At 66.4% G+C, this 55,850-nt stretch carries 58 protein-coding genes (1 of these 58 only partly in view); 23 read left to right on the top strand and 35 right to left on the bottom strand.

Annotated elements, in window-relative coordinates; all coding sequences use genetic code 11:
• Window positions 1–126 precede the first annotated feature (126 nt).
• Both AC1DXI_RS15870 and AC1DXI_RS15865 read right to left on the bottom strand, forming a co-directional pair.
• Window positions 127–408 (bottom strand): hypothetical protein, encoded by a 282-nt coding sequence (locus AC1DXI_RS15870; RefSeq protein ID WP_476939412.1) that lies wholly within the window; start codon window positions 406–408, stop codon window positions 127–129.
• Between the two features lie 120 nt (window positions 409–528).
• Window positions 529–768 (bottom strand): hypothetical protein, encoded by a 240-nt coding sequence (locus AC1DXI_RS15865; RefSeq protein WP_476939411.1) that lies wholly within the window; start codon window positions 766–768, stop codon window positions 529–531.
• Window positions 769–1,004: 236 nt separating this feature from the next.
• On the opposite strand from AC1DXI_RS15865, the gene AC1DXI_RS15860 reads away from it, so the two are divergent.
• The gene (locus AC1DXI_RS15860; RefSeq protein ID WP_476939410.1) at window positions 1,005–2,057 is read left to right on the top strand and encodes a S66 family peptidase; all 1,053 of its coding nucleotides are present in this window, start codon (window positions 1,005–1,007) and stop codon (window positions 2,055–2,057) included.
• 78 nt (window positions 2,058–2,135) lie between these two features.
• Window positions 2,136–3,032: an aminoglycoside phosphotransferase family protein gene (locus AC1DXI_RS15855; RefSeq protein WP_476939409.1), complete on the top strand. Its 897-nt coding sequence runs from the start codon at window positions 2,136–2,138 to the stop codon at window positions 3,030–3,032.
• Here the strand turns inward: AC1DXI_RS15855 and AC1DXI_RS15850 are convergent.
• From AC1DXI_RS15850 to AC1DXI_RS15835, 4 genes are all read right to left on the bottom strand, one after another.
• Complete coding sequence (locus tag AC1DXI_RS15850) at window positions 3,004–3,951, bottom strand: FAD-binding oxidoreductase (protein WP_476939408.1); 948 nt, start codon at window positions 3,949–3,951, stop codon at window positions 3,004–3,006. The genes AC1DXI_RS15855 and AC1DXI_RS15850 overlap by 29 nt on opposite strands.
• Window positions 3,952–4,011: 60 nt before the next feature.
• On the bottom strand, window positions 4,012–4,461 hold the full coding sequence (locus tag AC1DXI_RS15845) for a cupredoxin domain-containing protein (RefSeq protein ID WP_476939407.1): 450 nt from the start codon (window positions 4,459–4,461) through the stop codon (window positions 4,012–4,014).
• Window positions 4,462–4,868: 407 nt separating this feature from the next.
• Entirely contained in the window at window positions 4,869–6,059 is a 1,191-nt protein-coding gene (locus tag AC1DXI_RS15840) for a Fic family protein (protein WP_476939406.1), read from the bottom strand.
• A 124-nt stretch (window positions 6,060–6,183) separates the two neighbouring features.
• Window positions 6,184–6,573 (bottom strand): VOC family protein, encoded by a 390-nt coding sequence (locus AC1DXI_RS15835; RefSeq protein WP_026266362.1) that lies wholly within the window; start codon window positions 6,571–6,573, stop codon window positions 6,184–6,186.
• A gap of 422 nt (window positions 6,574–6,995) precedes the next feature.
• Here AC1DXI_RS15835 and AC1DXI_RS15830 point away from each other — a divergent pair, with 422 nt between their 5' ends.
• Window positions 6,996–7,214: a hypothetical protein gene (locus tag AC1DXI_RS15830; protein ID WP_231386238.1), complete on the top strand. Its 219-nt coding sequence runs from the start codon at window positions 6,996–6,998 to the stop codon at window positions 7,212–7,214.
• A gap of 134 nt (window positions 7,215–7,348) precedes the next feature.
• On the opposite strand, the gene AC1DXI_RS15825 is transcribed toward AC1DXI_RS15830, so the two are convergent.
• Entirely contained in the window at window positions 7,349–7,741 is a 393-nt protein-coding gene (locus tag AC1DXI_RS15825) for an SHOCT domain-containing protein (protein ID WP_476939405.1), read from the bottom strand.
• Between the two features lie 108 nt (window positions 7,742–7,849).
• The gene (locus AC1DXI_RS15820) at window positions 7,850–8,005 is read right to left on the bottom strand and encodes a hypothetical protein (RefSeq protein WP_018773067.1); all 156 of its coding nucleotides are present in this window, start codon (window positions 8,003–8,005) and stop codon (window positions 7,850–7,852) included.
• Between the two features lie 131 nt (window positions 8,006–8,136).
• Here AC1DXI_RS15820 and AC1DXI_RS15815 point away from each other — a divergent pair, with 131 nt between their 5' ends.
• Together AC1DXI_RS15815 and AC1DXI_RS15810 are read left to right on the top strand one after the other, a co-directional pair.
• Window positions 8,137–8,580 (top strand): DUF3054 domain-containing protein, encoded by a 444-nt coding sequence (locus tag AC1DXI_RS15815; RefSeq protein ID WP_476939404.1) that lies wholly within the window; start codon window positions 8,137–8,139, stop codon window positions 8,578–8,580.
• A gap of 88 nt (window positions 8,581–8,668) precedes the next feature.
• Complete coding sequence (locus AC1DXI_RS15810; protein ID WP_028276733.1) at window positions 8,669–8,950, top strand: Lrp/AsnC family transcriptional regulator; 282 nt, start codon at window positions 8,669–8,671, stop codon at window positions 8,948–8,950.
• Window positions 8,951–9,021: 71 nt separating this feature from the next.
• Here AC1DXI_RS15810 and trpD read toward each other — a convergent pair whose 3' ends face one another.
• The gene (trpD, locus tag AC1DXI_RS15805) at window positions 9,022–10,083 is read right to left on the bottom strand and encodes an anthranilate phosphoribosyltransferase (RefSeq protein WP_476939403.1); all 1,062 of its coding nucleotides are present in this window, start codon (window positions 10,081–10,083) and stop codon (window positions 9,022–9,024) included.
• Window positions 10,084–10,231: 148 nt separating this feature from the next.
• Here trpD and ctaE point away from each other — a divergent pair, with 148 nt between their 5' ends.
• From ctaE to qcrB, 4 genes are all read left to right on the top strand, one after another.
• The gene (gene ctaE, locus AC1DXI_RS15800) at window positions 10,232–10,870 is read left to right on the top strand and encodes an aa3-type cytochrome oxidase subunit III (RefSeq protein WP_173403075.1); all 639 of its coding nucleotides are present in this window, start codon (window positions 10,232–10,234) and stop codon (window positions 10,868–10,870) included.
• Window positions 10,871–10,956: 86 nt separating this feature from the next.
• Window positions 10,957–11,745, top strand: coding sequence for a cytochrome bc1 complex diheme cytochrome c subunit (qcrC, locus tag AC1DXI_RS15795; RefSeq protein ID WP_026537316.1), 789 nt, complete (start codon window positions 10,957–10,959; stop codon window positions 11,743–11,745).
• 100 nt (window positions 11,746–11,845) lie between these two features.
• Window positions 11,846–12,916 (top strand): cytochrome bc1 complex Rieske iron-sulfur subunit, encoded by a 1,071-nt coding sequence (gene qcrA / locus AC1DXI_RS15790; RefSeq protein WP_026266363.1) that lies wholly within the window; start codon window positions 11,846–11,848, stop codon window positions 12,914–12,916.
• Window positions 12,894–14,681: a cytochrome bc1 complex cytochrome b subunit gene (gene qcrB, locus AC1DXI_RS15785; protein WP_476939402.1), complete on the top strand. Its 1,788-nt coding sequence runs from the start codon at window positions 12,894–12,896 to the stop codon at window positions 14,679–14,681. Before qcrA ends, qcrB begins: the two co-directional genes overlap by 23 nt.
• Here qcrB and AC1DXI_RS15780 read toward each other — a convergent pair.
• Window positions 14,647–15,438: a GntR family transcriptional regulator gene (locus AC1DXI_RS15780; RefSeq protein WP_476939401.1), complete on the bottom strand. Its 792-nt coding sequence runs from the start codon at window positions 15,436–15,438 to the stop codon at window positions 14,647–14,649. The two genes, qcrB and AC1DXI_RS15780, sit on opposite strands and share 35 nt — an antisense overlap.
• Window positions 15,439–15,710: 272 nt before the next feature.
• On the opposite strand from AC1DXI_RS15780, the gene AC1DXI_RS15775 reads away from it, so the two are divergent.
• Entirely contained in the window at window positions 15,711–16,004 is a 294-nt protein-coding gene (locus AC1DXI_RS15775; RefSeq protein WP_476939400.1) for an HPr family phosphocarrier protein, read from the top strand.
• Between the two features lie 109 nt (window positions 16,005–16,113).
• On the opposite strand, the gene AC1DXI_RS15770 is transcribed toward AC1DXI_RS15775, so the two are convergent.
• The 5 genes from AC1DXI_RS15770 to AC1DXI_RS15750 all read right to left on the bottom strand — a co-directional run bounded on the left by AC1DXI_RS15770 (window position 16,114) and on the right by AC1DXI_RS15750 (window position 21,314).
• A complete protein-coding gene (locus AC1DXI_RS15770) occupies window positions 16,114–16,515 on the bottom strand; it encodes a cytochrome c oxidase subunit 4 (RefSeq protein ID WP_018773077.1) in 402 nt (133 codons plus the stop codon).
• Window positions 16,512–18,233 carry an aa3-type cytochrome oxidase subunit I gene (gene ctaD, locus AC1DXI_RS15765; RefSeq protein ID WP_018773078.1) on the bottom strand — a complete coding sequence of 574 codons (1,722 nt, stop codon included), beginning with the start codon at window positions 18,231–18,233 and terminating at the stop codon, window positions 16,512–16,514. The genes AC1DXI_RS15770 and ctaD overlap by 4 nt, the downstream gene beginning before the upstream one ends.
• 10 nt (window positions 18,234–18,243) lie before the next feature.
• Window positions 18,244–19,116 carry an aa3-type cytochrome oxidase subunit II gene (gene ctaC, locus AC1DXI_RS15760; RefSeq protein WP_026266365.1) on the bottom strand — a complete coding sequence of 291 codons (873 nt, stop codon included), beginning with the start codon at window positions 19,114–19,116 and terminating at the stop codon, window positions 18,244–18,246.
• A 207-nt stretch (window positions 19,117–19,323) separates the two neighbouring features.
• A complete protein-coding gene (locus AC1DXI_RS15755; protein ID WP_476939399.1) occupies window positions 19,324–19,713 on the bottom strand; it encodes a HesB/IscA family protein in 390 nt (129 codons plus the stop codon).
• 170 nt (window positions 19,714–19,883) lie between these two features.
• Window positions 19,884–21,314: a M20/M25/M40 family metallo-hydrolase gene (locus AC1DXI_RS15750; protein ID WP_476939398.1), complete on the bottom strand. Its 1,431-nt coding sequence runs from the start codon at window positions 21,312–21,314 to the stop codon at window positions 19,884–19,886.
• 106 nt (window positions 21,315–21,420) lie between these two features.
• On the opposite strand from AC1DXI_RS15750, the gene AC1DXI_RS15745 reads away from it, so the two are divergent.
• Complete coding sequence (locus AC1DXI_RS15745) at window positions 21,421–22,020, top strand: DUF3043 domain-containing protein (RefSeq protein WP_223917351.1); 600 nt, start codon at window positions 21,421–21,423, stop codon at window positions 22,018–22,020.
• 101 nt (window positions 22,021–22,121) lie between these two features.
• On the opposite strand, the gene AC1DXI_RS15740 is transcribed toward AC1DXI_RS15745, so the two are convergent.
• Window positions 22,122–23,195, bottom strand: coding sequence for a quinone-dependent dihydroorotate dehydrogenase (locus AC1DXI_RS15740; RefSeq protein ID WP_476939397.1), 1,074 nt, complete (start codon window positions 23,193–23,195; stop codon window positions 22,122–22,124).
• A gap of 150 nt (window positions 23,196–23,345) precedes the next feature.
• On the opposite strand from AC1DXI_RS15740, the gene AC1DXI_RS15735 reads away from it, so the two are divergent.
• Entirely contained in the window at window positions 23,346–25,040 is a 1,695-nt protein-coding gene (locus tag AC1DXI_RS15735) for an FAD-binding dehydrogenase (protein ID WP_476939396.1), read from the top strand.
• Between the two features lie 45 nt (window positions 25,041–25,085).
• Window positions 25,086–26,057, top strand: coding sequence for an alpha/beta hydrolase (locus AC1DXI_RS15730; protein ID WP_476939395.1), 972 nt, complete (start codon window positions 25,086–25,088; stop codon window positions 26,055–26,057).
• A 6-nt stretch (window positions 26,058–26,063) separates the two neighbouring features.
• On the opposite strand, the gene AC1DXI_RS15725 is transcribed toward AC1DXI_RS15730, so the two are convergent.
• From AC1DXI_RS15725 to leuA, 3 genes are all read right to left on the bottom strand, one after another.
• Window positions 26,064–26,915: an isoprenyl transferase gene (locus AC1DXI_RS15725; RefSeq protein ID WP_476939394.1), complete on the bottom strand. Its 852-nt coding sequence runs from the start codon at window positions 26,913–26,915 to the stop codon at window positions 26,064–26,066.
• A gap of 20 nt (window positions 26,916–26,935) precedes the next feature.
• Window positions 26,936–27,688, bottom strand: a complete 753-nt coding sequence (recO, locus tag AC1DXI_RS15720; RefSeq protein WP_079554635.1) for a DNA repair protein RecO — start codon at window positions 27,686–27,688, stop codon at window positions 26,936–26,938.
• A 159-nt stretch (window positions 27,689–27,847) separates the two neighbouring features.
• Entirely contained in the window at window positions 27,848–29,587 is a 1,740-nt protein-coding gene (gene leuA, locus AC1DXI_RS15715) for a 2-isopropylmalate synthase (protein WP_476939393.1), read from the bottom strand.
• A 252-nt stretch (window positions 29,588–29,839) separates the two neighbouring features.
• Here leuA and AC1DXI_RS15710 point away from each other — a divergent pair, with 252 nt between their 5' ends.
• From AC1DXI_RS15710 to AC1DXI_RS15700, 3 genes are all read left to right on the top strand, one after another.
• Entirely contained in the window at window positions 29,840–31,792 is a 1,953-nt protein-coding gene (locus tag AC1DXI_RS15710; RefSeq protein ID WP_476939392.1) for a M13 family metallopeptidase, read from the top strand.
• 92 nt (window positions 31,793–31,884) lie between these two features.
• Window positions 31,885–32,211 carry an ArsR/SmtB family transcription factor gene (locus AC1DXI_RS15705; protein WP_476939391.1) on the top strand — a complete coding sequence of 109 codons (327 nt, stop codon included), beginning with the start codon at window positions 31,885–31,887 and terminating at the stop codon, window positions 32,209–32,211.
• A complete protein-coding gene (locus AC1DXI_RS15700; RefSeq protein WP_476939390.1) occupies window positions 32,208–32,936 on the top strand; it encodes a cation efflux transmembrane domain-containing protein in 729 nt (242 codons plus the stop codon). Before AC1DXI_RS15705 ends, AC1DXI_RS15700 begins: the two co-directional genes overlap by 4 nt.
• A gap of 80 nt (window positions 32,937–33,016) precedes the next feature.
• Here AC1DXI_RS15700 and AC1DXI_RS15695 read toward each other — a convergent pair whose 3' ends face one another.
• The 6 genes from AC1DXI_RS15695 to AC1DXI_RS15670 form a co-directional block, all read right to left on the bottom strand.
• Complete coding sequence (locus AC1DXI_RS15695; protein ID WP_476939389.1) at window positions 33,017–34,588, bottom strand: LCP family protein; 1,572 nt, start codon at window positions 34,586–34,588, stop codon at window positions 33,017–33,019.
• A 132-nt stretch (window positions 34,589–34,720) separates the two neighbouring features.
• The gene (era, locus tag AC1DXI_RS15690; protein ID WP_476939388.1) at window positions 34,721–35,680 is read right to left on the bottom strand and encodes a GTPase Era; all 960 of its coding nucleotides are present in this window, start codon (window positions 35,678–35,680) and stop codon (window positions 34,721–34,723) included.
• Complete coding sequence (locus tag AC1DXI_RS15685) at window positions 35,664–36,995, bottom strand: hemolysin family protein (RefSeq protein ID WP_476939387.1); 1,332 nt, start codon at window positions 36,993–36,995, stop codon at window positions 35,664–35,666. Before AC1DXI_RS15685 ends, era begins: the two co-directional genes overlap by 17 nt.
• The gene (ybeY, locus tag AC1DXI_RS15680) at window positions 36,992–37,465 is read right to left on the bottom strand and encodes an rRNA maturation RNase YbeY (protein ID WP_476939386.1); all 474 of its coding nucleotides are present in this window, start codon (window positions 37,463–37,465) and stop codon (window positions 36,992–36,994) included. The genes AC1DXI_RS15685 and ybeY overlap by 4 nt, the downstream gene beginning before the upstream one ends.
• Window positions 37,462–38,550: a PhoH family protein gene (locus AC1DXI_RS15675; RefSeq protein ID WP_018773096.1), complete on the bottom strand. Its 1,089-nt coding sequence runs from the start codon at window positions 38,548–38,550 to the stop codon at window positions 37,462–37,464. The genes ybeY and AC1DXI_RS15675 overlap by 4 nt, the downstream gene beginning before the upstream one ends.
• Before the next feature lie 293 nt (window positions 38,551–38,843).
• A complete protein-coding gene (locus AC1DXI_RS15670; RefSeq protein ID WP_476939385.1) occupies window positions 38,844–39,359 on the bottom strand; it encodes a flavin reductase family protein in 516 nt (171 codons plus the stop codon).
• 189 nt (window positions 39,360–39,548) lie between these two features.
• Here AC1DXI_RS15670 and AC1DXI_RS15665 point away from each other — a divergent pair, with 189 nt between their 5' ends.
• Window positions 39,549–40,190, top strand: a complete 642-nt coding sequence (locus AC1DXI_RS15665; RefSeq protein ID WP_476939384.1) for a class I SAM-dependent DNA methyltransferase — start codon at window positions 39,549–39,551, stop codon at window positions 40,188–40,190.
• A gap of 20 nt (window positions 40,191–40,210) precedes the next feature.
• Here the strand turns inward: AC1DXI_RS15665 and AC1DXI_RS15660 are convergent, their stop codons facing one another.
• The gene (locus AC1DXI_RS15660; RefSeq protein ID WP_476939383.1) at window positions 40,211–41,257 is read right to left on the bottom strand and encodes an NAD-dependent epimerase/dehydratase family protein; all 1,047 of its coding nucleotides are present in this window, start codon (window positions 41,255–41,257) and stop codon (window positions 40,211–40,213) included.
• A gap of 28 nt (window positions 41,258–41,285) precedes the next feature.
• On the opposite strand from AC1DXI_RS15660, the gene AC1DXI_RS15655 reads away from it, so the two are divergent.
• A complete protein-coding gene (locus AC1DXI_RS15655) occupies window positions 41,286–41,522 on the top strand; it encodes a GNAT family N-acetyltransferase (RefSeq protein WP_476939382.1) in 237 nt (78 codons plus the stop codon).
• Here the strand turns inward: AC1DXI_RS15655 and AC1DXI_RS15650 are convergent.
• Window positions 41,512–42,231 (bottom strand): N-acetyltransferase family protein, encoded by a 720-nt coding sequence (locus AC1DXI_RS15650; protein WP_476939381.1) that lies wholly within the window; start codon window positions 42,229–42,231, stop codon window positions 41,512–41,514. The genes AC1DXI_RS15655 and AC1DXI_RS15650 overlap by 11 nt on opposite strands.
• A gap of 87 nt (window positions 42,232–42,318) precedes the next feature.
• Window positions 42,319–43,392 (bottom strand): DNA polymerase IV, encoded by a 1,074-nt coding sequence (locus AC1DXI_RS15645; RefSeq protein WP_476939380.1) that lies wholly within the window; start codon window positions 43,390–43,392, stop codon window positions 42,319–42,321.
• Window positions 43,393–43,968: 576 nt separating this feature from the next.
• On the opposite strand from AC1DXI_RS15645, the gene AC1DXI_RS15640 reads away from it, so the two are divergent.
• Entirely contained in the window at window positions 43,969–44,895 is a 927-nt protein-coding gene (locus AC1DXI_RS15640; RefSeq protein WP_476939379.1) for a GerMN domain-containing protein, read from the top strand.
• A 52-nt stretch (window positions 44,896–44,947) separates the two neighbouring features.
• Here AC1DXI_RS15640 and AC1DXI_RS15635 read toward each other — a convergent pair whose 3' ends face one another.
• The 3 genes from AC1DXI_RS15635 to hrcA all read right to left on the bottom strand — a co-directional run bounded on the left by AC1DXI_RS15635 (window position 44,948) and on the right by hrcA (window position 47,961).
• The gene (locus tag AC1DXI_RS15635; protein WP_476939378.1) at window positions 44,948–45,736 is read right to left on the bottom strand and encodes a 16S rRNA (uracil(1498)-N(3))-methyltransferase; all 789 of its coding nucleotides are present in this window, start codon (window positions 45,734–45,736) and stop codon (window positions 44,948–44,950) included.
• 2 nt (window positions 45,737–45,738) lie between these two features.
• The gene (dnaJ, locus tag AC1DXI_RS15630; protein ID WP_476939377.1) at window positions 45,739–46,869 is read right to left on the bottom strand and encodes a molecular chaperone DnaJ; all 1,131 of its coding nucleotides are present in this window, start codon (window positions 46,867–46,869) and stop codon (window positions 45,739–45,741) included.
• 78 nt (window positions 46,870–46,947) lie between these two features.
• Complete coding sequence (gene hrcA / locus AC1DXI_RS15625) at window positions 46,948–47,961, bottom strand: heat-inducible transcriptional repressor HrcA (protein ID WP_476939376.1); 1,014 nt, start codon at window positions 47,959–47,961, stop codon at window positions 46,948–46,950.
• 317 nt (window positions 47,962–48,278) lie between these two features.
• Here hrcA and AC1DXI_RS15620 point away from each other — a divergent pair, with 317 nt between their 5' ends.
• Together AC1DXI_RS15620 and AC1DXI_RS15615 are read left to right on the top strand one after the other, a co-directional pair.
• Window positions 48,279–49,130, top strand: coding sequence for a DUF3097 domain-containing protein (locus AC1DXI_RS15620; protein ID WP_476939375.1), 852 nt, complete (start codon window positions 48,279–48,281; stop codon window positions 49,128–49,130).
• 144 nt (window positions 49,131–49,274) lie between these two features.
• Window positions 49,275–49,694 (top strand): DUF4870 domain-containing protein, encoded by a 420-nt coding sequence (locus tag AC1DXI_RS15615; protein WP_018773108.1) that lies wholly within the window; start codon window positions 49,275–49,277, stop codon window positions 49,692–49,694.
• A gap of 132 nt (window positions 49,695–49,826) precedes the next feature.
• On the opposite strand, the gene hemW is transcribed toward AC1DXI_RS15615, so the two are convergent.
• Complete coding sequence (hemW, locus tag AC1DXI_RS15610; RefSeq protein ID WP_476939374.1) at window positions 49,827–51,065, bottom strand: radical SAM family heme chaperone HemW; 1,239 nt, start codon at window positions 51,063–51,065, stop codon at window positions 49,827–49,829.
• 45 nt (window positions 51,066–51,110) lie between these two features.
• Entirely contained in the window at window positions 51,111–52,964 is a 1,854-nt protein-coding gene (gene lepA, locus AC1DXI_RS15605; protein ID WP_026266375.1) for a translation elongation factor 4, read from the bottom strand.
• A gap of 367 nt (window positions 52,965–53,331) precedes the next feature.
• Between lepA and AC1DXI_RS15600 the strand changes: the two genes are divergently transcribed.
• Both AC1DXI_RS15600 and rpsT read left to right on the top strand, forming a co-directional pair.
• The gene (locus AC1DXI_RS15600) at window positions 53,332–53,937 is read left to right on the top strand and encodes a type II toxin-antitoxin system PemK/MazF family toxin (RefSeq protein ID WP_476939373.1); all 606 of its coding nucleotides are present in this window, start codon (window positions 53,332–53,334) and stop codon (window positions 53,935–53,937) included.
• 203 nt (window positions 53,938–54,140) lie between these two features.
• A complete protein-coding gene (rpsT, locus tag AC1DXI_RS15595) occupies window positions 54,141–54,401 on the top strand; it encodes a 30S ribosomal protein S20 (protein ID WP_018773112.1) in 261 nt (86 codons plus the stop codon).
• 214 nt (window positions 54,402–54,615) lie between these two features.
• On the opposite strand, the gene holA is transcribed toward rpsT, so the two are convergent.
• The gene (gene holA, locus AC1DXI_RS15590; RefSeq protein WP_018773113.1) at window positions 54,616–55,632 is read right to left on the bottom strand and encodes a DNA polymerase III subunit delta; all 1,017 of its coding nucleotides are present in this window, start codon (window positions 55,630–55,632) and stop codon (window positions 54,616–54,618) included.
• On the bottom strand, window positions 55,566–55,850 hold the final stretch of the coding sequence (locus tag AC1DXI_RS15585) for a ComEC/Rec2 family competence protein (protein WP_476939372.1). The gene runs 1,707 nt beyond the window's last position; the window shows 285 of its 1,992 coding nt (coding positions 1,708–1,992); the start codon falls outside the window, past its right edge; its stop codon occupies window positions 55,566–55,568. The genes holA and AC1DXI_RS15585 overlap by 67 nt, the downstream gene beginning before the upstream one ends.

The raw sequence follows: 55,850 nt of genomic DNA, 5'->3' as shown, positions 1-55,850 counted from the left end.
GGTGCCGCTGCCCAACAAGCCGCAGGCTAGAGCCACGCAAGAAAGCGGCTCCAACTTTTCGGGCCACCGTTCACGCATCCTTTTAGACCTTGGGAATAACAGGCCGGGAACCCTGGATGGGACGGATCAGGCGATAGCGGACGGATTTGCCGGCTGCGTGGCGTTGGCCCGCCGGCGCGAGGCCAGCACTCCAATGATCGCGGTCACCACGACGACAAACGTTACTGGAACTGACGCGTTGAGGACGAACGAGAGTTCCATTTGGTGCGGGAGAAGCATAGATTCGTCCCACCCCGCATTGTCGGCGCGATTGATGATGTCTGCGTCGATCGGATTCCACAGGATGGCGGCGACACTTGTCGCCACCAAGGCGCAGAGACTCAGTGCGAGCTGGACGACGGACAGCACTGACGGCTTTCCATTGTGGCTTGACGGATGTTTGTCCGTAGCTTCCCCCGCTTAGTCTCAGTCGCGGCCGTTGCAGCCGCCGTTACTGCATTGCCCGTTGCCCACCGCCGGGGGGCGACGTCAGCCGGCCCGGTCGCTTCGATAAGCCCTGAGTGCGTCTTCTCTGATCCACTTTCGGGTCAGGAAAGCGTCCAGAACGAAAGAAGCGCCGAGGATCGTCCAGGAAGTCCATACTGGCGCAAGGCCGGCAATCACCCAGCCCCCGACAACAACAACGAAGCCGACGGAGACGTAGCCATAGATTCGGCGTGCGCGGGTCGCAAATCGTGCCTCTTGTGTCTCGCGAAAGTAGTTCAGCATCAGTCCCCCCAAGGTTCGAATCGGAGCCTACAGCACGGGCTGCGGCAACTAGCGAAAATGGATGCGTGCCAGATAGGGTTTTAACCCACAAAATTTCTGAATCACGGAGTTATCAGGCTCGCCACCCGCAGCGCCATATGGTCCGCACCTCCTCCGCAGCACGGTAGAGGATCTTGCACCGGCACGTCGGGTCGTCGAGTTGCCTCGAACCACGCCCCATCTGGTTCGATGAGTGAATGGATCATTCGCAGCTGAAGCTGTCCGCCCCGAAGCTCATTGCGGGCGATCGGGTCGCGGTTCTCTCCCCGTCCTTCGCCGCCCCGGGATTCGCCCCGGCCGTGCATGAGCAGGCGATGCGGCGGCTCACTGCGGCTACGGGGTTGATCCCCGTGGAATTCCCGACGACTCGCAAGCTCGGATCCAGTCCCGAGGAACGGGCGGCGGACATCAATGCGGCGTTCGCCGATCCCAGCATCCACGCTATTCTCGCCACCATCGGCGGCGACGACCAGATCACGGTCGTACCTCATCTCGACGAGGCGGCCGTCCGGGCGAATCCAAAGATCTTCATCGGATACAGCGACAACACCAACCTGCTCAACTGGTTGTGGTCACTCGGGATATCCGCATACTACGGCGGTTCGACCCAAGTCCACCTCGGCGCCGGGCCGGGTGCGGACGACGTCCACCTCGCTTCCCTGCGGGCTGCGCTGTTCACCGGGGGCGAGCTCGACATTACCGATCCCGGGGAGTCAGAGGACTTCGGGCCGGATTGGCTCGATCCGCGGGCACTCGTCGAATACGGCGACCGCGAGCCCACCGAACCCTGGGCGTGGACGGGCGCCGAACGCACGGTCTCCGGTTACACGTGGGGTGGCTGCATCGAAGTCCTCGACCAGCTCGCCATCGCCGACAGGCTGCCCTCCGTCGATGCGCTCCGGGGCGCAATCTTGATCCTCGAAACCAGCGAACTGCTGGCTCCCGCAGATTGGGTCAAGCGATGGGTTCGTGCGCTCGGCGAGCGTGGTGTCCTGGGGGCGGTCGACGGCGTGATGGTCGCCAGGCCTCCCGTCAGCAGCCACGGGCAGGTTCCGCCTGCCGCCGAACGGGCTCGGCTGCGCGCCGCACAGCGCGATGTGGTCAGCACCGAAATCGCACGATACAACCCGGACGCCGTCGTGTGCATCGGGGTCCCCTTCGGGCACACCCGGCCGCAGTGGATCCTCCCCTACGGCGGTCGAATCCAACTCGACGGAGAAGCTAGGACGGTTACCGCCAGCTATGCCTGATCGTGGCTGGCAGTACCCGGCAAGGGATCTGATCGGGAAGTTTCACGAGTGTGGCACCGCACCGCATAGCATCGCTACATGACACAGGTTGCGATGCCCATTGCTGCCCGCGACCGGCTGCTCGAACGATTCGGCCCCGCGGCAGCGTCCTGGATCGACGACTTCGGAACGATCGTTGGAGAGCTCTGTACGAAGTGGGGAATGGAGCCCCGCACTGTCTGCGCGGGCGGGACCGGTGCCGTCGTCGAGTGCGTGTCGACCGCGGACGGAACGCGGTACGCGCTCAAGCTCTCACCCGACCCCACAATCTCAGAGCAGGAGGCCTCCGCGCTCACGTATTGGGCAAACGCGCACACCGTCGTCGACCTGGTGGACGCGGACGCCACCCGTGGCGCGATCTTGCTCCGTTGGCTCCCCGACGCCACCAAACTGACCGAAGCGTTCAGCATCGCGGAGGTTACCGGTCTCATCAGCGACCTCTACACGCCAAACAGGACACCGCCACCGAATGTTCCCCGTGCCCGTGAGCGCGTGGAGTTCGTGTTCGAGTTGTGGGATCGCCGACGACGCGCTCTCCCGAACTCACCGATCGACGATGCAGTCTGGCGTCGATGCCACGCTGCTGCGATGGATATGGCAAATGACGGGGATTGGCTTCTTCACGGCGATCTTCACCCAGGCAACATTCTGCGGACGGGTAACGGCGGCCGAATTGTCGCAATCGACCCACGGCCGTGCATTGGTGATCCAGCGATGGACCTCACCGACCTGGCTATGTCTGGCGCGACCAGCGAGGCGGCCATCCGCAGCCGGTGCCGACAGCTCGCTGATATTGCTGATCCAATCGACCCAGACCGGCTGTGGCTCTGGTGCCGCAACTTCGCCCCGATCATGGCTGTCTCACTCGCCCGCCGCGCTGCGGGGACCGCCACCATCATCATCATCATCATGCGCACCCTCGCCAACGCCCGCTGAGCACTCCCTGCCACCATCGAGAGCACCCGTCGAGTGTGAAGTCAGTGAAGAAACTCGATTTCCAATAGTGGTTCCGGCCCCGCGGAAAGCCGGCATCATGCTCGCCGCTCCAGCAGACGCCGACGCCGAAAACAGGGCGCCCAGAGGCGTCACACCCCAGGCTGGCCGACATCGAGAGTTCGTCGGGGCAGGAAGCGGCGAATCCGGGATAAAGGCCCAGGACCTCCCTTGTCCGTTCGGCCGGGAATGAGAGCGCTCCGGCAAGAACCTGCCCGACGGGATGCAAATCATAGGTGAAAGACGTTACAACGCCGAAGTTGCCGCCGCCCCCACGGATGGCCCAGTAGAGGTCTGCGTGTTGGCAGGGGCTCGCCGTCAGCAGCCTGCCATCCGAAGTCGCGATGTCGGCGGCCAGCACGTTGTCGCAAGCGAGCCCGTGTTTGCCGTTGAGCCAGCCGATGCCACCCCCGAGAGTCAAGCCGGCGATGCCGGTAACCGACACGACTCCGAGCGGCTTGGCCAGGCCGAGCGCCTGAGTGGCGACGTCAAGGTCGGCCAGGAGCGCACCCGCTCCAGCCACGGCGACCCGCCGTTCGGCGTCGACCTGAACGTTCTTCATGCCGGAGCAATCCAGCATGAGCCCATGGGCGCCGACGGCGTTCCCTGCCACGTTGTGGCCGCCGCCCTTAGTGGAGACGGGGAGATCGTTTTCCCGGGCGAAGGTCACCGCACGGCGAATATCGTCGGCGTCGGCCGGGCGGACAATCACGTCCGGACGGCGGTCAATCATCGCGTTAAAGACCTTCCGGGCTTCGTCGTAGCCGACGTCTCCTGGACGGAACAGCAGGCCCCGGAGAGCCGAGCTCAGGCCATCGACGTCGGCCGGGTCAAGCGACGGTGAGGGGGTCCGGGAAGCCACGCCACGGCACCTTTCTCGTTCGAGATCGTCAGGAACGCTCCCTGGCCCACGGCGTCGTGCTCATTTGACCGTCAGTGAGCCGTGCATGTTGGGGTGGTAGGTGCAGTGAAAGGCGTAGGTCCCCGGTTCGGAAGGTGCCTTGAATGTGGCCGTACCCCCGTTTTCCTTGACCTCGACATCAAAGAGAGTCACATTCTGGTCAGCGGTTACCGTGTGCTCGGCAGTGTCCATGTTGATCACCTTCACCTCAGCGCCGGGAGCCACCGCACCAGGGATCTCGTAGGCGAAGTTGCTGATCGTGATGGTCGCGGCGGCGGCGTTTGCCGCCCCGCTGCCCGATCCTGAAGCGGTGGAGCCGGCCGGGGCAGACGGTTCCATCGACATGCTGGGAGAGGTCCCGGCCGTCGTGGCGGGCGCCGGCGTCTGCGTTCCGCCGCCTCCGGCACAGCCGCTCAGCCCGATCAGTACCGTTGCCAGCACAAGTGCAGTCCGTGTCTTGTTGCTCGTCATGATGTGCCGTCCTCGACGCTGGAGGGGGCTGAGGAATCAGCCCGGCTTCCTTCCATTCTGCATCCGCCACCATCAAAAAGCACCGCTAGATAGCTGCGTCAGAGAGCACCGGCCAGCAGGGCTGCGTCCTTGCCTTTTGCAGGTAGGCCATGAGTCCGGCCAGTTGCTCCGGGGTCCAGGGCAGATCGGCGCTGAGGGCAGCCTGATTGTCATGCCACATGGAACGGGCCGCGGCTTTGGTCTCTTCGCCGGCAGGGCGGCCCCGTCGATGCGATAAAGCAGGTCGCGTATCCGGTCCTGGACCGCCTGGACCTGCTCGGCGTGCCGGCGAAGGTCCAGCAATTGCCTTCCAGGAGAGTGCGCAGCGAGCCCTGGGGACGGGCCGCCGTCTCCGGTTCCGTCCCCGGTCAGCCGGACTTCCCGACGTCGGCCAACCGGTTGTTCAGCCGGTCCACCTCGTCGAGGACTTCGGTCGCCGCCCAGGCGCGGCTGCGCTTGGACTGGGTGACCGGGGTGATGACTCCGGCGTTGGTGAGCCGCTGCAGTGCGGCGTAGACGGAACTCTCGGCGACGCCGGCAATATGGGCAGCGCTGTGGGCCTCGAACACGGGCCGCTCCAGCAGCCACGGGATGATCTTCTCGTCCGCGGATCCTCTCCGAGGCCTGGCCAGCTCGAGCCACATCACCGGCAGCGCATCGAGGGCGGCGACGGATTCCCGGGCCGCATCCGAGGCGCGGACTGCGGAACGGGCCAGATAGAGCACGAACGGATCGGCATCACCGGAGCGGTAGTTGTTGACCAGGTTGAAGTAAGTGTCGACGTCGGCGACCATCGCCGACGCAATCGGGGTGACGGTGTTCTTGGTGAGCCCACGACGCCGGGAAATCGCACCAATGAGGGCCCGCCCGATCCGGCCGTTGCCGTCGGTGAACGGGTGGATGGACTCAAAGTGGGCGTGCGCGATCGCCGCCTGCGCCATGATCGGCACGTCGCGGCGGTTGCAGAAGACCATCAGGTCTGCCATCAGGTCCGGCACGAGCTCCGGCGGGGGCGGGACGTGGATGGCGCCGCGCGGTGAATGGTCGCTGCCGCCGATCCAGTTCTGCACGTCCCTGAGCCGGCCGGCGTGTGGGCCGTCCATCGGGTCGTCTTTCATGAGCGTGTGATGGGCGGCCAGCATAGCCTCCAGCCGGATCTCGCCGGTTTGCCCGGCGTCGTCGATCATCCCTTGCACAGCGTCGGCGGCAGCCACCATGGAGCGGGCGTCGTCACTGGCCTTGAGCCCGATCATGGCCCGGGCGTAGTCGTCGCGGTTGGCGTTGACGTGCTCGATTTTGGAGGAGGAGACCGCCTCGCTGCGGAGCAGGAACCCGCTAATGGCGGCCATCCGCGTGCCGGCGGTGACGTCCAGGGACGCTATGGCGACGGCGGCCTCTTCCAGGGCGATAATGGTCTCACGCCCCGGATCGAACCAGCTCCCGGCGATCAAGGGCGGCAGAGAGACCACAACCTCAGTGAATTCCCGGTCTTCGCGGGGCGGCCGCCCAGACGACTTCCACGGCATCGTCTTGCTGCCGTGCGCAGGCCAGCGGGTCATGGATCCTCCGGAAGTCTAAATAGTCACCTTGCTATTTAGACTTTAGGGGCTAAACATGAATAACGCGACGCGTGTTTGGGGAAACCCGCCGTGGCGGAGCACTCTGCCGTCGAATGGTCCAGCCTTAGGAGCCAGCTTGCCTAGCGTCCGGCCCCGTAGCTTCCTGTATGACCCAGCGGTTGCCATCCGGGTCACTGAAGTAGGCGAAGGCGATTCCACCCATGTCTTGGACTTCGCTGACTTCTGCTCCCCGCTGGAGCAGCTCCGCCCGCGTGGACGCCATATCGGGGACCACCAACTGCAGGCCCTCCAGGCTCCCCGGCGGCATGCTGGTCATTCCCGTGCCGATGACTATGGAGGTGGCGGAGCCGGGTGGCGTGAGTTGCACGACCCTCATGCCCGGTATGTATTCGACGTCGTGGTCCAGGACGAACCCGAGTCGGTCCGTATAGAACGACTTGGCCTTGTCCACATCACTGACGGGTACTTGTACGACCTCGAGGCGCATCTCCATGCGCCCCACAATACCCCGGCGGTCGCGCCGGAAGACAGGTACGGACAATGCCGCTGCGGGGAGGTCGGATGGCGCCTGCCGCGATTTTTCGAATACGCGAATAAGCTCTCCACAGCTACGACACCATGCATGAAGCGCCGGAGCGCAGCGCCGGGAAGAACCGGGTTCGCGAAGGCCCGGGAAATTGCTCGTCAAGCTCGCGGCACAGTGGACACACGTTGCGGCTTGGGACAGCTACAAGGAGATGGATTTAGATGCCGCTAGATCAGCTTTTCGCAATACTCGCCTGCACACTTCTGGCTGGCCTGACCATTTTCCAAGGCGCGTTGGCCGCCGGTGCCCCGCTCGGGAGATTGGCGTGGGGCGGAAACTACCGTGTCCTCCCAGCCAAACTGCGAATCGGGAGCGCCATAACCATTGCCGTGTACGCACTCTTCGCCTACGCCGCGCTCGCAAAGGCCGACTTTGTCCCGGCCTTGGTCAGCGAATCCTTTACGGCGGTCACAGTGTGGGTGATGACGGCATACTTCGTGCTCGGCGTCCTCATGAACGGGATCTCCCGCAGTAAACCTGAGCGTCTCGTCATGACCCCCACCACGCTTGCCCTTGCAGCCCTCTACCTGGGTCTTGCACTCCACTGATGTCCAGCAGGGGAATCAGCGAAGATGAATCGTGCCGAACCCCACGCCGGACGTTGCGCGCCCCAAAGGAAAACGCAGCCGCGACGACGGCTGCGTTTTCCGCTGATGGGGTGGCCGACTTGAAGGCGGTGGAGTCAGGCCTGACTCAGCGCCTTCGCCTTAACAGCGTCGAATTCGCTCTGGGTCAGCGTGCCGGCGTCGAGGAGTTCCTTGGCCTTTGCGATTTCCTGGGACGGGGACGCCGTGGCCACGGAGCGGATGTATTCCGTTGTTGCCGCTTCTGCCTGCTGGGCGCTGCGGGCCTGGCGCTCGGCCATGCTGCGGCCCCGCGCGATCAGGTACACGAGAACCGTGAGGAACGGCACGAAGATCAGGAAGATGACCCACACGGCCTTGAGCCAACCGCTGAGTTCGTGGTCGCGGAAGATGTCGGTGATGACCGCAAACAGTGCGAAGAGATACGCGATGAACGCGAATGACCAAAAGAACAGCCAAATGAAGTTCCAGAATTGCTCCACGGGAGCCATCCTTCCGTTCTGAGGAAGCCCCGCTGGCATCCCTTACCCGCCAAGCTAGCCCGCCTGGGTTGGCCGCCGTTAGGACCAAAGGGCCTGATTTCAGCGGGGTGGCGGGGCCTAGAAGAAGTGCAGCTCGCTGGCCGCATCCGGCGAGGGGTGCACCACGGGAGCCTGGCCAAGTTCGAGAAGGATGTCGTTAATGCTCAGCTGGCCGTCCAGCTGAGGATCCAGCTGCACCGGGACAACAGCCTCCGGAACGGCGTCGCTACTCATGCCACGATCATATGTGCGGACAGTCCCTGAGCCTGGGGGCCACGCCGACCGGGGTCCGGGGCGGGCACCGGGGGCGTCATGCGCAATCCTCCTGCAGGGCAGCGATGGCCAGCGGGACTAGGCTTGGATGTATGCCTTCTCCAGCCCCCAGACTCCCCCGCCCGTCCGCCCAGGACAGTCCACGTACCGGCCTCCGGCCCGCGCAGACAGCGGCCCTGGCCGCATGCGCGGATGCACTGCTGATTCTGCTCTTCGCAGCGATTGGGCGCGACGCGCACCAGCGCGGAGAAATCATCACAGGTGTCTTTGCGACGGCGTGGCCGTTCCTGATTGGCGCGGCACTGGCATGGCTGGTCCTGCGGTTGTGGCATGACCCCCTGCGGGTGTGGCCCGCCGGCGTCGCTGTCTGGCTTGGAACCGTCGGCGTCGGCATGATCCTGCGGGCCCTCACCGGGCAGACGGTGGTGCTGCCCTTCATCATCGTGGCCCTGCTGAGCCTGGCCGTTTTCCTCTTGGGTTACCGGCTTGTGGCCGCGGGCGTCCGGCGGCTGCGTTCACGCCGCCGCCAGGCCTAATGCACTAGGCTTGCAGAAGATGGCAGCGCCCGTGCAAGGGCCGCCGACAGGCCCGCAAACGGCGCAACCGATCCGGAAAGGCTCACACGTGGTCACCGCATTCGTCCTGATTAAGACAAACGCTTCACGCATCCCGGAGACCGCCGAGGAAATCTCCGCCATCGCGGGGATCAGCGAGGTCTATTCCGTAACGGGCGAGTGGGACCTGATCGCGATCGCCCGGGTCGCCAAGCACGAGGACCTGGCGGACGTCATCGCGGACAAGCTCTCGAAAGTGCCCGGCGTCGCGCACACCACCACGCAGATCGCATTCCGCGCGTACTCCCAGCACGACCTCGATGCGGCCTTTGCCCTCGGTTTCGAGCAGTAGCGAACAACCCCCATACCAGGAGCACACAGGACGGGCCCGGCAGAATCTGCCGGGCCCGTCCTACTTGATCTTTAGGCGGTCTGAGACAGGGCGACCCACCTGTCCAGCACGGCGGCCGCCGCTCCGGATTCAATAGACTGCTCGGCGCGGCTAAACGCGGCGGCCATGCGGTCCGCCAGGGGGCCCACGGCGTCGAGGTCGAACGCCACCAGGCCGGCCGCAGCGTTGAGGAGCGCCGCATCGCGGGCCGGCCCCGGCGCACCGCCCAGGACGGCCCGGACGACGGCGGCATTGGCCACCGCGTCGCCGCCGCGCAGCTCCTCCAGTGTGGCCGTCCGGATGCCGAGATCGCGCGGATCAAACATCTCTTCAGTTACCTCACCGTTGCGGATCTCCCACACCCGCGACGGGCCGGTGGTGGTGAGCTCATCCAGGCCGTCATTGCCGCGGAAAACCAGGCCCCGGCTGCCGCGCTTGGCCAGCACTCCGGCCACCAGCGGGGCCATCTGCTCATTGGCGACGCCCACCGCCGACGCCTGGACATGTGCCGGGTTGATCATGGGGCCAAGGAAGTTGAACGCCGTCGGAACGCCGAGTTCGCGGCGGGCGACGGCGGCATGCCGCATCGAGGGGTGGAAAACCTGGGCGAAGCAAAACGTGATTCCCGCCTCTTCGGCGTTGAGCGCCACGCGGGGAATGGGTAGATCCAGCCGGACACCGAGGGCCTCCAGGACATCGGCGGAGCCTGACGAGGACGACGACGCACGGTTGCCGTGCTTGACCACCCTGGCCCCAGCTCCGGCGGCGATAAGGGCGGCCATCGTGGAGATGTTGACCGTGTTCTGCTGGTCGCCACCCGTGCCGACGATGTCCAGCTTCTCACCGGCAATGTCAATGGGGTTGGAGTTGGAGATCATCGCCTCCACCAGGCCAGCCAGCTCATCCACGGTCTCGCCCTTGGCGCGCAGCGCCACCAGGAATCCCGCCACCTGGGCCGGCGTCGCCTCACCGGACATGATGGAGTTCATGGCCCACTCAGTGCTCCCGGCGGTGAGGTCGGCGCCGCTGATGAGAGCGTTGATGAGCCGCGGCCAGGTGTTGCCTGCCGCCTGTGCAGATGCCTGTGAAGTCACCTCCCGATGCTATCGAGGTCGGCCCGGCAAAGACCAATGTGAACCCCGCCGGGAACTTTTCCGCGCGAATTCGCGTCTTTGTAGAAAAAGTCCTCCGAAAACGCGGTTTGCGTTGGGCAGGACGGACTTTTATAGACATAATGTCTATGTGACATCTGCGACCCATGCCCCCAGTACCCCGGCGCACCCGACGCTGAACCGCCCGAACATGGTTTCTGTTGGAACCGTTGTGTGGCTGTCCAGTGAGTTGATGTTCTTCGCCGGTCTCTTCGCCATGTACTTCACACTCCGTTCGACTTCCGGACTGATGTGGGCCGAAGAGACAGCCAAGCTCAACTTCCCGTTTGCGCTCGTTAACACGATCGTCCTCGTGGCAAGTTCCTTTACTTGCCAGATGGGCGTCTTCGCTGCCGAGCGGCTCCAGCCGCGCCGGACCGGCGGACGCTTCAGCTTTACCCAGTGGGGAATGAACGGATGGTTCATCCTGACGTTCCTCATGGGTTCCTTCTTCGTCGCCGGCCAGGCGACCGAGTACGCCATGCTCGTTTCCGAGCATGTCTCGCTGTCCTCCAACGCCTACGGTTCGGCCTTCTACATAACGACGGGCTTCCACGGCCTGCACGTCATCGGCGGTCTGATTGCCTTCCTGCTCATCATGGGCCGCTCCTTCGCCGCGAAGAAGTTCGGACACTTTGAAGCGACTTCGGCGATTGTCACCTCGTACTACTGGCACTTCGTGGACGTCGTCTGGATTGGCCTCTTCCTGGTCATCTACGTCCTCAAGTAGTCAGACTTGACTCTTTTTCTACAAGAGGCAGAATTTCAAGAAGCGGCTCCCGGAGCCACCGCAGGATCGAATAAAGGAACCACCACGTGAAGGCACTCTCGCAGAAGCGACGTCACCCACTGGCAGCAATTGCACTGCTGCTGATGGGCCTCTTGGTCACGGGTGGGCTGTACGCCGTTGCCACCACCGTCAACCAGGCCAAGGCCGACACCACCACCTACAGCGCAAGCGACGTAGAGGAAGGCGGCAAACTCTTTGCCGCCAACTGCGCCACCTGCCACGGCATGGGTGCCAGCGGATCGCAGGCCGGACCGTCCCTTGTGGGCGTCGGCGCCGCCGCTGTTGACTTCCAGGTCGGCACCGGCCGCATGCCCATGCAGATGAACGGCCCGCAGGCCTACAAGAAGCCCGCCCAGTTCAATGAGGAACAGACCAAGCAGCTGGCTGCTTACGTTGCCTCCCTCGGCCCCGGCCCGGCCATCCCCGAGGCAGGTGTGCTCGATGAGAAGGGCGACGCCGCCAAGGGTGGCGAGCTGTTCCGCACGAACTGCGCCATGTGCCACAACGCTGCCGCTGCCGGCGGTGCACTGACCCGGGGCAAGTTCGCTCCGGCCCTCGCAGGCGTCTCCGGCCAGCACATCTACGAAGCCATGGTCACCGGCCCGCAGAACATGCCGGTCTTCAGCGACGCGAACATCTCCCCGGAGGGCAAGCGCGACATCATCACGTTCCTGAAGCAGATTGAGGCCAACGGTTCGCCCGGCGGCGCCGATCTTGGCGCACTGGGACCGGTTTCCGAAGGTCTCTTTGTCTGGATTGCCGGCTTGGGCGTCATCATCGCGTTCACCATCTGGCTCACGTCCCGCACGTCCTAAGCGGACCTTGCACCTGTAAGAATTTTCTGCTGACCCGTCAGCAGTTTGAATTGAAACCTAACTCGGCACTCGCCGAGACGAGAGAAGGATGAGGCGAATTATGGGCAACCATAGTGACGGCGGTCCGAACGACTCGGGCACCGTAGCTACGGCTGGTCAGAATGAGGTGGAGAAATTCCAGGATCCTGGAATTCCCCCGCACCGTTTGCGCCTGGCTGACACGGACCCGAAGGCCGCAAAAAAGGCAGAACGGCAGGTAGCCCTTCTGTTCGGCATCTCGGTCGTTGGCACCTTGATATTCCTGGTGGCGTATTTCGCGATCGATCTGGGGGATGATTCCACGATCGCCACGATCCGTCTCCAGAATGCACTGCTGGGCCTGGGTACCGCGTTCGCGATGCTGGGCATCGGCACCGGTATCGTCCACTGGGCCAAGGCCCTCATGCCGGACCACGAGGTCTCGGAAGAGCGCCACGCGATCCGCACCGAGGAAGACCGCCAGGCTGCCGTCCGCATCGTCGATGACATTGTGGAAGAAACCGGCATCAAGCGCCGGCCGCTGATCCGCAACACCCTGCTCGGCGCCGTCGCACTGGCACCCCTGCCGGCCTTGGCCATCTTTGGTGACCTCGGTCCCCGGCCGGATGACACGCTGGCCCACACCATGTGGGCCCCGCAGGACGGCAAACTCAAGCGTCTCGCCCGCGACCCCGATGGCACTCCGATCAAAGCCGCGGACGTCACTTTGGGCTCTGCTTTCCACGTCATCCCGGAAGGGCTGAACGAGCTGAGCGAAGGCAAGCTGAATGAGAAGGCGAAGTCCGTTGTCCTCCTCATGCGCCTGAACCCCGAGGAGCTCCACCCCTCTCCCGGGCGCGAAGACTGGGCCTACAACGGAATCGTTGCCTACTCCAAGATCTGCACCCACGTGGGCTGCCCTGTTGCCCTCTACGAGCAGCAGACGCACCACCTGCTGTGCCCGTGCCACCAGTCCACCTTCGACCTGACCCAGCAGTGCAAGGTGATCTTCGGCCCCGCTAGCCGCCCCCTCCCCCAGCTGCCGATCTCCGTCGACTCTGAGGGTTACCTCGTCGCCACGAGCGACTTCCATGAACCCGTTGGACCGACCTACTGGGAGCGTGAGCAGCATGTCCTCATCCCAAACTCCTGATGCCCCCGTCTTCGTCGCCAAAACCTCAGGCGGCCGCATCACCGACTTCGTCGACCAGCGTGTTGGCGGCTCCGGAATCCTCCGTGAATTCGGCCGGAAGGTCTTCCCGGACCACTGGTCGTTCATGTTCGGCGAAGTGGCGCTGTACTCCTTCGTCATCCTGTTGCTCTCGGGCACTTTCCTGACCTTCTTCTTCGATCCGTCCATGGCGGAGACGCACTACGCGGGCTCTTACGCGCCCCTGAAGAACGTTGAAATGTCCGTGGCGTACAGCTCCTCACTGGACATCTCCTTCGATGTTCGTGGCGGCATGTTCATGCGCCAGGTACACCACTGGTCAGCCCTGCTGTTCGTAGCCTCTGTCTCCGTGCACATGCTTCGCGTGTTCTTCACCGGCGCATTCCGCAAGCCCCGCGAACTGAACTGGGTGGTCGGCAGCGTCCTGCTCATCCTCTCCATGGCCGCAGGCTTCACCGGCTACTCACTCCCCGATGACCTGCTCTCCGGCAACGGCCTGCGCATCATCGACGGCGTCATCAAGTCCATCCCGGTCATCGGCACTTACACCTCGTTCTTCCTCTTCGGCGGCGAGTTCCCGGGCACCATGATCATCAGCCGCCTGTACATGCTCCACATCCTCCTGGTTCCCGCGCTCATCCTGCTGATGATCGTGATGCACCTCTTCATGGTGGTTGTGCACAAGCACACGCAGTACCCCGGCCCCGGCCGCAATGACGGAAACGTCGTCGGCTACCCCCTGGGACCGGTTTACGCGGCGAAGGCCGGCGGCTTCTTCTTCATCGTGTTCGGTGTCGTTGCCCTCATGGCGGCGTTCTTCACCATCAACCCGATTTGGAACTACGGCCCGTACGACCCCTCCCCGGTTTCGGCTGGCACCCAGCCTGACTGGTACATCGGTTTCGTTGACGGCGCCCTGCGCCTGATGCCGGGCACGATCGGTGATTGGAAGGTTGAGCAGATCTGGTTCGGCCACATGTTCACGTTCAACGTGCTGCTTCCGGCCCTGGTCCCCGCGGGCATCCTCTTCACGGTCATGTTTGCCTACCCGTGGATCGAACGCTGGATCACCAAGGACAACCGGGAGCACCACGTCCTGGACCGTCCCCGCAACGCTCCTACCCGTACGGCAATCGGCATGGCCGGTTTCGTCTGGTACTGCGTGATGTGGGCAGCCGCCGGCTCGGACCTCATCGCCACCCACTTCCATGTGGCCCTGAACGATGTGACCTATTGGCTGCGCGCGCTGTTCTTCATCGGCCCGGTCATCGCGTTCATCGTCACGAAGCGGGTCGCCCTGGCGCTCCAGCGCAAGGACCGCGAGATTGCCCTCCACGGCCGTGAAACCGGCCGCATCGTGCGCCTGCCGCACGGAGAGTTCATCGAGGTCCACGCCCCGCTGGATGAATACAAGCGCTACAAGCTGGTCGGCTTCGAGTCCCCGGCCCCGCTCCCCGCGGTGCCGAACGAGAACGGCGTCGTCGACCGCAGGGAAAAGCGCCGCGCGAAGCTGTCCCGCTGGTTCTTCGAGGACCGGGTTGCCCCGGCCACTCCGGCAGAGCTGGAGGCCGCTCACGGCCACCACGGCGCCCACGAGGCCGTGTCCCTTGGGGACCGGGCCTTCCTGCATTCCCAACGAAACAACAGCAACACTGGGTCACTTCGCGCAAGCCCCCTTCGGGATGGGCGCGAAGTGAGCCGAGGTGTTGTGGCTAGGGGCGGTACCCCGAGGCGTAGTTGCGGGTAGGCCGGACGCCGGGGCGTTGCAGGGGCACCCAGAGCTTGTAGCGGTCGGCACGGTAGTAGGACACGGAGTAGTCCACCATGGCGCGGGCCACAAAGGCGTGCCGCTGGATTTTCAGCAGCGGAGTTCCGACCTCGACGTTCAGGAGCCGGGCCGTGGACGGCGACGCCGCTGTGGCCTCGATCATGTCCTCGCCCCACTCCATCACCAGCCCGTAGCGTTCGCTCAGCACGTTGTAGAGGGATGTGGGCGGTTCGCCGTCCAGCAGCCCGGGAACCCGGTGAGCCGGGATGAAGTTCTCGTCCACGCTCATCGGCTCGTTGTCGGCCAGCAGGAGGCGCCGGAACCGGACCAGGGGTGTCCCTTCCTCCAACTGCAGCTCGCGGGCCAGGAAACCGCTCGCGCCAATCTGCTCGAAGCTCAGGACCTTGGCGGCGGGGACCATACCGCGGCGCTGCATCTCTTCGCTGTAGGAGGTCAGCTTCACCTGGAGATCCAGCTTGGGTTTGCGCACAAACGTGCCCAGGCCCACGACGCGCTCAATCACTTCCTCGCCCACAAGGGCATCGATGGCCTGGCGCACGGTCATCCGGGCCAGGCCGAAGCGCTGGGCGAGGTCCCGTTCGGAGGGCAGGGCAGATCCGGGCGGGCAGGCGGCGGCGATGTGCGCCCGCAGGATTTCCCGCAACTGCACGTAGATCGGCACCCCGTTCTCACGGTCGATCTCGCCGATCATTTTGGACGCGTTAGTGGACGCCATGCTTCAGCCTCCGGTCGCGGCCCGGCGCGGGAAAAACACTCATATCTCAAGGGTAAGCCCGTGGCCCGGCAGGTCTAGACCACGCCGCCGACTCAAGTCGTGCGGGGCACTCCCCCGCGGCTACCCTAGAAGGTACAGACCGGAGCCGGGTCGAGGGCGCCCGCCCGGTCCGGCGGACTGCCTGCCGAACGTCCGCCACCTGGATCGCGGTCGGGTGGCCGGCCCGCCCAGTAGCAGCACGTACCGAACAACACCAGCATGAGGGAGTCCCGTTGCCAGTTCGCAAGGCAATCGTCACGGCCGCCATCGGCCTCCACGCCCGGCCGGCGGCAGTATTTGTCAGGGCGGTCACGGCGACCGGCCTCCCGGTGACCATCAGCAAGGACGGCAGGCCCGGCGTCGACGCCCGTTCGCTCCTGGAGGTCATGACCGAGGACTTCGAGTGTGGCTGTGAGGTGGAGCTGGCCGTCGCTGCGGACGCCCTCCCGGCCGCCTGCAGCACCGCAGAGGCCGAGGGTGCGCTGGAGGAACTCCGGATCCTCTTGGAGTCGGCAGCGGCGTCCTGAGGGGCGCACGCGGGCCGGACGCGCGAGGGCGCACCGCACCCAGCCGGCAGGAACACACCATTGGTGGGGCCCGCCGTCGTTTGTTCTGAACTTTTAGTCCGGGTGCGCGCTAGTGCGCGTGGTCACCACGGCTGTACTCGTAGACCCAGCCGACCAGTGCGACCACTGCCATTCCGCCGGCGATGAAGACGATCCACCAGCCCACGGCCAGGCCGAGGAACCCTGCGGCGCAGGACAGGCCCAGCATCAGCGGCCACCAGCTCCAGGGGCTGAAGTGTCCCTGCTCGCCGGCGCCTTCGTGGATCTCGGCGTCGTTGCGGTCCTCGGGGCGCATGCCCACGCGCCGGCCGGTGAAGCCGAGGTAGGCGCCGATCATGCCGGCGAGGCCGCCAACCAGCAGGATGGCCAGTGCGCCCACCCATTCGGTCCAGTTGGTCAGGTAACCGTAGATGAATGCCACGGGCACGAAGAAGAAGACGCCGAAGCCAAAGATCCTAGATTCGATTTTCACTTGGCGGTGTCCTTCTGGTCGGCGTTACCGAGAGCCGCTGCTGCCGGAGCAGGCGAATCCACGGTGTAGGACTGGGAAAGCTCCGGGTGGTGCAGGTCCAGGGCAGGACGCTCGGAGCGGATGCGGGGCAGGGAGGTGAAGTTGTGGCGCGGCGGCGGGCAGGACGTGGCCCACTCCAGGGAGGCACCGAAGCCCCACGGGTCATCAACTTCCACCCGCTCGTTGCTGCGCCAGGTGATGTAGACGTTCCAGAAGAACGGAATCAGCGACGCGCCGAGGACGAACGAGGCGATCGTGGAGAACTGGTTCATCCACGTGAAGTTGTCCTGCGGCATGTAGTCGGCGTAGCGGCGGGGCATGCCCTCGACACCAAGCCAGTGCTGGATCAGGAAGGTTCCGTGGAAGCCCAGGAACAGCATCCAGAAGTGGATCTTGCCGAGGCGCTCGTTGAGCATCTTGCCGGTCCACTTGGGCCACCAGAAGTAGAAGCCGGCGAACATGGCGAACACGACGGTGCCGAAGACCACGTAGTGGAAGTGCGCCACCACGAAGTAGGAGTCCGAGACGTGGAAGTCCAGCGGCGGCGAGGCCAGGATGATGCCGGTGAGGCCACCGAAGAGGAACGTCGCCAGGAAGCCGATGCTCCACAGCATGGGGGTCTCAAACGTGATGGAACCGCGCCACATGGTGCCGATCCAGTTGAAGAACTTCACGCCGGTCGGAACGGCGATGAGCATTGTCATGAAGGAGAAGAACGGCAGCAGTACCGAACCGGTGACGTACATGTGGTGGGCCCACACGGTCACGGACAGGGCGGCGATGGAGATGGTCGCGTAGACCAGGCCCTTGTAGCCGAAGATCGGCTTGCGGCTGAAGACCGGGAAGATCTCGGAGACGATGCCGAAGAACGGCAGCGCAATGATGTACACCTCAGGGTGGCCGAAGAACCAGAACAGGTGTTGCCAGAGGACGGCACCGCCGTTCTCGGGGTCAAAGATGTGCGCACCGAAGCGGCGGTCCGCGCCAAGGGCAAACAGCGCTGCGGCCAGCGGCGGGAAGGCCATCAGGACCAGGATGGAGGTTACGAGGGCGTTCCAGGTGAAGATCGGCATCCGCCACATGGTCATGCCCGGGGCGCGCATGCAGATGATGGTGGTGATGAAGTTGACCGCACCAAGGATGGTGCCGAAGCCGGAGAGCGCCAGGCCGAAGACCCAGAGGTCACCGCCCACGCCGGGGCTGAACGTCGTGTTGGACAGCGGCGCGTACGCGAACCAGCCGAACGACGCGGCACCTTGAGGGGTGATGAAGCCGGAGACGGCGATCGTGGAGCCGAAGAGGAAGAACCAGAAGGCCAGTGCGTTCAGTCGCGGGAAGGCGACGTCGGGGGCACCGATCTGCAGCGGCATGATGACGTTGGTGAAGCCGGCGAACAGCGGCGTCGCGAACATCAGCAGCATGACGGTGCCGTGCATGGTGAAGAGCTGGTTGTACTGCTCTTTGGTCTGCAGGATCTGCATGCCGGGCTCGAAGAGCTCGGCACGGATCAGCAGCGCCATGATGCCGCCGAAGCAGAAGAAGATGAACGACGCGATCAGGTACATGTACCCGATCGTTTTGTGGTCGGTCGAGGTGATCCAGTTGACGACGATGCGTCCCTTGGACTTCGGTACTACGGGAGCCTCGAGGATCCCGGCGGATTGAGTGTAAGTTGCCACGTCGCTCCCCTTACTTGGTTTCGGCCGGGGCCGGGTTGCGGTCGTACTCTTCACCGAGCAGGCCGGTGTTCCCGTCCTGGCGCAGCTTGTCCATGTGCGCCTGGAACTCCGACTCGGAGACAACCTTTACGCGGAACAGCATTTCGGAGTGGTACTCGCCACAAAGTTCGGCGCACTTACCGTCGTAGGTGCCCTCCCTGGTGGGCGTCAACCGGATGTAGTTGGTCTTGCCGGGAATCATGTCGCGCTTCTGCAGGAAGGCAGGGACCCAGAAAGAGTGGATGACGTCGCGCGCGTTGAGCTCGAGGTCAACCGACTTGTTGACCGGCAGGTACAGGGTGGGCAGCTTTTCCTTGTCCACGTCGTTGCCGGTCAGGTGCGCCTGGACGCCCGCTTCGTGCACGTCCTCGGTAACGACGTTGCCCTTCAAGTAGTTGAAGTCCCAGGCCCACTGCTTGCCGCGGACGTCGACGACGACGTCGGCCGGCGTTGAGCGGTCATCGATCGACTGCTGATCGCGGTCGGTGAAGTAGAAGAACACCAGGACCATGAACAGCGGGATCGTCAGGTAGAACACCTCAAGCGGAAGGTTGAAGCTGCTCTGGCGCGGGAAGCCCACGGTGCCCTTGCGGCGCCGGTAAGCGACGATGCACCAGATCATCAGGCCCCAGGTGATGATGCCGACGACCAGCGCGGCAATCCATGAGTTGACCCAGAGGTCCATGATGAGGTCAGTGTGATTGGTGGTGCCACGCTCGGTGGGCAACCAGCCCTTCTGTACCTCTGGTGAACATCCAGTCAAAGCCAACGCGCCGGCTAGTGCCAAGCCAGTGATCGTAGTGATCTGTTTGCGTCGGCTGCCGGTTCGGTTCTGCGAACTCACAGACGGCCCTTCCTACTTGTTGCTGTTGCCCCGCAAATTACGGGCAGGGCAAACGAAAAGTTTTACTACTCGGTGTAGAGCTTACCGCTCCCCGGGAGTTTTCGCCCACATGTCCGCACCGTGCGTCGGGAGCTTTTTGTAGGCGCCGCTCGTTGAGGATCCTGCGGCACTAAGGCCGGGCAAAATGCCCGGCCTTAGTGGAAGGAATTAGTGGAAAGAATCTCCGCAGGCGCAGGACCCGCCGGCATTCGGGTTGTCGATCGTGAAGCCCTGCTTGGCGATGGTGTCCTCGAAATCGATGCTGGCACCGCTGAGGTAAGGAACACTCATCTTGTCGACGACGACTTCCACGCCGTCGTAGTCGCGCACAGCGTCCCCGTCGAGCAGCCGCTCGTCGAAGTAGAGCTGGTAAATCAGGCCGGAGCAACCGCCGGGCTGCACGGCAACGCGGAGGCGCAGGTCGGTGCGGCCTTCCTGCTCCAGCAGGCTGCGGACCTTTCCGGCCGCGACGTCGGTCAGCATGACCTCGTGCGTGGCCAGCTCGCCGGCCTCGGCGGCGGTGTTGCCGGCGCTGTTTTCATTGGTTGTAGTGCTCATGGCCTACCTTCTTGCAACGGTGGTGGCGGCCCCGTTCGCACGGTGCCCGCCCCTACTTAAACGGTATGGGCTATAGCTACATGCTACTTCGCGCAGCCTTGTAGCTCTAACTCCTGACGTAACTGTGGGAGACGGCTGGATGTTCCCCCGGCCCGCCAGTGCGCGGGGGGCTAGAGCGCGCCCTCGTCGTTCAGGCGCGCGAGCAGCAGGGCCTCGGCGACGATCGCGTTCCGGAAGTCGCCCAGGTGCAGCGATTCGTTGGCGCTGTGGGCGCGGGAATCGGGATCCTCGACGCCGGTGACCAGGATCTGCACGTCCGGGTAGAGATCCGTCAGGTCCGCGATGAAGGGAATCGATCCGCCGATCCCCATTTCGACGGCGGGCACGCCCCAGGCCTCGCCGAGGGCCCACATGGCCACGGACGCGGCCTTCGAGCTCGTGTCGGTCAGGAAAGAATTACCGCTCTCCCCCGGGGTGAATACGACCTGCGCGCCGAACGGGGCGTGGTCTTCGACGTGCTTGCGGACAGCCTCCATGGCGGCTTCCGGGTCCTGGCCGGGGGCCAGGCGCAGGCTGAACTTGGCCCGTGCCCGCGGCAGCAGGGTGTTGGAGGCCACGTCCACGGCCGGGGCGTCAAAACCGATGATGGACAGGGCGGGCTTGGTCCACATGCGTGAGGCAATGCTGCCGGTCCCGGCGAGCTTCACGCCGTCGAGCACGGAGGCGTCAGCGCGGTACTCCTCCTCGGTGAGGTCGACAACGACGTCATCGCGGCTCACCAGGCCCTTGATCGCGACGCTGCCCTCGTCGTCGTGGAGGGTCGCGATCAGGCGGGCCAGCAGGGTCGGGGCGTCGAGCACCGGGCCGCCGAACATGCCCGAATGCACGGCGTGGTCCAGCACCTTGACCTCGATGGTGCCGTCCACCAGGCCGCGCAGGCTGGTGGTGAGGGCCGGAATGCCGACCTTCCAGTTGCTGGAATCGGCTACGACGATCACATCCGCGCGGAGCAGCTCGCGGTGGGTTTCCAGGAACTGCCGGAACGTTGGCGAGCCGGCCTCCTCTTCGCCCTCGAAGAAGAACGTCACGCCCAGGCCCAGTTCGTCCCCGAGTACGCGCGTCACTGCCGAGTAGGCGGCGATGTGGGCGAGGATGCCGGCCTTGTCATCGGCGGCGCCGCGGCCGAAGAGCCTGCCGTCGCGCTCGACGGCGGTGAAGGGGTCGGTTTCCCACAGTGCCAGGTCGCCGGTGGGCTGGACGTCGTGGTGGGCGTACAGCAGGACTGTCGGCTTGCCCTCCGCGGCCGGGCGGCGGGCGACGACGGCGGGCCCGCCGGGAGTCCCGTCTTCCTTGTCGCAGCGGAGGATCCGGACGTCGTCGAAGCCGCTGGCCCGTACGAGACTGGCGACGGCGTCGGCGCTGCGGTTCAACGGGGCAGGATCAAAGCTGGGCCAGGCGATGCCCGGAATGGCGACAAGGTCCGTCAGCTGGCCGATCGTCTCGTCGAACGATTCGGCAACGGCCTGGCGGAGGGCCTCGGCATCGATGGTGCCGTCGTGGTCCATGGTGGTCTGCGGGTTCCCCGCGGTAGATGAAGTCATGGCCAAAACACTACCCGTGCTCTGAATCACTACAAACAGCGTCACGGCCGGGCCTGCACCGTGTGGGCTGGGTCTCGGGCCTGTGTCTGCGGGGTATTCTTTAGGGGTGTTTGGACGTAAAAAGGAAGCGCCATCGGCGCAGGACGTAGTTGACCAGCAGGCATCCGAGGCAGCAGCCCGTAGCGCCGTGACCGGCAAGGGCGCACCCACGCCCAAGCGCAGCGCCCAGGAGGCGGCCCGCAAGCGGCCCCTCGTGCCGGAGGACCGCAAGGCTTCCAAGGCTGCCGAGCGCGCCGCCGTAACGGAGCAGCGGCTCAAGATGCGGCAGGCCATGGACACCGGTGATGAGAAGTTCCTGCCGCTGAGGGACAAGGGTCCGCAGAAGCGGTTCGCCCGCGATTTCGTCGATGCCCGCTTCAGCCTTGGCGAGTTCCTCATGTTCGGGGCCCTGCTGTTTGTCATCATCTCCCTGCTCGTGCCGGCCTCCAGTGCACAGATGGTCTACGTCCTGGGCGCCTTCTGGGTCATGTTCCTCGCGGTCTTTGTGGACGTCTTCATCCTCTCCCGCAAGCTCAAGAAGCGGCTCGGCGAAAAGTTCGGCGACGTCGAGCGCGGCACCGTCTGGTACGGCTCCATGCGCTCCCTGCAGTTCCGCCGCCTGCGCCTGCCCAAGCCCCAGGTCCGGCGCGGCGAGTTCCCCGCTTAACATTCCCTTCCACTATTTTTCAACCGAGAAGCCCCCGGCAGTCACCTGCCGGGGGCTTCTTGGTTGCAGCGAAAGGTCCGGGCCCGAGTACCCCGTGAGCTTTAGCGCCGGCTCGGGTGGGTGGCCAGCAGCCGGTTGATGCGGGCGGCCCAGAAGGGGCCCTCATAAAGGAACGCCGTGTAGCCCTGGACGAGGGTGGCGCCGGCGTCCAGCCGTGCCTGCACATCCTGTGCCGTTTCGACGCCGCCCACCGAGACCAGGGTCAGTGCTCCGCCGGTGACGGCTTTGAGCCGGGTAAGGACCTCCAGGGACCGCTCCTTCAGGGGTGCCCCGGATAGACCTCCTGCCCCGCACGCCTCGACCTTGTCGGGGCTGGAGGCGAGCCCGGTGCGGGCGATCGTGGTATTGGTGGCGATGATGCCGTCCAGCTTCAGGTCGAGCGCCAGCCGCGCGACGTCGTCGATGTCCTCGTCGCTGAGGTCGGGCGCGATCTTGACCAGGAGGGGAACGTGGCGGCCGGCGGCCTTGTCCGCCTCCTCCCCCACTGCGCTCAGCAGCGGGCGCAGGGTCTCCACGTCCTGCAGCAACCGAAGCCCGGGGGTGTTGGGCGAGCTGACGTTCACCACGAGATAATCCGCTGCGGGGGCCAGGCTGCGCGCGCTGATCAGGTAATCGGACACCGCGTCCTCGAGCCCAACCACCTTGCTCTTGCCGATGTTCACCCCGATCACGGGCCGGACGCCGGGGTGCTGGCGCTGCAGGGCGGCGCGGGCGGACTTGAGGCGCGGGGCCACCGCCGCGGCGCCGTCGTTGTTGAACCCCATGCGGTTGATGACGGCTTTGTCCTCCACGAGGCGGAACAGCCGCGGCGCCGGGTTCCCGGGCTGGGCCTGGCCGGTGATGGTGCCGACCTCAACATGGCCGAAGCCGAGCTCGGCCAGCGCCTCGATGCCGAGGCCTTCCTTGTCGAAACCGGCCGCCAGGCCGAACGGCGACGGGAAGGTCAGGCCGAACGCCTGGGTCTGCAGCGACGCCGCCGGGGCGGTGAACTTCTGCAGCAACCGCCCGGCACCGCAGCTGTGGGCGAGGCGGATGGCCTTGAACCCGATCTTATGGGCGCGTTCGGCGTCCATCCATGAGAAGGCCAGCCGGAAGAATGTGGGATATACGCGCATGCCTCTAGTTTTCCGGTTCGGGCCGCGCAGACCAAACCAGTGCACGCGCCGGCACGGTTGTGACTGCCCGTTGTGACTGCCGTTGTGACTGCAACGCCGCACGCCCGGCCCCGGCGGCCGAAGGGCACCGGGGCGAGTTAGCATGAAGCCATGACCAGCAATGAGGGTGTCGGAACGGGCGGCCATGGGGCATCAGGGCGCGGGATCGAGGCCGACGTCGTAGTGGTCGGCGCCGGCCTGGCCGGGCTCGTGGCCGCGGCCCAGGCCTATGCCGCCGGCCGCCGGGTGGCGGTGCTCGATCAGGAACCCGAGGCCTCCGTCGGCGGCCAGGCGCACTGGTCCTTCGGCGGCCTTTTCCTGGTCAACACCCCGGAACAGCGGCGGCTCGGGGTCCGGGACAGCGAAGAGCTGGCCCTCGCCGACTGGCATGCGTCCGCGGGATTTGACCGGCCGGAGGACGCCCTGGCGAAGGAGTGGGCGGCGGCGTACGTGAACTTTGCCGCCGGGGAGAAGCGTGCCTGGCTCGCCTCGCTGGGCGTCGGGCTGTTTCCGCTGGTGCAGTGGGCCGAACGCGGCGGCTACGGTCCGGACGGCCACGGCAATACTGTCCCGCGCTTCCATGTCGCGTGGGGCACGGGACCTGCGCTGGTGGCCCCCTTCCTTGCCAAACTGCGCGAAGGCGAAGCTGCCGGCCGCGTGTCCTTCCATTTCCGCCACCGCGCCACTGGGCTCGTGAAAACCGCGGGCCGGGTCAGCGGCGTGCGCGGCGAACTGCTCGAGGCCAGCGGCGCGGGCCGGGGCGAAAGCTCTTCACGGCGTGTGGCCGGAAGTTTCGAGGCTGCGGCCGCGGCCGTGGTGGTGACAAGCGGCGGGATCGGCGGCAACCACGATATGGTCCGCAAGCAGTGGCCGGGCGGCGCGGCGCCGGAGCGGATGTTGAGTGGCGTGCCGGCATCCGTGGACGGGGATTTCCTCCCCGCCGTGGGCCGCGCCGGCGGACACCTCATCAACGGGGACCGGATGTGGCATTACCCGGAGGGCATCCACAACCATGCCCCGGTCTGGCCGCGGCACGGCATCCGGATCCTGCCCGGACCGTCGGCCCTGTGGCTGGACGCGACGGGGCGGATGCTCCCGCCTCCCCTGTTTCCGGGCTTCGATTCCCTCGGCGCCCTCCGCCACATCCTGGCCACGGGACATGCCCATTCATGGTTCGTCCTGAACCGCAGCATCGCCCTGAAGGAGTTCGCGCTGTCCGGATCCGAGCAGAACCCGGATCTCACGGACAAGGATGTCCGGCGGCTGGTCTCACGGCTGAAGCCCGGCAGCGACACGCCGCTGCAGCGGTTCCTGGACCGCGGGGTCGACTTTCTGCAGGCACGGGACCCCGCCGGGCTGGCCGGCCGGATGAACGAGTTGACGGGGGTGCAGCTCATCGACCCCGCGGCCCTGGAGCAGCTGATCCGCGACCGGGACCGGCAGTTTTCCAGCGGGATGGGCAAGGATCCGCAGTTGGCGGCGATCCGGGCAGCGCGGCGTTTCGCTACCGACAAGATCATGCGGGTGGCGCCGCCGCACCGGCTGCTGGATCCGCGGCACGGTCCGCTGCTTGCCGTCCGGCTCTCGGTCCTGACGCGCAAGAGCCTTGGCGGTGCGCAGACGGATCTGCAGTCGCGGGTCCTGGATGCCGTCGGGCAGCCCGTGCCCGGGCTGTTCGCGGCCGGTGAGGCCGCAGGGTTTGGCGGCGGCGGAATCCACGGCTACCGGGCACTCGAGGGGACGTTCCTGGGCGGGTGTCTCTTCTCCGGACGTTCGGCGGGCCGCGCCGCGGCGTCCGCGGCATAGCCGGCACGCAGCAAGCACCAAGTCAGCAGCGCAGGAGGAAAGTCGATGCAGTGGCGGACCGACATTCTGGGGGATGACTTCCAGGCGTGCGCCTTCGAGGCCGCCGGCCCCGACGGTGTGCTGCGCACTGCCACCCTGGTCCGCCATACCCCGCTCCCGCCGGCACCATCGGGACTTCCGGCCCGGGCCGTGCTGTTCCTGCACGGCTGGAGTGACTATTTCTTCAATGAGGAGCTCGCGGAATTCTGGGCGGGGCAGGGGTTTGAGTTTTTCGCCCTCGACATGCACAACCATGGCCGCAGCCTGCGCCCGGGCACCCACGGCGGCTACGTCGCGGACCTGGACAACTACGACGCCGAAATCACCGCAGCGATCGGGATCATCGGCTCGCTCCGGCCAGCCGGCGCGGCGCCGCAGGTGACGCTGATGGGACACTCCACCGGCGGCCTGATCGCTGCGCTGTGGGCCGACCGGCATCCGGGGGTAGTGTCACAGCTGGTCCTGGACAGCCCTTGGCTGGAAGTCCACGGCAGCCCCGCCCTGCGCCGGGCCGCGCGGACCATGGTGGAGCCGTTCGCCCGGTTCTGGCCCGAATCAGTGATCCGGCTGCCCGAGCGGGCCTTCTACTGGCGCAGCATCAGCAGCGCCGCGGAGGGCGAATGGGCCCTGGACGATACCTACCGCCCGCCGCACGCCTTTCCGGTCCGCGCCGGCTGGCTCAGCGCCGTGCTCGCCGGACAGTCCAGGGTCGCCCGTGGCCTGAACATCGATGTACCCATCCTGGTGCTCATCTCGGGAGCCAGCGCCAACGGGATGTTCTGGAAGGAGTCCATGCGCCGCACGGACGCGGTCCTAGATGTGAACACGATCGCCCTCCGCGCGCTCAGCCTGGGCCGCACCGTGACGCTGGAGCGGATTGACGGCGCCCTGCATGACGTCTTCCTCTCCGCCCCGCGGGTCCGCGCGGACGCCTATGCCCGGCTGTCCCGGTGGATCAGGGCATACGTCTACGATTGACGCGCCTCAGCTGACCTGGCCGCCCGCGGCGGGAGCGGCATCGATGGCTCCTCCGTAGCGGCGGTCCCGCTGTGCGTAGATCTCGACGGCGTCCCACAGGGTCCGGCGGTCCACGTCCGGCCACAGGGTATCCAGGAACACGAACTCGGCGTAGGCCGACTGCCACAGCATGAAATTGGACATCCGCTGCTCCCCCGAGCTGCGCAGGAACAGGTCAACGTCGGGCAGGTCGGGCTCGTCCAGGAACTTCTGGATGGTCCGCTCGGTGATGGCGCCCGGCTTGAGCCGGCCCTGCGCCACTTCCTCGGCGATCGCGGCGACGGCGTCGGCGATCTCGGCGCGTCCGCCATAGTTGACGCACATGTTCAGGGTGCAGGTGCTGTTGCCGCGGGTGTAGTCCTCGGCCTCTTCGAGCTCGCGGATCACCGAGCCCCACAGTTTCGGACGCCTCCCGGACCAGCGGATGCGAACTCCCCAGTCGTCGAGCTGGTTCCGCTGCCGGCGCAGCACGTCCTTGTTGAAGCCCATCAGGAAGCGCACCTCCTCGGGGGACCGCCGCCAGTTCTCGGTGGAGAAGGCGTACACGCTCACGTGCTCGATCCCCAGCTCGATCGCGCCGGCCATGACGTCCAGCAGCGCAGGCTCCCCCGCCTTGTGGCCCTCGATCCGCGGCAGGCCGCGCTGGTTCGCCCAGCGCCCGTTGCCGTCCATGACGATCGCCACATGCCTCGGGATGAACTCCGCCGGAATCGCGGGCGGAACAGCGCCGGACGGGTGCGGATACGGAGCCACCACGGGGGTGGTCCGCCGCCGGCCGTTGGCCTGTTTCGCCTGGCTCTTCTCCAGGTTCTTTCCCAAGCTTCTTCCCAATGCCACTTTTACGTTCGCTCCACATGTTTGAGGGATTTCAGGACTCGTTCCAGGTGCCACTGGAGGTAGCTGGCCACCAGCCCGGCCGCTTCCCGGCGGTGGACGGACGCGGAGGCGTCCGCCGTCGTCCAGTTCCCGGTGAGCAGGGCACCCATCAGGAGCACTGTCTCCGGGGCCGGCGCGGGCGATCCCGGCGGCCGGCACCCGTGGCAGACCATGCCGCCAAGCGGCGCGGAAAAGGCGGTGTGCGGCCCGGGTGCACCGCACCGGGCGCAGTCGGTGAAGCTGGGCGCCCAGCCGCCGGTCGCGAGGGCGCGGAGCAGGTAGGAATCCAGGATGAGTTCGGGGGCGTGGTCGCCCCGGCTCAGGGACGCGAGGGCACCCACCAGGAGGTTGTATTGGGCGGTTCCGGCTTCGCCGTCGACGTCCGTGAGCTTCTCCGCTGTCTCGGTCATGGCGGCCGCCACCGTGTACCGGCCATAGTCCGCGGCGATGTTTCCGCCGTAGGCGCCCTTGGCCACGGCCTGCGTGACGACGTCCAGGGTGCGTCCGGAAATCAGCTGGAGATCGGCCACCATGAACGGTTCCAGCCTGGCGCCGAACCGGCTGCTGGTGCGCCGGACGCCCTTGGCCACCGCCCGCACCTGGCCGTGGTGCTTGGTCAGCAGGGTAATGATCCGGTCGGCCTCGCCCAGCTTGTGGGTGCGCAGTACGACGGCGTCATCACGGTAGGCGCGCGCTGCGAAGGATTGTTGGACCACAGTTAATCTTCGCACTGTCTTTGCGGAATCACGGCATGGGCAGCACCGCCGAGGTGAAACGCGTTGGCAAAATACTGCGCCGCCGGAGTGTTCCGGCGGCGCAGTATGTGTTGGTTCAACAGTGCCCGCCCGTCCGCGGACGGATCAGGCAGGGTCGGGTCAGGCGCGGGCGTCCCGGATGGCGCGGTTCACGGCCGAGATGACTGCCTTGAGGGCGGACGTGCTCGTGTTGGCGTCAATCCCCACGCCCCAGAGCACGCGCTCGCCCACGGCGCATTCGACATACGCGGCTGCCAGGGCGCTGCCGCCCTCGGAGAGTGCGTGTTCGCTGTAGTCCAGGACCCGGACGTCCACGCCGTCCTCCCGCAGGATGCTCAGCAGGGCCGCGATCGGGCCGTTGCCGGTCCCGGTCCGGCGGACCTGGGTCCCGTCGATCTTCAGGGCGGCGGTCAGGGTCATGTCGCCGTCTTCGTCCGTCTCGGTGCTGATCGAGCCGAGGGCGTAGCGGCCCCACTGCGTGTCGGCAGAGCCCGAGGGCAGGTACTCGTCCTGGAAGACCTGCCACAGCTGGGGTCCGCTGACTTCTCCGCCGACCGTGTCGGTCCGCTTCTGGATGACGCCGGAGAACTCGATCTGGGCGCGGCGCGGCAGGTCCAGGCTGTGCTCGTTCTTGAGCAGGTACGCGACGCCGCCCTTGCCGGACTGCGAGTTGACCCGGATGACCGCCTCGTAGCTGCGGCCAAGGTCCTTCGGGTCCACCGGCAGGTAGGGGACCTGCCAGGTGTAGTCGGCCACGTCCTTGCCCGCCGCGGCCGCGTCCTTTTCGAGGGCCTCCAGGCCCTTCTTGATCGCGTCCTGGTGCGAGCCGGAGAACGCCGTGAAGACGAGGTCTCCGCCATACGGGGACCGCTCGGCCACGGGCAGCTGGTTGCAGTACTCCACCGTGCGGCGGATTTCGTCGATGTCGGAGAAATCGATCATCGGGTCGATGCCCTGGACGAACATGTTCAGGCCCAGCGTCACCAGGTCCACGTTGCCGGTCCGCTCGCCGTTGCCGAAGAGGCAGCCCTCGATCCGGTCTGCGCCGGCCAGGTAGCCCAGCTCGGCGGCGGCGACGCCGGTGCCGCGATCGTTGTGCGGGTGCAGGGACAGGATGATGCCTTCGCGCGGGTGCAGGTTCCGGCTCATCCACTCGATGGAGTCGGCATAGACATTGGGGGTGGCCATTTCCACCGTGGCGGGCAGGTTGATGATGACCTGCCGGTCCGCCGAGGCCTCGAAGACGTCGGCGATCGCGTTGCAGACCCGGATCGCGTACTCCAGCTCGGTGCCGGTGAAGGACTCGGGCGAGTATTCGTAGGTGATGTGCGTATCGGTGAGGGTTTCCTCGTACTTCTTGCACAGCCGTGCACCCTGCAGGGCGATGTCCAGGATGCCGTCTTCGTCCTGGTTGAAGACCACCCGGCGCTGCAGGACGGACGTGGAGTTGTAGAGGTGGACGATCGCCTGCTTCGCCCCGACCAGGGACTCATAAGTCCGCTCGATCAGGTGCTCGCGGGCCTGGGTCAGCACCTGGATCGTGACGTCGTCGGGGATGTGGTTGCCCTCGATCAGCTGCCGGACGAAGTCGAAGTCGGTCTGCGATGCCGAGGGGAACCCGACCTCGATCTCCTTGTAGCCCATCCGGACCAGCAGGTCGAACATCTTCAGCTTGCGGGCCGGGCTCATGGGATCAATGAGGGCCTGGTTGCCGTCGCGCAGGTCCACGGCGCACCAGCGCGGGGCCTTGGTGATGACCTTGTCCGGCCAGGTGCGGTCCGGCAGTTCAACGGTGATCTGGTCCTGGAACGGGATGTAACGGTGGACCGGCATTCCTGAGGGCTTCTGTGCGTTTCGCATTACAATCGGGGCCTTTTCTGTGATTCTTGGTGAAAGGGTGGCCGGGCAACACAAACTCCGCAGCGAGGGTGGGCCTTGCGCTAGATCGCGTCTGAGGCCTCGCCGCGGCAGCTAAGAAGGAGCAGTTCTGCGCGCACCTTTTCACAGTAACACGGGTGCGTAAGATGAAGGAGCCAGACCACCGTAACGTCCACCATGCAGACCGTGCGCCGGCAAACGCTCCGGGCCGGACTGCCTCTCAAAGGAGCATCCGTGCCACTTTCGGGGATCGATCTGTCCACCATCGACGCCAGCGTCCGCCCGCAGGATGACCTGTACCAGCATGTGAATGGCGGCTGGCTCAACAGCACGGTCATCCCGGACGACCGGCCGCTGGAAGGCACGTTTACCGCCCTGCGCGACGCGTCGGAGCTCGCGGTGAAGCAGATCATCGAGCAGGCCGCCGCACGCGGCGCGGAGGCTACCGGCATCGAGCGCAAGATCGGGGACCTGTACAACAGCTTCATGGACGAAGCGGCGGTGGAGGCCAAGGGCCTGGACCCGCTCCGCGCGCGGCTGGCGGAGGTGTTCGCGACGACGTCGGTGCCCGGTCTCGTGGCGCTGGCCGGGCGGCTGTTCCGCGCCGATGTCTCCGGCCTTTTCTACATTTACCCCGCCCCGGATGCCGGAAACCCGGACCGGGTCCTGCTCTACACCGGCCAGGGCGGCCTGGGCCTGCCCGATGAGTCCTACTACCGGGAGGCGAAGTTCGCCCCGATGGTCCAGGCCTACCGTGCACATGTGGGGGCCATGCTCGGCCTCGCGGACGTGGCCGATCCCGAGGGGGCGGCCGGGCGCGTGGTGGCGCTGGAAACTGCACTGGCCTCGCACCACTGGGACAACGTGACATTGCGGAATCCGCAAAAGACGTACAACTTGAAGTCCGCCGGGGAAGCGGCGGAGCTATTCCCCCTGCTGGCCGACTGGTTCGACGCGGCCGGCATCGGGCCGGAAAAGCGTGCCGAGCTGGTGGTGAGCACCCCGGATTTCTTCTCCGGCGCGGCCTCGTTGCTGGACTCCGAACCGCTGGCGACCTGGCAGGAATGGCTCGCCATGCGGGTGGTCAGCGCGGCCGCCCCGTACCTGTCTTCCGAGTTCGTGGACGCGAACTTCGCGTTCTATGGCACCACCCTGAGCGGTACGCCGCGGATCAAGGACCGCTGGAAGCGCGGCGTCGCGGTGGTCGAGGCGGCCCTCGGGGAGGCGGTCGGCCAGATCTACGTGGCCGAACATTTCCCGGAGGGTCACAAGGCGCGCATGCAGACCCTCGTGGCCAACCTGATCGAGGCGTACCGGGAGTCCATCACCGGGCTGGCCTGGATGGGCGAGGCAACCAAGCTCGAGGCCCTGAAGAAGCTGGACTCATTCCGCGCCAAGATCGGCTTCCCGGACAAGTGGATTGACTACTCCGCCGTGGAGGTCGACCCCGCCGATCTGCTCGGGAACGTGGAGCGTGCGCACAGCGCCGACGTCGACCGCCACCTCGACGAGGTCGGAAAGCCCGTGGACCGCGAGAAGTGGCTGATGACGCCGCAGACGGTCAACGCCTACTACCATCCGCTCCTGAACGAGATCGTGTTTCCCGCAGCCATGCTGCAGCCCCCGTTCTTCACCGCCGACGCCGATGACGCCGTCAACTACGGCGGCATCGGTGCCGTGATCGGCCATGAAATCGGCCACGGCTTCGATGACCAGGGCTCGCAGTACGACGGCAGCGGCCTGCTGCGCAACTGGTGGACCGAGGACGACCGCACCGCCTTCGAGGCTCTGGCCTCCCGGCTCGTGGCGCAGTTCGATGCCCTCTCCCCCACGGCCGCCCCCGGCCACACCGTCAACGGCAAGCTGACCCTGGGCGAGAACATCGGCGACCTGGGCGGCCTCACCATCGGCTATAAGGCCTACCTGATCAGTCTCGCCGGGCAGCAACCGCCCGTGCTCGACGGCATGACCGGGGTGCAGCGGTTCTTCGCGTCCTGGGCCGCGGGGTGGCGGCAGGTCATCCGGACCGAAGAGGCCATCCGCCGGCTGGCCACGGATCCGCACTCCCCCAACGAGTTCCGCACGAACGCCATCGCCAAAAACCTTGACGCCTTCCATGCAGCATTCGGCGTCACGGACCGGGACGGCATGTGGATGGCACCGCAGGAGCGCGTCAGCATCTGGTGACCCCGGAGCTTCCCGGTCACTGGCACCGACCCAGCCGGGAGGGATGTGTATACACGCTTGCGTGAATACATCGTCAGCTGTACTTTCGTTTGATGGAAACGCTCACGCATGCCCCGGTGCTGGCACGGTTCGGTTATGCCGTGTCAGACCCGACACGGGCAGAGATCCTGCTTGCCCTCACGGCTGCGCCGTCCTATCCCTCTGAGCTGGCGGATTCTCTCGGGGTATCCCGGCAGAGCATGTCGAACCACCTGACGTGCCTGCGGGGATGCGGGCTGGTCGTTGCCGTGCCGGAGGGGCGCAGGACCCGCTATGAGCTCGCCGATCAGCGCCTCGGCCATGCCCTCACGGATCTTCTGGGCGTCGTGCTCGCCGTGGACCCGGCCTGCTGCGCACCCGACGGGACGTGCACGCCGTGACATCCCTCCAGCTGTCGCCGGGCACCGTCCGGCGTGCCGTCCTCAGCCGCCGGATCCGCCTGTTCGCGGCCGCCACCATCAGCTATAACCTCATCGAGGCCGTTGCGGCCCTGTGGGCCGGGGGTACGGCCGACTCGTCGGCGCTCATCGGTTTTGGCCTGGATTCCATCATCGAGGTCGCGTCGGCGCTGGCGCTGTCGTGGCAGTTTTCCACCAAGGACCCCGAGCGGCGCGAACACCTCACCCTGCGGATGATCGCCGTTTCATTCTTCGCACTGGCCGCCTTTGTCTCCGCCGATGCGCTCAGGTCGATTCTCGGCGCCGGCCAGGCGCAGCAGTCGACCCCGGGCATCGTGATTGCCGCACTGAGCCTGGTGATCATGCCGGTCCTGTCCTGGCTCCAGCGCCGGGCCGGCCGGGAACTCGGATCACGCACGGCGGTGGCTGATTCCAAACAGACCCTGCTCTGCACGTATCTGTCGGCGGTCCTGCTGGCGGGTTTGGTGCTGAACAGCACCCTTGGCTGGTGGTGGGCCGATGCCGGCGCGGCGCTGATCATCGCCGCGATCGCCATCCGCGAAGGCATCAACGCCTGGCGCGGCGACGTCTGCTGCACGGTCCCCCATACGGCGGCAGACAGCCTCCCGGCGGCCACGGAGCCGGCCTGCTGTGACGGCTGCGGCGCCGAAACAACACGTCCACAGGCCGTCGCCCAAAACCCCTGACCAGAAAACCAAAACCCCTGACCAGAAAAAGGGTCCCCGTTCAGAGAAGTCTGAACGGGGACCCTTTTTTGCGGGCGGGGTTAGCGCGTGATCAGTTCGGGGTTGGCCTGCTGGCAGACGGTGTCGCCGGCGGTCTGGTTGACGATGTCCTTGGGCAGCTGCGGGGCAGTAGCGGCGGCGGTCGGCGTCCCGTTGGCGAAGTCACTGCCCAGGTAGACCTGGACCCCGGTTACTCCGGCGGCCGGGAGCACCCTGTCCGGCGCCACACCGAGCAGGGCCGCGACGTCCGCGGCCACGTCAGCGGAGTCCGCACCGAAGTAGACCGCCGTCGCGGCGACGGACGGAGCCGTCAACTGGCCCACCTCGGTGAAGCCGGCGGCCTTGATGGCTTGCATGATCTCCTGGGTCCGGGCCGGAACGCCCGAGCCGTTGGCCACGGTGACGGGCTGCAGCGTCTTGTCATACGCCGGTGCGGTGGGGCTGGGAGTCGGCGTCGGCGTGGCGCTGGCGCTCGGGGAAGTGCTCGGCTTCGCGGTAGGATCCGTCAGGTCCACGTCGTTGCGCATGGCGGCGAACAGCTGGGATGCCGCGGGCTCGGCCAGCTGCAGCCGGTTAATGTCCGCTTCGGCCGGGACTGTCGGCGTGGCAACGAAGGCTACCTTGCCGACGTCGATGTTCTTGAGCCGGTTGCCCACGGTCAGCAGCGTCGGCACCGAGGCCAGGCCGTCGTCGATGGTCAGGTTCTTGGTGATCGCGTCCGCGATGCCGAGCATCCGGGCCGGGTTGGTGAGCGTGCCGTCGTCCTTGATCTTCCGGGTCAGGGCCGACAGGAAGCCCTGCTGGGCCTTGATCCGGCCGAGGTCGCCGCCGTCGCCGAAGGCGTGCCGGGTGCGGACGAACGACAATGCCTGCTCGCCCTGGACGGTGGAGGTGCCCTTGGGCAGCCGCAGCTTCGAATCGGGGTCGTAGACGGCGTCGCTGACACACACTGACACGCCGCCGACGGCGTTGGAGAGTTCCTTGACGGCGTTGAAGTCGGCCATCATGAAGTGGTCGATTTCCAGGCCGGTGAGCTTGTTGACGGTGTCCACGGCGCAGCCGATGCCGGCCTCGGACATTGCCGAGTTGATCATGACGCCGGTCTGGGCCGGGTACTCCTTGTTGGTTTTCGGATCCTTGCATTTGGGGATGTCGACCAGAAGGTCGCGGGGGAAGCTGACCACGTTGACCCGCTTGTTGTCCGCGGAGATGTCCATCAGCATCATCACATCCGAGTGCCCGTAGCCGGTTGCGTCATCGCTGGTGCCGTACTGCGAGTTCTTCCCGTCGCGCGTGTCCGAGCCGAGGATCAGGATCTGCATCCGGTCCGTCGAATCGTTCACGGCACCCTCGGTCTTGGTGCTGCCGGCGCTCAGCGGGGCCTTGGTGAGGTTGCCCTGGAGCCGGATGGCCCAGTAGGCACCGAAAGCGATCACGCCAACCAAGAGCACGGCCACCACGCCCGTGAAGACTTTCAGCCAGGTGGGGGTCCGGCGGGCGGCGCCGAGGTGGCGGGCCGGACCAACGGCGGGATCGGCCGTGTGCCGGGCAGCGGCGGTTGACCGTGCCGGCGGGGCGGATCCGTCGGCACGGTTGTCACGGGGTCGAACCACTTGTTGAGCCTTCCTAAACGAACGGGGAGTCAGCCCATTTTAGAGTCCGAATCTGAGAAAACGCCGATGGCCCTCTCTTGGGAGCGGCGGGAAGGGCCAACGGCCAAAATAACGCCCTAGGAACAGCCGGGCTCAGAAGCCCAGTTTGACGAGCTGCTTCGGGTCGCGCTGCCAGTCCTTGGCGACCTTGACGTGCAGGTCGAGGTAGATGCGGGCACCGAGCAGCGCCTCGATCGCCTTGCGCGCGTTGGTCCCGACCTCGCGGAGCCGGGCGCCGCCCTTGCCGATGATGATGGCCTTCTGGGAGGGGCGCTCGACGTACAGGTTGACGCGGACGTCCAGGAACGGCCGGTCTTCGGGACGGCCTTCCCGCGGAACGATCTCATCGACGACGACGGCCAGGGAGTGCGGCAATTCGTCGCGGACGCCTTCGAGGGCTGCTTCGCGGATGAGTTCGGCGATCATTACCGCTTCCGGTTCGTCCGTCAGGTGGCCGTCCGGGTACAGCGGCGGCGACGCCGGCATGTGGCCGATCAGGACGTCGGCAAGGGTGTCGACCTGGAATCCGTCCGTGGCGGAGACCGGGACGATGTCCTTCCAGCCGTCCTCGCCGAGGACCTCGCGGCCCAGGGCGGCGACGGCGAGCAGCTGCTCGGTGAGGGCCTGGCGGTCCACGGTGTCGGCCTTGGTCACGATCGCGATGATGGGCTTGTTGGGGATGGCGGCGAGTTGGGCGGCAATGAACTTGTCCCCGGGGCCGATCTTCTCGTTGGCCGGCAGGCAGAAGCCGATCGCGTCGACCTCGGCGAGGGTGTCGGCGACCAGTTCGTTCAGCCGCTTCCCCAGCAGCGTGCGCGGGCGGTGCAGGCCCGGGGTGTCGACGAGGATCAGCTGGGCGTCGTCGCGGTGCACGATGCCACGGATTGTGTGGCGCGTGGTCTGGGGCTTGGCCGAGGTGATCGCGACTTTTTGGCCGACCAGGGCGTTGGTGAGGGTGGACTTGCCCGCATTGGGCCGCCCGACCAGCACCGAGAAACCGGCGCGGTAGCCGCCGTAGGCTGCTTCGCCGTCGGACTTATTCTGCTTGCTCACGTGAGACTCCCTGTTGGATTGGTGCGGCCTCGTCGAGAAGGTCTTCAAGGTCAGTTTGTTCTTTTGCCACGGCGGCCGCAATGATGTGGCTGACGCGGTTCCGCCGGCCCTCCAGCCTGTCGGCGCGGAGGGACAGTCCGTGGACCTGGACGGTGCTGCCGACAATCGGCACCCGCCCGAGGGCCTTGGCGAGCAGGCCGCCCACGGTGTCTACTTCGTCGTCGTCGAGCTCGAGGTCGAAGAGTTCGCCGAGGTCATCGATGCTCATGCGGGCGCTGACCCGGTAGCTTCCATCCCCCAGGGCCACGGCCTCGGCGCTTTCGGTGTCGTATTCGTCCACGATTTCGCCGACGATTTCCTCGATGAGGTCCTCGAGCGTGACCAGCCCCGCAGTTCCGCCGTATTCGTCAATGACGATCGCAACGTGCGTGGATTCTTTCTGGAGTTCGCGCAGCAGGTCACTGACGAGCTTCGAGTCCGGCACGTAGCGGACCTCGCGGGCCACCTCGTCCACGACCGGGGGTACCTCGTCCGGGCCGAGGTTGTGGAGCGAGGCGGCAACGTCCTTCAAGTACACAATGCCCAGGATCTGGTCCGTGTTTTCGCCGATGACCGGGATCCGCGAATACCCGGAGCGCAGGAACAGCGACATCGCACGGTGCAGGCTGGATCCGGAGTCGATCGTGAGGATGTCGGTCCGCGGCACCATGACGGAGCGGACCAGGGTGTCCCCGAAGTCGAAGACCGACTGGATCAGCTCGGCTTCGTTGTCCTCGATCACGTCGGACTCGGTGGCCCGGTCCACGAGTTCGCGGAATTCCTCCTCGCTGAAGAACGCCTCGCTGTCGGCCGGAGCGCCGGGCGCTACGACGCTGCCGAGCCGCACCAGCCAGCCCGGGATCGGGCCGAGCACGGCGTAGAGGGACCGGACCAGCGGGGCGCTGAACCGGACCAAGGCGGCGGAATGGACCCGGCCGAGCTGCCGCGGGGACACGCCGACGATCACGAAGCCGACCAGCGCCATGATGCCGGTGGCCGCCAGCCCGGCCAGCCAGACGTTGTCCAGCATGCTGTAGAGGAGGACGGTGACGGCGACGGCGGCGGCCATCTCGAACCAGACCCGCCAGAACCGCAGGGCGCGCATGTGCCCCACGGGATGGGCCAGGATGCGTTTGAGCGAGGTGCCCCTGCTGTTCAGGACCGCCTGTTCAGCGTCGTGCCGGGGCAGGAAGTTGAAAGCGGACTCGGCAGCGGTGAGCACTGCGGCAAAGCTAAGGAACACCAGCGCCATGCCGGCGAGGATCAGTGGGGTCACTGAACCGTCTCGGACGGGGCTGCTTTGCCGGTGAAGGCGGTCAGGAGTTCGCGCTGCAGCCCGAACATCTCTTCCTTCTCTTCCGGCTCGGCGTGGTCATAGCCCAGCAGGTGCAGGATGCCGTGCGTGGTCAGCAGCAGCATCTCGTCCTGGGTGGAGTGGCCGGCGTTGCGGGCCTGGACCTCGGCCACCTGGGGGCAGATGGCGATGTCGCCGAGCATGCCCTGCGGCGTCGGCTTGTCCGGCGTGCCCGGGGTCAGCTCGTCCATGGGGACCGAGAGGACGTCGGTGGAGCCCGGCTCGTCCATCAGTTCGAGGTGCAGCTTTTCCATGGCCGGTTCGTCCACCAGCAGGATGGACAGCTCCGCCTGCGGGTGGATGTAGAGGCTTTCGAAGATGAAACGCGACAGCGCCACGAGCTCGGACTCGTCCACGACGGCGCCGGATTCGTTGTTAACCTCAATGCTCATGCGTGTTCTCCCCGCGTTTCCCGGGCAACGGAGTGCTTGACCCGGTTCCTTTGGACTTCGTCCCAGATGCTGTACGCGTTGACGATATCCCCCACGAGGCGGTGCCGGACGACGTCGGAAGCATCCAGGATCGAGAAGTTGACGTCCTCGATCCCCTGCAGGATCTCCTCGACAATCCTGAGCCCCGAGCGGGTGCCGAAGGGAAGGTCCACCTGGGTGATGTCGCCGGTGACCACCATCTTGGAGCCGAAGCCCAGACGGGTCAGGAACATCTTCATCTGTTCCGGCGTGGTGTTCTGGGCCTCATCGAGGATGATGAAGGCATCGTTGAGCGTGCGGCCCCGCATGTAGGCCAGCGGGGCGACCTCGATGGTGCCGGCGGCCATCAGGCGGGGAATGGACTCGGGGTCCATCATGTCGTGCAGGGCGTCGTAGAGCGGCCGCAGGTACGGGTCGATCTTGTCGCTCAGGGTGCCCGGGAGGAAGCCGAGCCGCTCCCCCGCCTCGACGGCAGGACGGGTCAGGATGATGCGGCTGACTTCCTTCTGCTGCAGGGCCTGGACGGCCTTGGCCATCGCCAGGTAGGTCTTGCCGGTACCGGCCGGGCCGATCCCGAAGATGACCGTGTTCGCGTCGATCGCGTCCACATAGTTCTTCTGGTTCAGCGTCTTGGGCCGGATGGTCTTCCCGCGGGTGGAGAGGATGTTGGTGGTCAGCACTTCCACGGGGTTCTGCAGGGACTGGCTGCGGAGCATGGAGACGAGCTGCTGCAGGACGGCCGGGGTGATGACAGTGCCTCGGGCCACCAGCCCGCGCACCTCGTTGAGCAGGCGCATGATGCGCGGCACGTCGGCGGCAGGACCGCTGATCGCAAGCTCGTTGCCCCGGACATGGAAATCGACGGCGGGGAACTGGTTTTCGATGAACCTTAAGGCTTCGTCATGGCTGCCCAGCGACTGGACCATCTGCTCTGAGTCGTCGAACAAGACCACCTCCGTCCGCAGCCCTGGTAGGGAGTGGGGAAATTCCCCTGCGGTGCGTTCTCGGGCGCTGAACCGGGCCTTGCCGTTCGCTGCTTCAGTCATGGTGTTGGCCCGCGGGCCTCTGGTCCCCTCCAGTATGAATATGGTCTGTCGCCGTGATCCGTACCGACGGCGGTTCGCACCGCCCGCGGCCCGGGTCTACGGGTGCTTCCATCTTACGCCAGCGCGGCGCGGCCGACGCCGGAGGGGATCCGGCGCCGGCCGTTACGGGTACGTGTGACCGAAGACGACCCACCCATCCAGCCAGTGGGCGCCTGTTGCCGGGCACGGCTGTTCCGCATTGCCAGGTTCCGGTTCCGGTTGCGGCTCCGGCTCCGGTTCCGGCGTCGACACGGTCATGCCACGCTCTCCAGCGCGCCGGCGCAGGACCGGACGCCCACGTAACTTCCCTTGTAGAAGAGCAGGGGCTCAGCGTCGGGGCGGGCGCCCAGGGCGCGGACGGCGCCGACGACGATCGTGTGGTCGCCGCCGTCGTACTCCTGGTGGAGTTCGCAGTCCACCCACGCCAGGGCCCGGTCCAGAACGGGGTTGCCCAGCGGCGAAGGAGAGTGGCCGACGCCGGCGAACTTCTCCGTCCCCGAGCGCGCGAACTGCCCCGCCAGGTGCTGGTGCTCAGCGGGCAGGATGTTCACGGTAAACCGGCCCGCCGCACGCAGCAGCGGCCAGGTGCTGGACGTCCGCGCGGGGCTGAACGTGACCAGGGCCGGCTCCAGGGACAGGGAGGCGAAGGACTGGCAGGTGAAACCGGCCGGCCCGTGCTGGGTTGCTGCGGTGATAACCGTCAGCCCGGTGGCGAAGTGTCCGAGAATGTGGCGGAGTGTCGTCGGGCTGAGATCAGTTTGTTCCGTCATGGCGGGTCCTTTCGAGCGCTGGTAGCCCCAATCAACCACCGCGGACACGGGTTCCCAAGCCCGGCCGCAACGCACAGTCGCGCAGCGACACAACGTGTCACGGACCCGTTGCATGACGTAAGAATTCGGCACCACGGGTTCGCCGGCCATGGCCGTTAGGCTCGGTTGATGGCAAACCACGAAAATTTGATGGACGTCAGATCTGCGTATGACACAGTGGCCGAGACCTATTCAGCGGTGATCCCGGATACCAGCTTCGAGGCCCCGCTGGATATGGCCATGATGGACCACTTCATCGCGCACCTGCGCGCCACGGCGGACCGGACGGTGATCGACGTCGGATGCGGTGCCGGACGCATGACCAGTTACCTCGGCCGGGCGGGGCTGAACGTCAGCGGTGTCGACGTGTCGCCCGAAATGGTCCGGGTCGCGCAACAACTGCATCCCGGGCTGTTGTTCGAAGCCGGAGAGCTGGCGGACCTGCCCCAGGCCGACGCAGCCGCGGACGGCGTCCTCGCCTGGTATTCGATCATCCGCTCTCCCCCGACGGCGCTGCCGGCGATCGCGCGCGAGTTCTGGAGGGCGCTCCGCCCTGGCGGGTCGGCGCTGGTCGCTTTCCACGCCGGCAGCGGCCACCGCACGATTGACCGCGCCTACGGACACGACGTCCAGCTCCGCACGGAACTTCACGCCCCCGAGGAGGTGGCGCTCCGGTTCACCGAACAAGGCTTTGCGATGCGCGCCCAGCTGGTGCGTTCACCGAGGGCCATGGAAAAACATCCGCAGGCCGCCATTCTCGTCGACAAACCCGTGGTCCCCTCAAACCCTTAGCCCCTCACACCGTTAGCCCCTCACAGGGGTCGTTGGCGTGTCCGCAGGGCGGAACCAGCGGTGAACTGTTCTTCACGGCTGTAGTCGAGATAGTGCCCGAGGGACGGATCGTCGGTTCCCGGCATGGCTCCGGCCGCTGCCGCCTTCACCAGCCAGTCCACCTGATGCGGGATGGTCTGGGCGTATGTCCCAACCGGCTCATAGGCCAGGTCGCGGGAGGCCTTGGTGCTGAGTACCAGCGGGGGCCGGAAATCCCACGGGTGGTCGCCGAGGCCCGCGGGTGCGGTGTCATCCAGCAGCACCTCTTCCCAGTGGTGGCCCAGGTGGCGGGCGATTGCTGCGGCGATCTGCCGGGCATTCGGCGCATCTGGATCGGCGCTGTTGAGGATCCGTGCCGCGGGCACGGCGGCCACCCGTTCCACGAGGGCCGCCGTGTTCACCGCTGCCGTCGTGTGGTCCGCGCCCTGCCCCGCATGGGCCAGGAATACGGCCGGGCGCCGGTCGAGCACCCGTTTGACGAACATCCATTCCCGGGGCAGGGCCGCGCCCTCACCATGTACTTTGGAAGCCCGGATCACAGTCACCGGATGGCCGCTGTCCAGGAGGGCGTGCTCTGCGGCCACCTTGTTCGCGCCATAGCCTTCCCGGGAGTCGTAGTCTCCTGCTCCCGGCCGCATGGTCGGGTTGCCCTCGAGGATGGGCGCCTCAAAGCGGGGCGGTATATCGGAATTGACGTGGTTGCCGGCGGCGTCGACGTACACGGCCTTGCTCGAGAGCATGACGGCGGAGGTCACCGCGGCCAGGTGCGGCAGGAGTTGCCGGGCGTCGGCCTCCGTGTAACACACCGCGTCCACGAGGAGATCGGCACCACCGGCCATCACCCCGGCCAGGGCGTCGTCGTCACGACGTTCGGCGGCGATAAATCGGGCACCGGCGGCAGCCAGGTCAGCCGGCATCTTGGTCCGGTCCCGGCCCGTCATGTCCACGGCCCAGCCGGCACGGATCAGCCGCCACGCAATCGCGCGGCCAAGAACGCCAGTGCCTCCGAGGATCACAGCCCGTTTCATTGGTCCGACTCTAACGGACGGGGTGCGTTTGCGGACGCACAAACCGGGAACGGAATCGTCCCGGTGGGTCTATCTGGGCAACGCCTACGTCCTTCCGGAGTTTCGGAACGCCGGAGTCGGCGGCCGGCTCGTGGACGCCTCGATCCGGTTCGCGCAAGGCATCAATGCCGTACGGATGGTACTTTCCCCCTCCGACGAATCACGCGACTTTTATGCACGGCTTGGTTTCGAGCCGGCCGCGGAACTGAACATTCTCAGGTTCTGACCCTCGGGTCCGCCAGGCCGATGCGCCGGCTCCGGCTCCGGCTCCGGCATGATGGACCCATGGAATTGCAGACTGAGCGTCTCCTCCTGCACGAATACACGATGGATGATTTCGCAGCGGTACATTCATTCGCTTCTGACGTGAGAATCGCCGGACTGGGGCCCGAATACGCCCGGCGAAACTCTGTCGGGCTCGGCGTGGATGTGGCCGGCGAAATGTCGGAGCGGACCATCCGTGTCTCAGGTAGATCCTCCCAGTCGGGTGAAAGCAATTTTCGTGTCCCATCGGGCTGAAAACCGTTCTTGGCATAAAAGGCCTGAGCGCGGGGGTTGGCCTCAAGCACCCACAGGTAGGCGGGTAAATCGCCGAGGGCGGCCCTCAGCAGGGCCTCCCCGAGCCCGGTGCCATGGGTGCGCCCCAGTGTGTAGATGGAGTAAAGCTCAAGCTCTCCGGGTAGGTCATCGTCACGTCCCGTACCTGCGTCGGCAAATCCGACGATTTCATTGCCCTTGTCCACGGCGATGATTCGAGGCTCGGCGCTGTCCCGATAAGGTCGGCGTTTTTCCACGCGCTCCGGGATGCTGGCACGGCGCGCATCGAAGAACGCCGGGGACAGAAGGTGCCCGTAGCATTCCTCATGGGCCCGGGTGTGCATCCGGACTACGGCATCAGCGTCCCCACCCGCGGCCTGGCGGATCTGGTATTCCATCCTCCCAGCCTAGCTTTCACTTGAGGGGTTCTCAGGGTCATTTTCAGCCTGCCCGCAGAACGCTGCGGCGGGAAGGCAGCGACGCCGTCACCAACCGCCGCGCGTCGGCGTATGTCCCGTTCGGGCATCGTCGGGCATTGCCATTTCGGCCCGCAGGCCCAGGAGGCGGATCGGACGGCCCGCTTCGATTCCGGCTGCGAGGTCCAACGCCCGTGCGAGGATTTCGTTCCGGTCGAATGTCTCGGGAATTTTCTTCGCGTGCGTCTTGGTGACGAACGGCGCGTAGCGAACTTTCAGGGTCAGCCCAACCACGGGCCGTCCTTCGGCCACAACATCCTCCAGGACACGCGCTGTCAGCTCCCTCACGGCGTCGTCCACCTGGGCGGGTGCGGTCAGGTCGCGCTGGAAGGTGGTCTCCCGGCTATGCCCGCGGGCGACCCACGGGGTGGCGTCCACAACGCTGGTGCCGTCCCCGCGTCCGAGTTCCGCGTACCAAGGTCCCATCCTGGGGCCGAACTCCGGCACCAGGTCTTGGGGGTCGAACGCGGCGAGCTCGGCGACTGTGTTGATGCCGAGTTTGGCCAGCCGGCCCGACACCTTGGTTCCGACGCCCCACAGGTCCTTGGTGGGCCGACTGCCCATGACAGCGAGCCAGTTCCCGGCAGTGAGACGGAAGACGCCGGCCGGCTTGCCGAACCCGGTGGCGACCTTGGCTCGGACCAGGGTGTCGCCGATGCCCACACTGCAATGCAGCTGTGTACGGGCCAGGACAGCGGCCTGCACCTGCCGTGCGTAGGCTTCCGGATTCTCTATCGTGATGCCCACAAAGGCTTCGTCCCACCCCAACACCTGCACGGTGGCGCCGGGCTGCGCGCGCAAGGTAGCCATGACGATTTCAGACGCCGCTAGGTAAGCCTCCTGATCGACTGGCAGGATCACGGCGTCGGGCACTTTCCGGGCAGCAATGCTTAAGGGCATGCCGGAACCGACGCCGAATGCCCGGGCTTCGTAGGATGCGGTCGACACCACAGCGCGTTCCGTGGGGTCGCCCCGGCCGCCGACAATGATCGGCTTGCCCGCAAGCTCCGGCCGCCGGAGCACTTCGACAGCCGCGATGAACTGGTCGAGATCGACGTGCAGCACCCACCGGATTCCGCTCACGCCACCAGTCTGCCCTAAACGACCCCGGCAGGCATCGCTGGCTCAGCGACGAGGGGCGCCATCGGCTATAGAACCAAGCCACATGGTCAGGCCAATGCGCTGATACGCCTGGTGCTGCGTCCCCTCGCCCGGACTATGACAGACCCGGAGGCGAATCGGATCCGAGACTACGTTTACGTGGCCCTGCACGAGGGGCCAGTCAAGGAGCTCATCGGAGGATAGTGCTGCTGTGCCAGTACACCATCGGGCTGCTGGCACAGCAGGCATAGACAAGCGGCCGTACCACGTCCGCGCGAGGAACCACCGGCAGGCCCCGTTAGGTATCAACTTTGTATCGGCCTCATATCGTTCCCGTTGCAGTTCCGGCGCCGGGGCCCAAACCCGGCTGCCGCGCCGTGCCCGTGTGCCATGCTGGAATCCGGCTCTCCCGGGATCGCCGGGCCGGTCTCCGGCCGGTGAGGGACGGGGACGGCCGCCAGCGGCCTGCGACGGCTACAAACGGATCATCACCGCGGAACGCGGGGCGTAAGACGAAGGGACAGCGGCATCAGCAAGCGTGGAGTTCAGCAGCCATCGGTGGGGCGCGTCCGCCGCGCCGCGCTGGCGTTGGCGCTGCCTGCCGCCCTCGTCCTGTCCGGCTGCGTGGCGACGCCGCAGAGCAGCATCACGAATTCCAGCAGCCCGTCGGAACTCATTCCCGTCCCGGCGTCGGGCGTACCCACCACGAGCGCCCCGCTCGAGACAGCGCAGACGTCGAACAAGGCTCCCGTGTATTGGATCGGCCGGGGCAATGACAACGCGTTTCTCTACCGCGAGTTCCGCGACGTTCCCGACCAGGACAATCCCGTCACCCGCGCCCTGCGGGTCATGATGTCGCAGAAGCCGCTGGACCCGGATTTCTTCACGCCGTGGCAGAATCCGAAGAAGCTGGCGACGTCGATCTCCGGCAAGAACGTCATCACCGTGGATGTCTCCGCTGATGCCTTCAACAGCAACGTGGATGCGGCCATGGCCGAGCGCGCCATCCAGCAGCTCGTCTACACGGCGACAGCTGCCGCGGCCAGCGCCGGCCTCATCGATGCCGGACAGCAGGTCCAGGTGGTTGTGCTGGTGGACGGACACACGGACTACGTCGCCTTCAACCACGTCCGTCTGGGCGAGCCGACGTCCCGCAGCGCCGGGATGGTGGCACCTGTGTGGATCATTGATCCGCAGGAGGGCACGTCCGTGGGCGACGGTTCGGTCAAGATCCGTGGCCGCAGCACCGTCCAGGGCGGGAAGCTCCGCTGGGCGATCCTCAAGGTTGACGGCGACGGCGACAACGCCAAGACCGCCTATCTCAACGGCAGCGCCACCGCCTCGGCCGATGCAACCCAGTCTGGGCTGTTCACGTTGTCCGTGAACCTCGGCCCGGGCAATTACGAGGTCCGGGTGTCCCAGGTGGACGCAGCCGACAGCGCCAAGGAAGTATTCCAGGACACCCGCGGGTTCACGGTCAAATAACCTTCACGGTCAAATAGCCGCCACTGTCACTGGTGACGGCGGCTGCAGCAGGTCACCAGCGGCCGAGGATGTCGCTGGCCAACACGGTGGCGGCGGGCCCCGCCGTGGACGAACGCAGCACATGGTGCCCCAAAAGGGCCGTGACCGCGCCGGCGTCGCAGAGCCGGGTTACCTCCCGCGGGCTGATGCCGCCTTCCGGACCCACTATCAGCAGGACCTCACGGGATCCGGCATCGCCTGCCATAACCTCGCCGGGCTGCGCGGATTCCAACCAGGATTCCAGGACGAGCCGCAGGGGGCGTACGGCGTCTTCATGCAGGATGACGGCGAGGTCTGCCGCCGCCACGGCCGCCTGCAGCCCGGCGCCGTCGACGGCGGCCCGGACCTCGGGAATCCATGCCCGGCGCGCCTGTTTGGCGGCGGCCGTCACCACTGACTGCCATTTGGCATGCGCCTTCGCGGCCCGCTCAGCCTTCCACCGCACAATGGACCGTTCGGCCTGCCAGGGAATGACGGCGTCGATGCCCAACTCAGTCGCGGTTTCGGCCGCGAGTTCGTCGCGATCGCCCTTGGCGAGGGCCTGGACCAGGACCAGCCGGATTCCCGGCGGAGGTTCCTCTGCAAGGTCCACGCATTCGACGGTCAGCTCCCCGGGAGCGACGGCGGTCACGGTGCCGGTCAGGCGTTTGCCGGCGCCGTCCGCGATGTCGACGACTTCGCCGACGGCGATCCGTTTGACGGTGACGGCGTGGCGCGCCTCGCCACCCTCGAGGACGAAGGCCGAGCCGGGGACCTGCTGGTCCAGGGTGCCTGGGGAGGTGAAGAAGACCGGGTTACTCACCGCTACAGGTTACCGAGCCGGTCCCGCAGTTTGGCGAAGACGCCGCCGCTGGCCGCAAGCTTTCCTTCCGTGTGGTGCTCGCCGCGGTGCTTGGCCAACTGGCGGAGCAGTTCTTCCTGGACGTGATCGAGCTTGACCGGCGTTTCCACCTGCAGGTGCACCTTCAGGTCGCCGCGGCCGTGACCGCGCAGGTGCGTGACGCCGAGGCCGCGCAGGGTGATGACCTCGCCCGACTGGGTGCCGGCCTTGACGTCGATCTCCTGCTGCCCGTCGAAGGTGTCGAGGGATATTTCGGTGCCGAGCGCGGCAGCCGTCATGGGAATGTTGAGGCTCGCGTGGAGGTCATCGCCCTCGCGCACGTAGGTGGGGTCGTTGTTGACCCGGATCTCCACGTACAGGTCCCCGGCGGGGCCACCGGCAGGGCCTGCCTCGCCCTGGCCGGACAGCTGGATGCGGGTGCCGGTGGCGACACCGGCCGGGACCTTGACGGTCAGGGAGCGGCGGCTGCGGATCCGGCCCTGGCCGCTGCATTCGTTGCAGGGGTCCTTGATGACGGTGCCGAACCCCTCGCAGGATCCGCAGGGGGCGGATGTCATGACCTGGCCCAGGATGGACCGCACGGCGCGCTGGACCTGACCGCTGCCGCCACAGATGTCGCAGCGGACCGGGTGGGTGCCCTCGCGGCAGCAGGACCCATCGCACGTGGGGCAGATGACGGCCGTGTCGACCTCGAGCTTCTTGTTCACGCCGAACACTGCGTCGCGGAGGTCGATCCGGACGCTGATCAGCGCGTCCTGGCCGCGGCGGACCCGGGACGCCGGGCCGCCCTGGCCGCCACCGGCGCCGAAGAAGGTCTCGAAGATGTCCTGGAAGGCGAAGCCCTGGCCCGAGTAGCTGCCGCCGCCGAAGCCGTTGTCGGTACCGTTCTCGTTGCCGGTGGTGTCGTAGACCCGGCGCTTCTGCGGATCAGAGAGGACCTCGTAAGCGTGGGTGACTGCCTTGAACCTGTCCGAGGCGTCCTCCCCGGGGTTCACATCCGGGTGCAGGGTGCGGGCCAGTTTCCGGTAGGCCTTCTTGATCTCCTCCCCCGATGCGTCGCGGGAGACTCCAAGAACGTCGTAGTGGCTGCTCAAAGTGTGTATCTCTTCCTTTTCGTACTGCCTGTGGGGCACTGCCTGTGGGGCAAGAAGTCGTGTTCGGTCCCGGGCCTGTCAGGGCCCCAGGATCCTCGAAAGGTAGCGGGCCACCGCGCGGACGGCGGCCATGGTGGTGGGATAGTCCATCCGGGTGGGCCCAAGCACGCCGACCTTGGCCGTGGCGTCCGGCCCGTAGGCTGTGGCCACAACCGAGGCCTCGGCCAGACCGTCGTAAGGGTTTTCCCGGCCGATGCTGACCGTGACACCCCGCGGGTCTTCGGCCATTTCGCTGAGCAGGCGGAGCATGACCACCTGCTCCTCGAGGGCCTCGAGCACGGGGCCGATGCTGAGCGGGAAGTCCACGTTGGAGCGGGCCAGGTTGGCGGTGCCGGCCATGACCATGCGCTCTTCGCGGCTGCTCGTGGCCAGGGCCTCCAGGCCGCGGGCCAGCGCCTGGGCCGCTCCGCGCCGCGCCGGCGGGCCACCGGCAACGACGGCGGGCAGCAGCTGCGGCATCAGGCTCAGCGGGGTTCCGGAGAGGCTGGCCAGAAAGCTGGTCCGCAGTTCCGCCAGCGCGTCGTCGGGAAGGTCCTGCCCGACGTCGATCACGCGCTGCTCCACCTTGCCGCTGTCCGCGATCAGTACCGCCAGCACTTTCCGGGGCGCCAGCAGCACGAACTCGATGTGTCGCACCCGGGCGCGGCTGAGCAGCGGATACTGCACGACGGCGACCTGGTTGGTCAGGTGCGAGAGGAGCCTCACGGTCCGGTCAAGGATGTCGTCGAGGTCGTCGGATCCTTCCAGCAGCGCCTGGATGGCCCGGCGCTCAGCCGGGGACAACGGCTTCACCGCTGAGATCTGGTCGACGAAAAGCCGGTAGCCCTTGTCGGTGGGGATCCGGCCGGCGCTCGTGTGCGGTGCCGTGATCAGGCCCTCATCTTCCAGCGCCGCCATGTCGTTTCGGATCGTGGCGCTGGAGACGCCGAGATGGTGCCGTTCCACGAGCGCTTTGGAACCAACGGGCTCACGCGAATGGACGTAGTCCTCCACGATGGCGCGCAGCACTTCGAGTTTGCGCGGTTCGCTCACGCTCCACCTCCAATCGACTGTCCCGCAGTCGGTGCCGTCCGCCGTGTCCGGTCCGGGTCCACAAGTGCTGCACGGACGGTCCGCAACAGGACAAGGGTTAGCACTCGACATGCCTAAGTGCTAACCAGTCTAATATGAGTCGCCGCGTTGTTAGCATTGGATTCGCTCCAGGCGTGGCCCGCGGGAACGCGATTCCCGTCACGCCGGCGCCGAGACCGTGGCAGCCGCTGCCGTTGCCGCGCCGTCGCGGTCCGGTTCCGGCCCCGGAGAGTTCCACCGACCGCCGTACATTCCGAGTGCAAAGTAAGCGTGTAGAGATGTCGTACCAGAACTGGGGACCCCAGGACCTGTCCGCCCCCACCAAGACCCAGTTGCCGGAAGTCCCGGTGGAACGCGGGATGGTCCTCGAAGAGGTCCAGTCCGGCTGGGTGGGCGCCGTAACCCGGGTGGAGAAGTCCGGCGGCATGCACGTGGTGGCGCTGGAGGACCGGCGGGGCAAGTCGCGGTCCTTCCGCCTCGGCTTTGGCTTCCTCCTGGAGGGCCAGCCCATCCGCCTGATGCCGCCGGCCCCGAATAAAACGGCACCGGCCGCCGGTGCCGGCCGCACGGCGTCGGGCTCGGTGCGGGTGGCGGGGCAGCGCGCCCAGGTGGCCAAGGCCAGCCGTATCTGGGTGGAAGGAAAGCACGACGCCGAGCTGGTGGAGAAGGTGTGGGGCGATGACCTCCGGGTGGAGGGCATCGTCGTCGAACCCCTGCACGGCATTGACGACCTCGCGGCCGCCGTGGCGGAGTTCGGCCCGGGCCCGGGGCGGCGCCTCGGCGTGCTCGTGGACCACCTGGTGCCCGACTCCAAGGAGTCGCGGATCGCCGATGCCGTCATGGCCTCACCGGGCGCCGCCGGCAACGTCCTCATTGTGGGGCACCCCTACGTGGACGTGTGGCAGGCCATCCGGCCCGCGGTCCTGGGGATCGAGCAGTGGCCGGTGATCCCCCGCGGCATGGACTGGAAGACCGGCATCCTGATGGCTTTCGGCTGGCCCCACTCCACAAAGGAGGACATCGGCCTGGGCTGGCAGAAACTCCTGGGTGCTGTCCGCAGCTACGCTGATCTGGAGGCGTCGCTGCTCGGCCGCGTGGAAGAGGTCATTGACTTCCTCACCGTGCCCTAGTCCGCCGCGGCGGCCGCCCCCTGATCTCCATTTCCGGGCGCGAGCAAGTATTCTTGAAACGGCGGCCGCGCTTCCAGTGCGGTCCCGGCTAGTTCAGGCACAACCCAGGCAGCAACGCATCACCGCAATCCGAAGGGCTACACCGTGGCAGATAACGCACGCGAACACACGGGCAATCAGGCTGGCCATGGCCAGCCCCCGTACCATGGGGTTCCGGCAAACGCGCTGCCGCTGACGGCCAGCGAGGACCGCCAGTGGGCCACGCTCGCCCACTTCGGCGGCATCCTGGGCTGCGTGCCGTCGCTGCTGATCTACCTCATCTTCAAGGACCGCGGCCCGTTCACGGCGCAGGAATCCAAGGAAGCCCTCAATTTCACGCTGCCGCCGACCATCGCCGCAGTGCTGGCCAATCTGCTGGTCTTCATCCCGGTGGTGGGCAACCTCTTCGCCGTGCTCGCCACGGTGATCTGGATTGCTGTGACGTGCTTCTCGGTGGCGGCAGGCATCCACGTCAACCGCGGCCAGCCGCACCGTTACGAGTTCAACCTGCGCTGGATCAAATAGCCGGCCCGGACCAAGCTAGAGAGAGCCGGCCGCTTCCCGTATGGGGCAGCGGCCGGCTCTTTTTTGTGGGGCAGGCTGTGTGCGGCCGCTGATACGGGCAGCCAAATTGTGGAGGCTTTGCGGCCGGGCAGACTAGTCCGGCAGGATCCTGCGGACGACGGCGTCGGCCAGCAGCCGGCCCTTGAGAGTGAGGATGAGCCGGCCCTTGAAGGCGGCCGCGGGGTCCACGAGGCCGTCAGCGATCAGCCCCGCGACGGCGTGCCTGCCGGTGTCCCCCAGGCCGCCGAGGCTCGGGATGTCGAGTCCGGAGTTGAGCCGGGCCTCGAGCATGACGTGTTCCACGTTGCGGGTTTCGGTGTCCAGCGTTTCGCGTCCGGCGGCCGGTGAGACCCCGGCGCCGAGGCGGTTGGCGTAGGCGGTGGGGTGCTTGACGTTCCACCAGCGGACGCCGCCGACGTGCGAGTGCGCCCCGGGCCCGATGCCCCACCAGTCGTCCCCGCGCCAGTAGGCGAGGTTGTGCCGGCAGGCCTGTTCGGGGGTGCGGGACCAGTTGCTGACCTCGTACCAGGCGAGCCCGGCGGCGGAAATCAGTTCGTCGGCGAGTTCGTATTTGGCGGCGTGGTCGTCGTCGTCAATTTCCGGGACTTCGCCACGGCGGATCTGCGCGGCAAGCTTGGTGCCGTCTTCAACGATCAGGGCATAGGCGCTGATGTGGTCGGGGGCGTAGGAAAGTGCGGTCTCGAGCGAGTACCGCCAGTCTTCCAGCGACTCCCCCGGCGTCCCGTAAATGAGGTCGAGACTGACGGCGAGCCCGGCATCGCGCGCCCACTGCACCACCTCGGGCACCCGGCTCGGCGTGTGGGTGCGGTCCAGGACCTTCAGGACATGCGGCACGGCCGACTGCATGCCGAACGAGACCCGGGTGAACCCGGCGTCGGCGAGCAGCTGCAGGGATGCGGGCGTGACGGAATCGGGGTTCGCCTCGGTGGTTACCTCGGCGCCGGGCTGCAGGCCCCAGGCGCCGATAGCGGCTGTGAGGATCCGCGCCAGGTCCTCCGCCGGCAGCAGCGTGGGGGTGCCGCCGCCGAAGAAGACCGTGCTGAGGGGACGGTCAGGCAGGCCGCTGCCCCTCAGGGCCGCGGCGGCGAACTCCACTTCCGCGATCGCGGTGGCGGCGTAGGCGTCCTGGGAGGCCCCGCCGCCCAGCTCGGTGGCGGTGTACGTGTTGAAGTCGCAGTACCCGCAGCGGACCGCGCAGAACGGGATGTGCACATACAGCCCGAAAGCGCGCTGATCGGCGCCCTCGCGCGCCTGGCCGGGCAGGAGCCCGTCCGGCGGCGCCGGGTCGCCGAGGGGAAGGACGCTAGGCACGGGCCCGGCCTGCCGATACTGCAGCAACAGTCAATACCTGCACCGTTACTTCTTGGCCTTGTCCTTGGACTCGTCCGTTGTCAGCGCGGCGATGAAGGCCTCCTGCGGCACCTCGACGCGTCCCACCATCTTCATGCGCTTCTTGCCTTCCTTCTGCTTTTCCAGCAGCTTGCGCTTTCGGGTGATGTCACCGCCGTAGCACTTGGCCAGGACATCCTTGCGGATGGCGCGGATGCTTTCGCGGGCGATGATCCGGGAGCCGATGGCGGCCTGGATGGGCACCTCGAACTGCTGGCGCGGAATGAGCTCGCGCAGCTTGCCGGTCATCATCACGCCGTAGGCGTAGGCCTTGTCACGGTGGGTGATGGCGGAGAACGCATCAACCTGCTCGCCCTGGAGCATGATGTCCACCTTGACCAGGTCGGCCACCTGCTCGCCGTCGGCCTTCCAGTCCAGTGACCCGTAGCCGCGGGTCTTGGACTTGAGGATGTCGAAGAAATCGAAGACGATTTCGGCCAGCGGCAGGCGGTAACGGATTTCCACCCGGTCCTCGGAGAGGTAGTCCATGCCGCCCATGACGCCGCGCCTGCTCTGGCACAGCTCCATGATGGCGCCGACAAACTCGTTCGGCGCAAGGATGGTGGCGGACACCATCGGCTCGCGGACTTCCGCGATCTTGCCGGTGGGGTATTCGCTGGGGTTCGTGACGTGGACGACCTTCTTGTCCTCCAGCGTCACCTCGTATTCCACGTTGGGTGCGGTGGAAATCAGGTCCAGGTTGTATTCGCGTTCGAGCCGCTCGCGCGTGATTTCCAGGTGCAGAAGGCCCAGGAATCCCACCCGGAAGCCGAATCCCAGCGCTGCCGACGTTTCCGGCTCGTACACCAGCGCGGCGTCGTTGAGCATCAGCTTCTCCAGCGCATCGCGGAGCACCGGATAGTCCGTGCCATCGAGCGGATACAGGCCGGAGAAGACCATCGGCTTGGCGTCCGCATAGCCGGGGAGGGACTCGGTGGCCGGCTTGGCCAGGTTGGTGACGGTGTCGCCCACCTTGGACAGGCGGACGTCCTTCACACCGGTGATGAGGTAGCCCACCTCGCCGACGCCAAGGCCCTTGGAGGGGGTGGGTTCCGGGGAGCTCACACCGATCTCAAGGAGCTCGTGCGTGGCACGGGTGGACATCATCTGGATGCGTTCACGCGGGTGCAGCATGCCGTCGACCACGCGGACGTAGGTGACCACACCGCGGTAGGTGTCGTAGACCGAGTCGAAGATCATGGCCCGGGCGGGGGCGTTCGGGTCGCCCACCGGGGCCGGCAGGTCGCGGACGATCTTGTCCAGCAGGACCTCGACGCCCATGCCGGTCTTGCCGGAGACGCGGAGCACGTCGTCGGGGTCGCCGCCGATCAGGTTGGCGAGTTCCGCCGCGTACTTCTCCGGCTGTGCTGCCGGGAGGTCGATCTTGTTCAGGACCGGGATGATCGTGAGGTTGTTTTCCATCGCCAGGTAGAGGTTGGCGAGAGTCTGGGCCTCGATGCCCTGGGCCGCGTCCACCAGCAGGATCGCACCTTCGCAGGCCGCGAGCGAGCGGGAGACCTCGTACGTGAAGTCGACGTGCCCGGGGGTGTCGATCATGTTCAGCGCGTAGCTGGTGCCGTCGAGTTCCCAGGGCATGCGGACGGCCTGGGATTTGATGGTGATGCCGCGTTCGCGCTCAATGTCCATGCGGTCCAGGTACTGGGCCTTCATGTCACGGGACTGGACAACACCAGTGAACTGGAGCATCCGGTCGGCCAGTGTGGATTTGCCGTGGTCAATGTGCGCAATGATGCAGAAGTTCCGGATGATGGCCGGATCTGTTGCGGCGGGCACCGGGGCGGTGCGGGCCATGGGAGACACGCAGGGTCCTTACTGTTGGCATTACTGTTGGCTTTTCCACGGCTCGGTGCGGATGCTCGTATGCCATCCTGCGACGTGGCGCATTTCTGTCCCTATAGTCTCCCACGTCCGGGCCAGTGGCAGTGCATCCCTGTGTTGCGTTGCGCACTCTGCCAGCTCCGGTGGGCTCTCGGCGGGATTGCGCCCGCGGGTCCCGCCTCGATTCCGCTGCGGTTCCGCCCGCGGCTCCGGCCGCGCTGGGCCGTTCCGGGGACAGCTTCCGCCTGCCGCCAGCCGGCCACCGCCCCCTCCCGTCCCGCCCTCTCCCGTCCCGCCCTCTCCCTTGCCCTGCCCCTTTCCCTGAGGGGGTTGCCGGTAGGGTTTCCCCATGGCTTGGAACTTACGATCGATCAGCGGCGCTGTCCGCGACGCCCTGCGCTTCCTGGACAAACTCGGCGGCTCCGCACCGGGGACCACCCGCGGGCCGGCGGCAAAACCCGCCGGAAAACCTGCGGCGAAGCGGCGGCCCGGCCAGGCACGTCCCGGCACCCCGACCCGCGCCACAGGCGGCCCCCCGGCCGCCGGACTGACCGGGACATATCCCGGCGACTTCCGGGGGCGGGCCGCCGTCCGCTACGCCCCCGCACCCAACGGCCTGCCCGAGCCCGGAGAAATCGTCTGGACCTGGGTGCCCTACGAAGAGGACTATTCCCAGGGCAAGGACCGTCCTGTGCTGCTGGTGGGCACCAACGGCCGGTATTTGCTGGGACTGATGCTGACGAGCAAGGACCACGACGGCGATTCCCGCCGGTCGGATGACTACGTGGACATCGGCACGGGACCCTGGGACCGCCAGTGGCGGCCCAGCGAAGCGAAGCTGGACCGGGTTCTGCAGATCAATGCCAAGGACATCCGGCGAGAAGGGGCGATCCTGGACGCAGGCCGCTTCAACCTCGTCGCGGCCGCGCTACGGGAGAGCCGCGGCTGGAGCTGACCCGGCGGACACCCTGTGCGGCGGCGGATCGCCACCCGCACTCGTGCCTGCACGTTGATCTCTGCTATTATTTACAGCTGTGTGTCCGTGCAGGTCGACGGCCACAGATGGTTGGTCGCCATAGGTATCCCCACGCCGCTCAGTCAATGGCCAATCTGAAAGCCCTCTAGACCATTTTCCGCATTGAAAAAGAGAGTTCACACGTGGCTAATATCAAGTCCCAGAAGAAGCGCATCCTGACCAACGAAAAGGCTCGCCTGCGCAACAACGCAGTCAAGTCGGAGCTGAAGACGGCCATCCGCGCCGTCAACACTGCCGTTGAGTCCACCGACAAGGATGCTGCGGCTGTTGCACTGCTTTCTGCCAGCCGCAAGCTGGACAAGGCCGTCAGCAAGGGTGTTCTCCACAAGAACAACGCTGCAAACCGCAAGTCGGCCATCTCCAAGAAGGTCAACGCGCTCTAAGGTTTCCAGTTCACTTGAACTGATGATTGTGGCCGGCACCCATGGGTGCCGGCCACATCCAGTTAAGCCGCACGTCATGAACCAACTTCGCGCCGGTTCGGGTACGCCGCCAACTGGCCGCGCCGGGTCCGGGCCGGGAGGGCCAACAAACCGCACCCCGTCCGGCCGAACCCGCAGGGACGACACGCCGGGCCGATGCGTTCGAACGCGGGTGTCAGGAACTCCGGGCTGAAGTGGCAATCACCGTCACCGCATGTTCCACGGCATAAACGGGATCGCGGGAGAGGCCCTTGACCTGGGCGTCGGCCTCGGCGGTGACCTGGATGGAGCGGACCAGCCCCTCGGGCGTCCAGCGCCGGACTTCCCGCTGAGCCTGTTCGACGAGCCAGGGCTGCATTCCCAGTTGCTTGGCGATCTGCGAGGACGATCCCTGCGCGCCGGCCACCTTGGCCAGGGAGCGCAACTTCGACGCCAGGGCAGCCACGATCGGAACGGGGTCCGCGCCGGTGGCCAGGGCGTGGCGAAGTGTGGAGAGGGCCAGGGGGCCGTTGCCGGCCATCGCGGCGTCTGCGACCTTGAAAGCTGTTGCCTCGACCCGGCCGCCGTAGTACTTGTCCACCATTGCCGAGTCCACGCCGGTGGTGGCGTCAGCGATCAGCTGGCTGCAGGCGGCGGCGAGTTCCGCGAGTTGCGCGCCGACGGCGTTGACGAGGGCGTGCACGGCGTCGGGCTCGATACGACGGGAGGCCGCCCGGAACTCGGCCGTGACGAAGGCGATTTTCTCGGCGTCCTTTTTGAGCGGCTGGCAGTCGACAACGGGCCAGCCCGCGGCCTTGATGGCGTCCAGCAGCTTCTTACCGCGCACTCCCCCGCCGTGGCGGAGCACCAGGAAAGCGTCCGGTTCCGGCTGGGCCACATATTTCAGGGCGTCGGCCAGGAAGGCATCGTTCATCGCCTCGAGACCGTCGACCTCGATGAGCTTTTGTTCGCCGAACAGTGAAGGGCTGACGTTCATTGCCAGGGACCCGGCCGTGTAGCTGCCAGCATTGAGCCGCGTAATTTCGACGTCGGGCGCCACCGCGCGGACTTGCCCGCGGATACGGTCCATGGCTCGGGCACCCAGGTAGTCTTCCGGACCGCCCACCAGGACGACTGCAGCAGGTGTCACGTCGCGCCAGGTGGCGGTGTTCGACGCCGAGGTCCTGGGCCGTTGGGTCTGGGCAGCAGCCACTCGTGATTCCTCCCGGAAGTTGGTTTGCGAACTCTAAGCGTCCCACGCCCGGACCGGTGGTCCAAGCCGCGGCTGAGGGTCTGCCGGGCGGCTGACCGTGCCGCCGCCCGCGACCGTCCGTCGAGGACGGCCACCACCCGCGCGTGCGCCGCCAGGACACCCCGAACAACCGCGGCCGGGTGCAGGGCGAGCCACGCCGCCGCCAGCACAGTCGCGGA

This window comes from Arthrobacter sp. P1_H7 (assembly GCF_056405215.1).
This window is presented reverse-complemented; position numbering and strand designations above follow the sequence as displayed.

What these genes read in the sequence shown, in the direction of transcription:
- AC1DXI_RS15865 (WP_476939411.1), bottom strand. Translation starts at nt 768, where the DNA reads ATGCTGAACTACTTTCGCGAGACACAAGAGGCACGATTTGCGACCCGC.
- AC1DXI_RS15860 (WP_476939410.1), top strand. Translation starts at nt 1,005, where the DNA reads ATGGATCATTCGCAGCTGAAGCTGTCCGCCCCGAAGCTCATTGCGGGC.
- AC1DXI_RS15855 (WP_476939409.1), top strand. Translation starts at nt 2,136, where the DNA reads ATGACACAGGTTGCGATGCCCATTGCTGCCCGCGACCGGCTGCTCGAA.
- AC1DXI_RS15845 (WP_476939407.1), bottom strand. Translation starts at nt 4,461, where the DNA reads ATGACGAGCAACAAGACACGGACTGCACTTGTGCTGGCAACGGTACTG.
- AC1DXI_RS15840 (WP_476939406.1), bottom strand. Translation starts at nt 6,059, where the DNA reads ATGACCCGCTGGCCTGCGCACGGCAGCAAGACGATGCCGTGGAAGTCG.
- AC1DXI_RS15835 (WP_026266362.1), bottom strand. Translation starts at nt 6,573, where the DNA reads ATGGAGATGCGCCTCGAGGTCGTACAAGTACCCGTCAGTGATGTGGAC.
- AC1DXI_RS15825 (WP_476939405.1), bottom strand. Translation starts at nt 7,741, where the DNA reads ATGGCTCCCGTGGAGCAATTCTGGAACTTCATTTGGCTGTTCTTTTGG.
- AC1DXI_RS15820 (WP_018773067.1), bottom strand. Translation starts at nt 8,005, where the DNA reads ATGAGTAGCGACGCCGTTCCGGAGGCTGTTGTCCCGGTGCAGCTGGAT.
- AC1DXI_RS15815 (WP_476939404.1), top strand. Translation starts at nt 8,137, where the DNA reads ATGCCTTCTCCAGCCCCCAGACTCCCCCGCCCGTCCGCCCAGGACAGT.
- qcrA (WP_026266363.1), top strand. Translation starts at nt 11,846, where the DNA reads ATGGGCAACCATAGTGACGGCGGTCCGAACGACTCGGGCACCGTAGCT.
- qcrB (WP_476939402.1), top strand. Translation starts at nt 12,894, where the DNA reads ATGTCCTCATCCCAAACTCCTGATGCCCCCGTCTTCGTCGCCAAAACC.
- AC1DXI_RS15780 (WP_476939401.1), bottom strand. Translation starts at nt 15,438, where the DNA reads ATGGCGTCCACTAACGCGTCCAAAATGATCGGCGAGATCGACCGTGAG.
- AC1DXI_RS15755 (WP_476939399.1), bottom strand. Translation starts at nt 19,713, where the DNA reads ATGAGCACTACAACCAATGAAAACAGCGCCGGCAACACCGCCGCCGAG.
- AC1DXI_RS15750 (WP_476939398.1), bottom strand. Translation starts at nt 21,314, where the DNA reads ATGACTTCATCTACCGCGGGGAACCCGCAGACCACCATGGACCACGAC.
- AC1DXI_RS15740 (WP_476939397.1), bottom strand. Translation starts at nt 23,195, where the DNA reads ATGCGCGTATATCCCACATTCTTCCGGCTGGCCTTCTCATGGATGGAC.
- AC1DXI_RS15735 (WP_476939396.1), top strand. Translation starts at nt 23,346, where the DNA reads ATGACCAGCAATGAGGGTGTCGGAACGGGCGGCCATGGGGCATCAGGG.
- AC1DXI_RS15730 (WP_476939395.1), top strand. Translation starts at nt 25,086, where the DNA reads ATGCAGTGGCGGACCGACATTCTGGGGGATGACTTCCAGGCGTGCGCC.
- leuA (WP_476939393.1), bottom strand. Translation starts at nt 29,587, where the DNA reads ATGCGAAACGCACAGAAGCCCTCAGGAATGCCGGTCCACCGTTACATC.
- AC1DXI_RS15705 (WP_476939391.1), top strand. Translation starts at nt 31,885, where the DNA reads ATGGAAACGCTCACGCATGCCCCGGTGCTGGCACGGTTCGGTTATGCC.
- ybeY (WP_476939386.1), bottom strand. Translation starts at nt 37,465, where the DNA reads ATGAGCATTGAGGTTAACAACGAATCCGGCGCCGTCGTGGACGAGTCC.
- AC1DXI_RS15675 (WP_018773096.1), bottom strand. Translation starts at nt 38,550, where the DNA reads ATGACTGAAGCAGCGAACGGCAAGGCCCGGTTCAGCGCCCGAGAACGC.
- AC1DXI_RS15670 (WP_476939385.1), bottom strand. Translation starts at nt 39,359, where the DNA reads ATGACGGAACAAACTGATCTCAGCCCGACGACACTCCGCCACATTCTC.
- AC1DXI_RS15665 (WP_476939384.1), top strand. Translation starts at nt 39,549, where the DNA reads ATGGACGTCAGATCTGCGTATGACACAGTGGCCGAGACCTATTCAGCG.
- AC1DXI_RS15660 (WP_476939383.1), bottom strand. Translation starts at nt 41,257, where the DNA reads ATGAAACGGGCTGTGATCCTCGGAGGCACTGGCGTTCTTGGCCGCGCG.
- AC1DXI_RS15650 (WP_476939381.1), bottom strand. Translation starts at nt 42,231, where the DNA reads ATGGAATACCAGATCCGCCAGGCCGCGGGTGGGGACGCTGATGCCGTA.
- AC1DXI_RS15620 (WP_476939375.1), top strand. Translation starts at nt 48,279, where the DNA reads ATGTCGTACCAGAACTGGGGACCCCAGGACCTGTCCGCCCCCACCAAG.
- AC1DXI_RS15600 (WP_476939373.1), top strand. Translation starts at nt 53,332, where the DNA reads ATGGCTTGGAACTTACGATCGATCAGCGGCGCTGTCCGCGACGCCCTG.